The 55016-nt window shown below is 71.9% G+C and carries 58 protein-coding genes and 1 pseudogene (1 of these 59 only partly in view); 36 read left to right on the top strand and 23 right to left on the bottom strand.

Annotation, left to right across the window (positions count from 1 at the left end; all coding sequences use genetic code 11):
• The first annotated feature begins 30 nt into the window (after positions 1–30).
• Both ACZ303_RS17345 and ACZ303_RS17350 read left to right on the top strand, forming a co-directional pair.
• Positions 31–204, top strand: coding sequence for a CsbD family protein (locus tag ACZ303_RS17345; protein ID WP_467339741.1), 174 nt, complete (start codon positions 31–33; stop codon positions 202–204).
• A 149-nt stretch (positions 205–353) separates the two neighbouring features.
• Positions 354–590, top strand: a pseudogene (locus ACZ303_RS17350) (hypothetical protein); the annotation flags it as partial.
• Positions 591–624: 34 nt separating this feature from the next.
• Here ACZ303_RS17350 and ACZ303_RS17355 read toward each other — a convergent pair.
• Positions 625–1146, bottom strand: a complete 522-nt coding sequence (locus ACZ303_RS17355; RefSeq protein ID WP_467339743.1) for a tetratricopeptide repeat protein — start codon at positions 1144–1146, stop codon at positions 625–627.
• Positions 1147–1401: 255 nt separating this feature from the next.
• Between ACZ303_RS17355 and ACZ303_RS17360 the strand changes: the two genes are divergently transcribed.
• The 3 genes from ACZ303_RS17360 to ACZ303_RS17370 all read left to right on the top strand — a co-directional run bounded on the left by ACZ303_RS17360 (position 1402) and on the right by ACZ303_RS17370 (position 5977).
• Entirely contained in the window at positions 1402–1734 is a 333-nt protein-coding gene (locus ACZ303_RS17360) for a peptidase inhibitor family I36 protein (protein ID WP_467339745.1), read from the top strand.
• A 166-nt stretch (positions 1735–1900) separates the two neighbouring features.
• Positions 1901–4678: a discoidin domain-containing protein gene (locus tag ACZ303_RS17365; protein WP_467339747.1), complete on the top strand. Its 2778-nt coding sequence runs from the start codon at positions 1901–1903 to the stop codon at positions 4676–4678.
• A gap of 168 nt (positions 4679–4846) precedes the next feature.
• A complete protein-coding gene (locus ACZ303_RS17370; RefSeq protein ID WP_467339748.1) occupies positions 4847–5977 on the top strand; it encodes an FUSC family protein in 1131 nt (376 codons plus the stop codon).
• An 80-nt stretch (positions 5978–6057) separates the two neighbouring features.
• Here ACZ303_RS17370 and ACZ303_RS17375 read toward each other — a convergent pair whose 3' ends face one another.
• Positions 6058–6606 carry a TetR/AcrR family transcriptional regulator gene (locus ACZ303_RS17375; protein WP_467339750.1) on the bottom strand — a complete coding sequence of 183 codons (549 nt, stop codon included), beginning with the start codon at positions 6604–6606 and terminating at the stop codon, positions 6058–6060.
• 251 nt (positions 6607–6857) lie between these two features.
• Here ACZ303_RS17375 and ACZ303_RS17380 point away from each other — a divergent pair, with 251 nt between their 5' ends.
• Positions 6858–7391, top strand: a complete 534-nt coding sequence (locus ACZ303_RS17380; RefSeq protein ID WP_467339752.1) for a hypothetical protein — start codon at positions 6858–6860, stop codon at positions 7389–7391.
• 31 nt (positions 7392–7422) lie between these two features.
• Here ACZ303_RS17380 and ACZ303_RS17385 read toward each other — a convergent pair whose 3' ends face one another.
• Complete coding sequence (locus tag ACZ303_RS17385) at positions 7423–8118, bottom strand: SDR family NAD(P)-dependent oxidoreductase (RefSeq protein ID WP_467339754.1); 696 nt, start codon at positions 8116–8118, stop codon at positions 7423–7425.
• Between the two features lie 134 nt (positions 8119–8252).
• Between ACZ303_RS17385 and ACZ303_RS17390 the strand changes: the two genes are divergently transcribed.
• Positions 8253–9110 carry a helix-turn-helix transcriptional regulator gene (locus ACZ303_RS17390; protein WP_467339756.1) on the top strand — a complete coding sequence of 286 codons (858 nt, stop codon included), beginning with the start codon at positions 8253–8255 and terminating at the stop codon, positions 9108–9110.
• A gap of 55 nt (positions 9111–9165) precedes the next feature.
• On the opposite strand, the gene ACZ303_RS17395 is transcribed toward ACZ303_RS17390, so the two are convergent.
• Both ACZ303_RS17395 and cynR read right to left on the bottom strand, forming a co-directional pair.
• Positions 9166–10272: a helix-turn-helix domain-containing protein gene (locus tag ACZ303_RS17395; RefSeq protein ID WP_467339758.1), complete on the bottom strand. Its 1107-nt coding sequence runs from the start codon at positions 10270–10272 to the stop codon at positions 9166–9168.
• 133 nt (positions 10273–10405) lie between these two features.
• Positions 10406–11299 (bottom strand): transcriptional regulator CynR, encoded by an 894-nt coding sequence (gene cynR, locus ACZ303_RS17400; RefSeq protein WP_467339760.1) that lies wholly within the window; start codon positions 11297–11299, stop codon positions 10406–10408.
• Positions 11300–11422: 123 nt separating this feature from the next.
• Here cynR and ACZ303_RS17405 point away from each other — a divergent pair, with 123 nt between their 5' ends.
• The 3 genes from ACZ303_RS17405 to ACZ303_RS17415 all read left to right on the top strand — a co-directional run bounded on the left by ACZ303_RS17405 (position 11423) and on the right by ACZ303_RS17415 (position 13228).
• The gene (locus ACZ303_RS17405; RefSeq protein ID WP_467339762.1) at positions 11423–12037 is read left to right on the top strand and encodes a carbonic anhydrase; all 615 of its coding nucleotides are present in this window, start codon (positions 11423–11425) and stop codon (positions 12035–12037) included.
• 97 nt (positions 12038–12134) lie between these two features.
• Positions 12135–12605: a cyanase gene (gene cynS / locus ACZ303_RS17410; RefSeq protein WP_467339764.1), complete on the top strand. Its 471-nt coding sequence runs from the start codon at positions 12135–12137 to the stop codon at positions 12603–12605.
• 122 nt (positions 12606–12727) lie between these two features.
• A complete protein-coding gene (locus ACZ303_RS17415; protein ID WP_467339766.1) occupies positions 12728–13228 on the top strand; it encodes a nucleoside deaminase in 501 nt (166 codons plus the stop codon).
• Positions 13229–13366: 138 nt separating this feature from the next.
• Here the strand turns inward: ACZ303_RS17415 and ACZ303_RS17420 are convergent, their stop codons facing one another.
• A complete protein-coding gene (locus tag ACZ303_RS17420; RefSeq protein WP_467339768.1) occupies positions 13367–14356 on the bottom strand; it encodes a trypsin-like serine peptidase in 990 nt (329 codons plus the stop codon).
• A 316-nt stretch (positions 14357–14672) separates the two neighbouring features.
• Between ACZ303_RS17420 and ACZ303_RS17425 the strand changes: the two genes are divergently transcribed.
• The 3 genes from ACZ303_RS17425 to ACZ303_RS17435 all read left to right on the top strand — a co-directional run bounded on the left by ACZ303_RS17425 (position 14673) and on the right by ACZ303_RS17435 (position 17662).
• Positions 14673–15983 carry a glycoside hydrolase family 6 protein gene (locus tag ACZ303_RS17425; protein WP_467339770.1) on the top strand — a complete coding sequence of 437 codons (1311 nt, stop codon included), beginning with the start codon at positions 14673–14675 and terminating at the stop codon, positions 15981–15983.
• A gap of 218 nt (positions 15984–16201) precedes the next feature.
• Entirely contained in the window at positions 16202–17056 is an 855-nt protein-coding gene (locus ACZ303_RS17430; protein ID WP_467339772.1) for an ATP nucleotide 3'-pyrophosphokinase, read from the top strand.
• Between the two features lie 273 nt (positions 17057–17329).
• The gene (locus ACZ303_RS17435) at positions 17330–17662 is read left to right on the top strand and encodes a putative quinol monooxygenase (RefSeq protein WP_467339774.1); all 333 of its coding nucleotides are present in this window, start codon (positions 17330–17332) and stop codon (positions 17660–17662) included.
• A gap of 255 nt (positions 17663–17917) precedes the next feature.
• Here the strand turns inward: ACZ303_RS17435 and ACZ303_RS17440 are convergent, their stop codons facing one another.
• Positions 17918–18484, bottom strand: coding sequence for a putative immunity protein (locus ACZ303_RS17440; protein ID WP_467339776.1), 567 nt, complete (start codon positions 18482–18484; stop codon positions 17918–17920).
• Positions 18485–18610: 126 nt separating this feature from the next.
• On the opposite strand from ACZ303_RS17440, the gene ACZ303_RS17445 reads away from it, so the two are divergent.
• From ACZ303_RS17445 to ACZ303_RS17475, 7 genes are all read left to right on the top strand, one after another.
• Complete coding sequence (locus ACZ303_RS17445) at positions 18611–19084, top strand: carboxymuconolactone decarboxylase family protein (protein ID WP_467339778.1); 474 nt, start codon at positions 18611–18613, stop codon at positions 19082–19084.
• Positions 19085–19209: 125 nt separating this feature from the next.
• Positions 19210–20133, top strand: coding sequence for an RNA polymerase sigma-70 factor (locus ACZ303_RS17450; protein ID WP_467339780.1), 924 nt, complete (start codon positions 19210–19212; stop codon positions 20131–20133).
• A 318-nt stretch (positions 20134–20451) separates the two neighbouring features.
• On the top strand, positions 20452–20892 hold the full coding sequence (locus tag ACZ303_RS17455; protein WP_467339782.1) for a hypothetical protein: 441 nt from the start codon (positions 20452–20454) through the stop codon (positions 20890–20892).
• A gap of 120 nt (positions 20893–21012) precedes the next feature.
• Positions 21013–21732, top strand: a complete 720-nt coding sequence (locus ACZ303_RS17460; protein WP_467339784.1) for a L,D-transpeptidase family protein — start codon at positions 21013–21015, stop codon at positions 21730–21732.
• Positions 21733–21994: 262 nt separating this feature from the next.
• Positions 21995–22489, top strand: coding sequence for a hypothetical protein (locus ACZ303_RS17465; protein WP_467339786.1), 495 nt, complete (start codon positions 21995–21997; stop codon positions 22487–22489).
• The gene (locus ACZ303_RS17470; RefSeq protein ID WP_467339788.1) at positions 22486–23958 is read left to right on the top strand and encodes a GMC family oxidoreductase N-terminal domain-containing protein; all 1473 of its coding nucleotides are present in this window, start codon (positions 22486–22488) and stop codon (positions 23956–23958) included. The genes ACZ303_RS17465 and ACZ303_RS17470 overlap by 4 nt, the downstream gene beginning before the upstream one ends.
• Entirely contained in the window at positions 23933–24139 is a 207-nt protein-coding gene (locus ACZ303_RS17475; protein ID WP_467339790.1) for a hypothetical protein, read from the top strand. The genes ACZ303_RS17470 and ACZ303_RS17475 overlap by 26 nt, the downstream gene beginning before the upstream one ends.
• Before the next feature lie 28 nt (positions 24140–24167).
• On the opposite strand, the gene ACZ303_RS17480 is transcribed toward ACZ303_RS17475, so the two are convergent.
• The 3 genes from ACZ303_RS17480 to ACZ303_RS17490 all read right to left on the bottom strand — a co-directional run bounded on the left by ACZ303_RS17480 (position 24168) and on the right by ACZ303_RS17490 (position 26078).
• On the bottom strand, positions 24168–24821 hold the full coding sequence (locus ACZ303_RS17480) for an SMI1/KNR4 family protein (RefSeq protein WP_467339792.1): 654 nt from the start codon (positions 24819–24821) through the stop codon (positions 24168–24170).
• Between the two features lie 127 nt (positions 24822–24948).
• The gene (locus ACZ303_RS17485; RefSeq protein WP_467339793.1) at positions 24949–25398 is read right to left on the bottom strand and encodes a hypothetical protein; all 450 of its coding nucleotides are present in this window, start codon (positions 25396–25398) and stop codon (positions 24949–24951) included.
• Positions 25399–25586: 188 nt separating this feature from the next.
• On the bottom strand, positions 25587–26078 hold the full coding sequence (locus ACZ303_RS17490; RefSeq protein WP_467339794.1) for a hypothetical protein: 492 nt from the start codon (positions 26076–26078) through the stop codon (positions 25587–25589).
• A 335-nt stretch (positions 26079–26413) separates the two neighbouring features.
• Between ACZ303_RS17490 and ACZ303_RS17495 the strand changes: the two genes are divergently transcribed.
• From ACZ303_RS17495 to ACZ303_RS17505, 3 genes are all read left to right on the top strand, one after another.
• Positions 26414–27415, top strand: coding sequence for a hypothetical protein (locus tag ACZ303_RS17495; protein ID WP_467339796.1), 1002 nt, complete (start codon positions 26414–26416; stop codon positions 27413–27415).
• 72 nt (positions 27416–27487) lie between these two features.
• A complete protein-coding gene (locus ACZ303_RS17500) occupies positions 27488–28546 on the top strand; it encodes an aldo/keto reductase (protein ID WP_467339798.1) in 1059 nt (352 codons plus the stop codon).
• Positions 28547–28602: 56 nt separating this feature from the next.
• Positions 28603–29016 (top strand): thiol-disulfide oxidoreductase DCC family protein, encoded by a 414-nt coding sequence (locus tag ACZ303_RS17505; protein ID WP_467339800.1) that lies wholly within the window; start codon positions 28603–28605, stop codon positions 29014–29016.
• Positions 29017–29161: 145 nt separating this feature from the next.
• Here ACZ303_RS17505 and ACZ303_RS17510 read toward each other — a convergent pair whose 3' ends face one another.
• The 3 genes from ACZ303_RS17510 to ACZ303_RS17520 form a co-directional block, all read right to left on the bottom strand.
• Positions 29162–29728 (bottom strand): GNAT family N-acetyltransferase, encoded by a 567-nt coding sequence (locus tag ACZ303_RS17510; protein WP_467339802.1) that lies wholly within the window; start codon positions 29726–29728, stop codon positions 29162–29164.
• Between the two features lie 191 nt (positions 29729–29919).
• Positions 29920–30657 (bottom strand): rhomboid family intramembrane serine protease, encoded by a 738-nt coding sequence (locus ACZ303_RS17515; RefSeq protein ID WP_467339804.1) that lies wholly within the window; start codon positions 30655–30657, stop codon positions 29920–29922.
• A gap of 71 nt (positions 30658–30728) precedes the next feature.
• Positions 30729–31631 (bottom strand): phosphotransferase, encoded by a 903-nt coding sequence (locus tag ACZ303_RS17520; RefSeq protein WP_467339806.1) that lies wholly within the window; start codon positions 31629–31631, stop codon positions 30729–30731.
• Between the two features lie 314 nt (positions 31632–31945).
• Between ACZ303_RS17520 and ACZ303_RS17525 the strand changes: the two genes are divergently transcribed.
• The 6 genes from ACZ303_RS17525 to ACZ303_RS17550 all read left to right on the top strand — a co-directional run bounded on the left by ACZ303_RS17525 (position 31946) and on the right by ACZ303_RS17550 (position 38423).
• Entirely contained in the window at positions 31946–32371 is a 426-nt protein-coding gene (locus ACZ303_RS17525) for a carboxymuconolactone decarboxylase family protein (RefSeq protein ID WP_467340190.1), read from the top strand.
• Between the two features lie 271 nt (positions 32372–32642).
• Positions 32643–33704, top strand: a complete 1062-nt coding sequence (locus tag ACZ303_RS17530) for a hypothetical protein (RefSeq protein ID WP_467339808.1) — start codon at positions 32643–32645, stop codon at positions 33702–33704.
• Positions 33705–33851: 147 nt separating this feature from the next.
• Positions 33852–34568, top strand: coding sequence for an AAA family ATPase (locus tag ACZ303_RS17535; protein ID WP_467339810.1), 717 nt, complete (start codon positions 33852–33854; stop codon positions 34566–34568).
• 278 nt (positions 34569–34846) lie between these two features.
• Positions 34847–35350 (top strand): 2Fe-2S iron-sulfur cluster-binding protein, encoded by a 504-nt coding sequence (locus ACZ303_RS17540; RefSeq protein WP_467340191.1) that lies wholly within the window; start codon positions 34847–34849, stop codon positions 35348–35350.
• Complete coding sequence (locus ACZ303_RS17545) at positions 35347–36348, top strand: FAD binding domain-containing protein (RefSeq protein WP_467339812.1); 1002 nt, start codon at positions 35347–35349, stop codon at positions 36346–36348. The genes ACZ303_RS17540 and ACZ303_RS17545 overlap by 4 nt, the downstream gene beginning before the upstream one ends.
• Positions 36345–38423, top strand: coding sequence for a xanthine dehydrogenase family protein molybdopterin-binding subunit (locus tag ACZ303_RS17550; protein WP_467339814.1), 2079 nt, complete (start codon positions 36345–36347; stop codon positions 38421–38423). The genes ACZ303_RS17545 and ACZ303_RS17550 overlap by 4 nt, the downstream gene beginning before the upstream one ends.
• A 16-nt stretch (positions 38424–38439) precedes the next feature.
• Here ACZ303_RS17550 and ACZ303_RS17555 read toward each other — a convergent pair whose 3' ends face one another.
• Positions 38440–39771, bottom strand: a complete 1332-nt coding sequence (locus ACZ303_RS17555; RefSeq protein WP_467339816.1) for an LCP family protein — start codon at positions 39769–39771, stop codon at positions 38440–38442.
• A gap of 181 nt (positions 39772–39952) precedes the next feature.
• Here ACZ303_RS17555 and ACZ303_RS17560 point away from each other — a divergent pair, with 181 nt between their 5' ends.
• A complete protein-coding gene (locus ACZ303_RS17560; RefSeq protein WP_467339818.1) occupies positions 39953–40369 on the top strand; it encodes a hypothetical protein in 417 nt (138 codons plus the stop codon).
• A 38-nt stretch (positions 40370–40407) separates the two neighbouring features.
• Here ACZ303_RS17560 and ACZ303_RS17565 read toward each other — a convergent pair whose 3' ends face one another.
• Both ACZ303_RS17565 and ACZ303_RS17570 read right to left on the bottom strand, forming a co-directional pair.
• The gene (locus ACZ303_RS17565; RefSeq protein WP_467339820.1) at positions 40408–40920 is read right to left on the bottom strand and encodes a hemerythrin domain-containing protein; all 513 of its coding nucleotides are present in this window, start codon (positions 40918–40920) and stop codon (positions 40408–40410) included.
• A 133-nt stretch (positions 40921–41053) separates the two neighbouring features.
• Positions 41054–41548, bottom strand: a complete 495-nt coding sequence (locus ACZ303_RS17570) for a hypothetical protein (protein WP_467339822.1) — start codon at positions 41546–41548, stop codon at positions 41054–41056.
• Between the two features lie 111 nt (positions 41549–41659).
• On the opposite strand from ACZ303_RS17570, the gene ACZ303_RS17575 reads away from it, so the two are divergent.
• Together ACZ303_RS17575 and ACZ303_RS17580 are read left to right on the top strand one after the other, a co-directional pair.
• Entirely contained in the window at positions 41660–42403 is a 744-nt protein-coding gene (locus tag ACZ303_RS17575) for a beta-phosphoglucomutase family hydrolase (RefSeq protein WP_467339824.1), read from the top strand.
• Complete coding sequence (locus tag ACZ303_RS17580; protein WP_467339826.1) at positions 42400–44778, top strand: glycoside hydrolase family 65 protein; 2379 nt, start codon at positions 42400–42402, stop codon at positions 44776–44778. The genes ACZ303_RS17575 and ACZ303_RS17580 overlap by 4 nt, the downstream gene beginning before the upstream one ends.
• Here the strand turns inward: ACZ303_RS17580 and ACZ303_RS17585 are convergent, their stop codons facing one another.
• Entirely contained in the window at positions 44779–45168 is a 390-nt protein-coding gene (locus ACZ303_RS17585) for a cupin domain-containing protein (RefSeq protein WP_467339827.1), read from the bottom strand.
• Positions 45169–45303: 135 nt separating this feature from the next.
• Between ACZ303_RS17585 and ACZ303_RS17590 the strand changes: the two genes are divergently transcribed.
• Entirely contained in the window at positions 45304–46464 is a 1161-nt protein-coding gene (locus tag ACZ303_RS17590) for a MalY/PatB family protein (protein ID WP_467339829.1), read from the top strand.
• 35 nt (positions 46465–46499) lie between these two features.
• On the opposite strand, the gene ACZ303_RS17595 is transcribed toward ACZ303_RS17590, so the two are convergent.
• Positions 46500–46703 carry a cold-shock protein gene (locus ACZ303_RS17595; RefSeq protein ID WP_467339831.1) on the bottom strand — a complete coding sequence of 68 codons (204 nt, stop codon included), beginning with the start codon at positions 46701–46703 and terminating at the stop codon, positions 46500–46502.
• A 351-nt stretch (positions 46704–47054) separates the two neighbouring features.
• Positions 47055–47603: a hypothetical protein gene (locus ACZ303_RS17600; RefSeq protein ID WP_467339833.1), complete on the bottom strand. Its 549-nt coding sequence runs from the start codon at positions 47601–47603 to the stop codon at positions 47055–47057.
• A 385-nt stretch (positions 47604–47988) separates the two neighbouring features.
• Here ACZ303_RS17600 and ACZ303_RS17605 point away from each other — a divergent pair, with 385 nt between their 5' ends.
• Complete coding sequence (locus ACZ303_RS17605) at positions 47989–49074, top strand: S-(hydroxymethyl)mycothiol dehydrogenase (protein WP_467339835.1); 1086 nt, start codon at positions 47989–47991, stop codon at positions 49072–49074.
• Positions 49071–49703, top strand: coding sequence for an MBL fold metallo-hydrolase (locus tag ACZ303_RS17610; RefSeq protein ID WP_467339837.1), 633 nt, complete (start codon positions 49071–49073; stop codon positions 49701–49703). Before ACZ303_RS17605 ends, ACZ303_RS17610 begins: the two co-directional genes overlap by 4 nt.
• Before the next feature lie 81 nt (positions 49704–49784).
• Here the strand turns inward: ACZ303_RS17610 and ACZ303_RS17615 are convergent, their stop codons facing one another.
• On the bottom strand, positions 49785–50507 hold the full coding sequence (locus tag ACZ303_RS17615; RefSeq protein WP_467339839.1) for an SDR family oxidoreductase: 723 nt from the start codon (positions 50505–50507) through the stop codon (positions 49785–49787).
• Between the two features lie 300 nt (positions 50508–50807).
• Between ACZ303_RS17615 and ACZ303_RS17620 the strand changes: the two genes are divergently transcribed.
• On the top strand, positions 50808–51650 hold the full coding sequence (locus tag ACZ303_RS17620) for a hypothetical protein (protein ID WP_467339841.1): 843 nt from the start codon (positions 50808–50810) through the stop codon (positions 51648–51650).
• 18 nt (positions 51651–51668) lie between these two features.
• Here ACZ303_RS17620 and ACZ303_RS17625 read toward each other — a convergent pair whose 3' ends face one another.
• The 3 genes from ACZ303_RS17625 to ACZ303_RS17635 all read right to left on the bottom strand — a co-directional run.
• Positions 51669–52649 carry a cellulase family glycosylhydrolase gene (locus ACZ303_RS17625; RefSeq protein WP_467339842.1) on the bottom strand — a complete coding sequence of 327 codons (981 nt, stop codon included), beginning with the start codon at positions 52647–52649 and terminating at the stop codon, positions 51669–51671.
• 204 nt (positions 52650–52853) lie between these two features.
• Positions 52854–53903, bottom strand: coding sequence for a terpene synthase family protein (locus tag ACZ303_RS17630; RefSeq protein WP_467339844.1), 1050 nt, complete (start codon positions 53901–53903; stop codon positions 52854–52856).
• Positions 53900–55016, bottom strand: partial view of a prenyltransferase/squalene oxidase repeat-containing protein gene (locus tag ACZ303_RS17635; protein ID WP_467339846.1) — the 3' portion only. 416 nt of this gene lie beyond the right edge of the window; the window shows 1117 of its 1533 coding nt (coding positions 417–1533); its start codon lies beyond the right edge, outside the window; the stop codon is at positions 53900–53902. Before ACZ303_RS17635 ends, ACZ303_RS17630 begins: the two co-directional genes overlap by 4 nt.

Here is a 55016-nt window from a genome sequence, read left to right on the forward strand (position 1 = left end):
CACCGACGGTCGAACCGGAAGGGCTGCATAATGAGCGCGAACGAGAAGGCCAAGGCGAAGGCCGAGCAGGTCACCGGCAAGGTGAAGAAGGAAGCGGGCCGCGCGGTCGGTAATGACACCAAGGCTGCCGAGGGCCAGGCCGAGAAGTCGAAGGGCGACCTTCGCGGGGCGAAGGAAAAGGCCAAGGACGCCCTCAAGGATTGAACAACTCATACAGACAGCAGAAGGGCGGGGCCACCATTTGAAGGTGGTGGCCCCGCCCTTCTGCTATTTCGCCTGTTCCTTCGGGGGAATCATCCGGCCGACGTGGTCGGCGACCGTGCCGACGACGAGTGAGATGCCGGCACGCGCACGAAGCTGAGCTCCGCGGCCCGGCCCTTGAGCAGTTGCCAGTTGGTGTAGGCGTCACCGAAGCGGCGCGGCGTGAGCTGGGTGAGCGCGGTGTGGTGGAGGTCGTGCGCGCCGAGGCCGCCGAGCGACTGGAGGTCGCGGCGCAGTTGACCGCACCCGCGCACGCCGACCGAGCCGCGCGGCTCCGCGCGGAGGCCGCCGTGCTGCTTCGCTTCCTCGACGGTCCCGGCACCGCATAGGAAACGGCGTCGTATCGCACCCGAAGCAACGCTTTTACTCGGGGCGTTCGCAGAGTGCCTTGGCGTAGTACGCGAGGGAACGGTTATACCGGGGAAGGTGGTGCGACAACGCCCCCAGTGCCAAGGACGCCGCCTCTCGTTCCCGTCCGGTATCAGCGAGGGCCAGAGCCAAGAACGCATCGACGGCGCCCCCCAGACCAGCGGTCGCCTCGTCGAGCCGCTCGGGGTCCATGGCCCGCTCGGCGGTGAGGAGCTCGACACTCTCCTCAGGACGACCGAGATTGCGCAGAGTACTGGCCAGTTGGATAACGGTGCGGCGCCGACGGTATCCGGCGAGCCCGGCAGCGAGCGCCTGCCGGTAGAGAGGCTCGGCCTCTTCGGGCCGACCGGTGGAGTCGTGTGCCGCTGCCACTTCGAAATGGGCGACCGGGTGTCCCGGCGGCAGTTCGTCGGCCAGAGCCTGGACCTTGGCGCGGAAATCGCTGGGTTCATGGTCGTCGATCGCGGCCCAGAGGGCAGTGGCCCGCTGCTCCCAGTCGGAGTCGGTGGTCGTCATGCTTCACCTTTTCAAACGGTGGGTCTTGTCCAACAGGTCTTGCCCTCTTTCAGCCGACCGCGCGGACGGCTCGAACACACGCGATCGCCACAAGCCCGACTCCATGCCTTTTGTCGCTGTTTCAAACCTTTAACCGTTTACGGTCACTATCTGGAGGAAACGCACCGCCGGATGGCGGCCCCGTCTCCAGGAACAGACCCCATCGCCAGAAGCAGAGAGGAGTCGGGTGTGAAGCATGGAGCCAGGAGAGCAGTGATGACCGCGATCACCGCCGCAGCCATGGGGGTGTCGACCCTGCTGTCGACCACCGCGGCGCGAGGAGAGGCCGAGGCGCGGGCACAGATCCCGATCTGTCCGCAGGTCGTCGGGCTGTGCACGTGGGCGGAGCCCAACGCCGAGGGCAGCCCGAGGATGCTCCAGCGCGCCGAGCCCAACCTGAAGCCGCCCGTGCGCAGCGCCAAGAACCAGAGCGGGCAGAGCTGGTGCCTGTACCCGCGCGCGTCGTACGCCGGCCAGGCGGTCGTCCTGCACTCGGGTTCGTACACGCCGGGGCTCGGTCTCACGGCACGATCCGCGCGACCCTGCTGACGCCATGCCCCGGGGCTCGACGTCTCCCGCCGGGCCCCGGGCCGTCCACTTCGAGCACCTTCCATAACCTTCGAGAGTCTTACGAACTGGCCACGACTGTTGACGTTGTTCGTTCACCAATTTAAGGTCGCGGGACTCTTGGAAGAGCTCAAGACGACGGAGAACAATGACGTACTCCCCCACCGCGCGGCCACGCCCCGCCCGCCTGTCCGCACTGCTGCTCGCAGGCGTGCTCGTCGCCTCGGTACCCCCCGCGGCCGCCGCGCGAGCGCCACAACCCCCCGCCGTCGACCGTCCGCCCGTACCCGCCTCCCCCATCGGCAGTTGCCGGACGGACGACGGCTGGACCCTCGACTCCACCCGCGTCAACCCTGAAAACACCGACAAGACCGACAACACCCACCACGCCTACGTAGGCAACGGCTATCTGGGCCAGCGCGTATCGCCCAACGGCGCCGGCTACGCCGACAGCGACGCCAAGACCGGCTGGCCGCTCTTCACCCCGAGCTACGACGGCTCGTTCGTCTCCGGGCTCTACGCGCACAACCAGCAGACCGCCGCGGACCGGCAAGCCGTCGCGGCCCTGCCCACCTGGACCGCGCTCACCGTCGGCACCGGCGGCGAACACGGCGATACGTTCAACTCTTTGACGAATCCGGGCCGGATATCCGGGTACCGCCAGAGCGTCCTTCTGCACTGCGGCATCGTGCGGACATCCCTGACCTGGACCGCCGCCGACGGGCGCAAGACCGACCTGGTCTACGAGGTACTGGCCGACCGCAACGACCCGCACGTGGGCGCGGTGCGGCTGAGCATGACGCCGCGTTGGAGCGGCGAGGCCACCGTCACCGACCAGATCGACGGACGCGGCGCCCGGCGCATCCGGCAGACCGGCGGTGGTGAACGCACCGGTGGGACCGGCCGGGACGGCCGGACCATGGATGTGGCCTTCCGTACCGACGGCACGGACACCGACGGCGCTGTCGCCTCCACCCTGCGGGCCGGCCGGAGCGTGCGTACGACCAAGTCCCAACAGGCCAGTGCCGCCAAGGACTTGAGCGTGCGGCAATCCCTCACCTTTCCCGTCCGCAAGGGTCACGCGTACGACCTCACCAAGTACGTGGGCGTCGACACCGCGCTGACCTCGCACTCGCCCCGCCAGGACGCCACCGCCGCCTCACAGCGCGCCGCCGGGCGCGGATGGGACGGGCTGCTGCGCGCCCACACCGCCGCCTGGGCGCGGCTGTGGCGCGCCGACATCGAGGTGCCGGGGCAGCGCGAGTTGCAGGCGTGGGTACGCTCCGCGCAGTACGGGTTGCTGTCCAGCACCCGGCAGGGCGCTGCCAACAGCATCGCCCCGGCCGGGCTGACCAGCGACAACTACGCGGGCCTCGTCTTCTGGGACGCCGAGACCTGGATGTACCCGGCCCTGCTGGCCGGCTCACCGGAACTCGCCAAGACCGTCGTCGACTACCGCTACCGGACCCTCCCCGGAGCCCGCGAGAACGCCCGCAAGCTCGGCTACCAGGGGCTCTTCTACCCTTGGAACAGCGGCAGCAAGGGTGACCTGGCCCAGGAGTGCCACAGCGTGGACCCGCCCCACTGCCGCACCCAGATCCACCTCCAGTCGGACATTTCCCTCGCCACCTGGCAGTACTACCTCGCCACCGGCGACACCGACTGGCTGCGCGAGCGCGGTTGGCCGGTGATGAAGGGCATCGCCGAGTTCTGGGCCGGGAGAGTCCACCGCAACACGGACGGCAGCTACTCCATCAAGGACACCGCCGGCCCAGACGAGTACAGCAACGGCGTCGACGACGCGGTCTTCACCAACGCCGGCGCCGTCACGGCACTGCGCCACGCCACCGATGCCGCGCGACGGCTCGGCGAGCGCGCCCCGGAAGAGTGGTCGAAGATCGCCGACCGGATCAGGATCCCGTACGACGCGCAGCGCAAGGTCTTCCAGCAGTACGACGGCTACAGCGGCAGCAAGATCAAGCAGGCCGACACGGTGCTGCTGATGTACCCCCTGGAGTGGCCGATGCCGAAGGGCGCCGCGGCCGGCACCCTCGACTACTACGCCCAGCGGACCGACCCCGACGGCCCCGCCATGACGGACTCGGTGCACGCCATCGCCGCCGCCGGCACGGGCGAACCGGGCTGCTCGACGTACACCTATCTGCAACGCTCCATCAGGCCGTTCGTACGCGGTCCCTTCGCCCAGTTCTCGGAGGCCCGCGGCGCCAAGGCGGGTGCCGAGGATCCGCTGGCCGGCTCGCCCGCGCACGACTTCCTCACCGGCAAGGGCGGCTTCCTGCAGATCTTCACCAACGGCCTGACCGGCATGCGGATGCGCGAGGACCGGCTCCACCTCGACCCGATGCTGCCCCCGCAGCTCGGCCGCGGCGTCACCCTGCGCGGGCTGCACTGGCAGGGCCGTACGTACGACATCGAGCTCGGCGCCCACGACACCACCGTGCGGCTCACCGACGGCGCGCCCATGACCCTCGACACCCCACAGGGCGAACAGGTCCTCACCAAGGCCGCCCCCGCCGTCGTCAAAACCCGCCGCCCCGACCTCACCCCCACCGACAACCTGGCCCGCTGCACCAAGGCCACCGCCTCCTCCGAGGAACCCGGCATGTACGCGGACGCCGCTGTCGACGGCAACCCGGCCACGGCCTGGGTGCCGGACAGCCCGAACGGCAAGCTGACCACCGACCTCGGCAAGCCCGTACGCGTCACCAAGGCCACCCCCGCCTGGAACGGCCCGGCACCGGCCTCGTACGACGTCCAGCTCTCCCTCGACGGCCGGCACTGGCACGACGCCGTCACCGACGCGGGCGGCGGCAAGCCGGCCCTCGCACGGTACGTACGGGTGGTGGTACGCGGCGATGCCTCCGCCAAGTCCCGTACGGGCATCACCGAGCTGACGGTCTCGTAGCGGCCGACAGAGACAGCTTCTGAGCAAGCCGTCCCCGCCCGTCCTCGGCGACGGGCGGGGACGGCAGAGGCCGCCCAGCCGGAGTACGCCCTGGTCACAGCGATGCGGGTGGGAATGGAAAGCCGGCTGTGTGGCTACAGAGGTCTCATGAGGCAAATGGTGACAGCGGTGGCACAGCGGACCCGCGGTGAGGTGGCCGAGGTCGGCCGGTCCGTGCGGCGGGCATGGCGGGAGCCGGGGCGCGAGCGGGACCTGGTGGTGCTGGCGCTGAAGGCCACGCTGGCGGCTGTCGTGTCGTGGTCGCTGGCGGCCTGGTTGCTGCGTAACACCCTCGCTCTCATGGCGCCCTGGGTCGCTCTGCTGTTGGTGCAGACGACGGTCTACCGGTCCATCGCCCGAGCGGGGCAGCAGACGCTGGCGATCGCTCTGGGGACCGTCATGGCGACGGTCGGCGGCATGGTGCTGGGCGGCCCGGTGGCGGCCATGGCCGTTGTCCTGCCGGTGGCGCTGCTGATCGGCAACTGGCAGCCCTTCGGTGACCAGGGCATCGCCGGAGCGACCTCCGCGCTGTTCACCCTGGCCGGAGGCGAGTGGTCGGTGGACATCGCGACCGACCGGGTGCTGGCCGCTCTCCTGGGCGCGGCGACGGGTGTGGCGGTGAACGCGCTGGTGCTGCCGCCGGTGTATCTGCGCAGTGCGCACGAGGCCGTCTGCGGTGTGGTCAGGGAGTGCCGGGAGATCCTCGACGAGATCGGGGACGGTGTGAGCGAGCCCTGGGGGCACGACCAGGCGGTGTGGTGGCAGGAGCGGGTCCGCCGGCTTCCCCGGCTGCTGCGCGGCGTGCGGTCGGCCATCGAGTGGGGCCGGGAGAGCGCGCGTCTGCGTCCCGAGAACCAGCGTGCCCGGCTCGCCCGGATCACCGCGTCGTACGAGGAGGCGCTCCACACCCTGGAGCATGTGGCGGACCATCTCCAGGGGCTCACCCGCACGCTCGTCGAGGCGGCGGACGTCGCCGCCGACAGCCCCATGCCCCCGGCCGACGTCACCGCGCCGTACGCCGCCTTCCTGCACGGCGCCGCCGAAGCGATCGCGGCCTACGGACGCACCGCGACCGACGAGGACGGTCAGCGCGCGCGTGATGAGCTGGAAGAGCGGCTTCGAGGAATGGAAGCGGCGCACGACGACCTGCGGAGGCGGCTGGCGGACCGCAGTCTGTCGGAGACCGCGGCGATCGAACTGTTCGGCTCGCTCCTCGCCGAGGCCCGTCGGCTGACCCAGCGTCTCCGGCCCCCACGCTGAGACCCGGCCGATGCACCGCGTCACGGCTGAGCGGCATGTGCCTGGACACCACCCAGCCTGGTCCCCGCAAACGAAGCGGCCTAGGACAAAAGCAGCCTGGTGGCCGCGTCGAGTACGTCGGCGCGGTTGCGTGTGCCGTGGTCGGCGGCCAGGAAGTGTTTGCCGACGGCGAGTGAGAAGGCGAGCATGCTGCGGGCCTCGACGTCGTCCGGGTCGTGGCAGAAGGCGCTGAACAGCGAGCGTGCGTAGTCCATTCTGCGGTTGTCGACGCGTCGGAGGCGTTCGGCGACCGCCGGATCGCGCCGGGCCCAGTCGCGGACGGCGAGGTCGATCGGCAGCAGAGTCTCGGAGAAGGTGAGCGCGCCCGCGCGTCGCACCTTGTCCTTGGCGTCGCTGCCCTCGGTCTCGACGCGCTCGATCACCTCGTCGGTGCTCGTCCGTTCCCAGGTGTCGAGCATCTCCTCCAACAGCGCGCCCCGGTCCTTGAAGTGCCAGTAGAAGCCGCCTCGGGTGACCCCCAGCTCTTTCGCCAGCGGTTCGACCCGCACGGCGTCCGGACCGCCCGCGGCAAGGGCCCGCAGCCCGGCCTCGATCCACGTGCCGCGCGGGGTACGCGTCGATGCCGCCATCGTCTTCTCCTCTCGTCGATGTCACGTCGATGTCCGTCTGTCCCGGAGTCTTCCCCATGCCCTCGCACGGCGGCTACTCTCCATCCATACACCATTGTATGGATGGAGTTCGCCCATGAGACTCCCGAACGCCGCGCAAGGCTCCCGGTCGTGGCGCGGCGGCATGCGGTGCGGTCGCCACGCGATCGGACGGCGGCCACCACGACCAAGTACGGCCGCCGACAGCCCGAGAACACACATGAGGAGTACCGATGGTTGATCCCACGTCCCGTCAGCGGACCTCGAACGGGGTGCGCCACGCCCCGGTGCCACCCGCCGCACACGCGCTCAGCACACTCGCCCGGATCGACTTCGAGAACGCCTTGCTGGCCGACGTCGGCCCTGCCCGACGCCCGGCACAGGACCGCACCTCCGAGCAATGGGCGCGAGCGATCCTGGAAGACGCGCCCGCCGACACGCGGGAAGCCCTCAGGCGGGGATGGACGGCGCTCGGTCTGCGACCCGGTCCGGCCCGGACCGACGGGTTCGTGCTCGGTTGGCGGGTGCGGCAGAACACCCCCGACATCACGCTCCTCTCCGCCGACGTCGACGCCGACGCCGACCTCGGGCTGAGCGGCGAGCTGCTCATCCAGCGTCTGGAGCACACACTGCTGTTGGCCAGCTTCATCCAGCTGGACGACGACGCGGCGCGCGCCACGTGGGCCCAGGTCGAGAACCGGCACCTAGAGGTCATGTACGAGCTTCTCGATCAGGCCATCGCCCGGGCGACGCCGCCCTGTCGTTGATCGCCCTCCCCCTGGGAGGGGTCGGCCCGGCCTACCAGACGACCGGGCCGGCCTTGTCGAAGAAGCCGCCGGTGGGGCCGTCGGCTCCGATCGAGGCCATGCGGACGATGATGTCCGCGCCCTCTTCGACGCTGTTCGTGCCCCGGTGACCGTTGAGGTCGGTGGCGGTGTAGCCGGGGTCGACGGCGTTGAACCGGATGGCGGGGTACGCCTTGGCGTACTGCGAGGTGACCATGACCAGCGCCGTCTTGGAGGAGTTGTAGTCCAGCAGCGCCACCTGGAACTCGACGCGGCCCGGGTCGGAGGTCGCCGCCAACGAGCCCAGACCGCTGCTGACGTTGACCACGACCGCGGCGTCGCCGGCCTTCAGGAGCGGCAGGAAGGCATGGGTGACGCGCACGACGCCGAAGACATTCGTGTCGTAAGTGGTCCGCATGTCGGCTCCGGTGACCTCGCCGACCGGCTTGCCCGCGCCCCCGATCCCGGCGTTGTTGACCAGGACATCGAGGCGGCCGGCGTCCTCGCCGACGAATTCGGCGGCAGCCTTGACGGAGTCCTCGTCGGTGACGTCGATCCGGACGAAGCGGGCGCCGAGCCTCGCGGCCGCCGCCTGGCCGCGTTGGGCATCGCGCGCGCCGACGTAGACGGTGTGCCCGGCCTCGATCAGGCGGCGGGCCGTCTCGAATCCAAGGCCCTTGTTCGCTCCGGTGATCAGTGTGGTGGTCATGCGCTCACTCCGGTGATCGGTGGGTCGGTGGTGCCTCCACCCTCGTCGCACCGCGTACGAACAGGCAGTACCCACCGTTGCCTGTGGACTGGCAGTACCAGGCTGTCCGGGCGCGGCGGCCGGATACTGGGGGCGTGAGTGAATCAAGGGAACTGGGCAGGGCACTGCGCGGCTGGCGCGACCGCACGACCCCCGCCGCGGTCGGACTGCCCGTCCACGGCGTACGGCGCGCCGCCGGACTGCGACGCGAGGAACTGGCGCAGCTCGCCGGCCTGTCGGTGGACTACGTCGTCCGCCTGGAGCAGGGCCGGGCCACCTCCCCGTCCCCGCAGGTCCTGTCCGCGCTGGGCCGTGCCCTGCGGCTGTCGGCGGCCGAGCGCGAGCACCTGTACCTGCTCGCGGGCCAAGCGGTGCCGGGCCCTGGGCAGTTGTCGTCACACATCCCGCCGGGGGTCCGCAGGCTGCTCGACCAGTTGGACGGCACACCGCTCAGTGTGCACGACGCGGCCTGGAACCTGATTCTGTGGAACCCGTTGTGGGCCGCCCTGTTCGGGGACGCCTCCGCTCAGCGCGGGCGCGAGCGCAATGTCGTCTGGCGCCACTTCGCCGGCCTGCCCGGCCGGGTCAGCCACGCCCCCGAGCAGGAGGCCCGGTTCGAGGCGGCCGTGGTCGCCGATCTCAGAGCGGCGACCGCCCGCTACCCCGCCGATGCCGACCTGCGCTCCCTGATCAGGGAACTGCGGGGCGACAGCGCCGACTTCGCACGCCTGTGGGACACCGGGATCGTGGGCTTCCACGAGACGGACACCAAAACCGTCCACCACCCCGACGTCGGAACGCTCACCCTCGACTGTGACGTCCTCATGGTTCCCGGCAGCGATCTGCGCATCGTCGCCTACACCACCGCCCCCGGCAGCGCCGCCTCGGACCGGCTGCGGCTCCTCGACGTCATCGGCACCCAGGCCATGACCGAGAACAGCACCACCGCGTAGCGATCAGCGCTGGGGCGGGGCACCGCTGTCCACCCCCGCTCCCCTCCAGGCGCCCTCAAGCCCTGATCTCGTCCATCAGCATCTGGAGCGTGCCGCAGAGCTTGTCGGAGGGCAGTGCGTCGAGGGCGGCCTCCGCGTGGGCCAGGCCACCGGCCCGGTCGCCGGACCGGGCCAGCATCAGCCCCTGGTGCAGCTCCAGGTGCGCCGCGAAGCGTGGGAGGTTCCCGGGCAGTTCGCGGCGGGCCTCCTCCTGGGCCCGCGTCGCGCGCTTCTCGTCGCCGAGCCGCGCCGACAGCAGGGACAGGTAGCCGTTCATGCGCCAGGTGGGGACGGCGTAGTCGCTGAGCTGCTCGGACGGGGTGGCGGCCGCGTCGAACACCTTGCGGCCGCGGTCGGCCAGCCGCAGGGCCGTGGCTTTGTCGCCCCGTATGGCGGCGGTGTACGCCTTGCCCAGCGTGGCGTTGAGGAGCCCGGCGGAGGGTTTGTCGCTGATGGCCGCGGCCTGGTCGGCCAGCACGTCGGCGAGGCCCGGGGACATGCCCCCGTAGCCGAGGGTGAGCGCGGCCCGGCCGCGTACCCAGACCCGGACCTCGCTCTCCTCCGACCGGTCGGCCGCGTCGGCGGCCATCCGGAACCAGCTGATGGCCTTCGGCCCCTCCGCCCGCGGAAGCGTCGTCGCGTACAGGGTCATCAGCCGGGCGGCCACCGACCACATCCGGGGATCGTCGAGTTGCTGCTGCACCACGAACAGATCCTCGACGACGCGGCGCTGTATGTCGCCGGCGCCCGCGGACATGTAGTCGGCGCCGTAGGCGGCGAGCCGGGCCTCCCAGTCGTCGACCGCCGGTCCGCCCCGCAGGCGTGCGGCGAACCCGATGCTCAGGAGATCGGCGGCCACGGTGGGGACCATGGTGGCCGCGGTGCGGCCGGCCGACGGCTGTTCCGGGGCGCATCCACCCTCCAGCACGGCCAACGGCACATCCAGCACCGTGGCCAGGCACCGCAGATAGAACGGGCCGGGCCTGACCTTGGCGCGCTCCCAGCCGCTCACGTACTCCCGGACCAGGGTGGTGTCGAAGGCGTCGTTGATCTCCGAGGCCAGCCGCCCCTGGCTCCAGCCGCGCGACGTGCGCAGTTCCCTGATGAGCTCTCCTATCAGCACGGACCCATCTTGCCCCTAGAAATGCCACTACCCGACATCCGGGGGCGAGGAGAGGCTGGTACCAGGTGATCTTCCGGTCCGGACGTGCCACGGGGGTGCGCGTCCGGGCCGGGGTGGTGGTGAGGGCGGTACGTCACCCGTGGTCCCGCGCCCAGCGCTTCGTGAGGTGGGTGAAGACGCGGGCGGCGGTGGGCAGGTACGCGGTGTCCCGGCGCAGCAGGGTGACGGTACGGGACGGCAGCGCGGGATCGAGCGGCACCGGGTGGAGGTCCGGCTGTTCGCGGGCGATGGCGTCGGGCAGGACGGTGGCGAGCCCGGTTCTGCGGACGATCTCGACGAGCGCGCTGATGGAGTTGGCCTCGACGGTGACGCGCGGCCTGACCTTGTGCTCCGCGAAGTGCTCGTCGATGTGCCGACGGGTGACGAAGTCGCTGCTGAGCAGCGCCGTCGGGCTGTCATGGAGGTCCCTGATCGGCACTGCGTCGTGGCGCCCGGCGTGGGGGTGGGCGGCGCCGACGACGAGGCTGAGGGTCTCGGTGAACAGGGCGTCGCCGCTGATCCCCGGCAGGTGCGGGCCGCTGAAGGCGATGCCGAGGTCCAGCTTGTCGTCGAGGAGGGCGGATTCGATCTGGTCCTGCGTCATCTCCCGGATCTCCAGGGTGATGTCGGGGTGCCGCGCGTGGAAGTCCTCGACGAGCGGCCCGATCAGGTAGGCGGTGAAGGTCGGCGTCATGGCCAGCCGCAGGCTGCCGCGCGAGAGGTCCTGGACGTCGAGGACGGCGCGTTCACCCGCCGCCAGGTCCTGCAGGGCGCGGCGGGCGTAGAGCACATACGCCTCGCCGGCGTCCGTCAGCCGTACGGTGCGCCCGGAGCGGTCGAGCAGCTGGACGCGCAGGGCCCGCTCCAGCTGTTTGACCTGCTGCGACAGGGTCGGCTGCGAGATGTGCAGGGCCTCGGCGGCCCGGGTGAAGTTGGCGTGCTCGGCGACGGCGAGCAGATAGCGGAGGTGACGCAGTTCCAAGGCCATGGAGACCACTATAGATGCGAACAATAGCTTCCATGTCTTTCACGTCTTGGACGCTATAGGTCCTGCTCATGCATGGTGGAACACGTCGGTCCGACCGACACCACTCACCGAGAAGGAGTGACCATGCAGGACATCGCCGAAGGAGTCCAGCGGTTCACGCGGGACGTGTTCCCCGCCCGCGCGGCTCTCTTCGAACACCTCGCCACCACGCACCGGCCGACCGCGCTGTTCATCAGCTGCTCGGACAGCCGGGTCGTCCCGGAACTGATCACCCAGCGTGATCCGGGCGAGCTGTTCGTCATCCGTACGGCGGGCAATCTGGTGCCGCCGTACGCACCGGGCGCGGACGGCGTCGCGGCCGGCGTCGAGTACGCCGTCGGCGTGCTGGGCGTCACCGACGTGATCGTCTGCGGTCACTCCGACTGCGGCGCCATGACCGCCCTCGCGGAGGGCGGCGACCTCGACGGCCTCCCCGCCATGGCCGACTGGCTGCGCCACGCGGAGGCGTCGAAGGCCCGCACCGAGGCCGGCGAGCACCTCGCGGGCTCCGAAAAGGTCGCCGCGCTGGTACGGGACAACGTACGGAGCCAGCTGGCGAACCTCAGGACCCACCCGACGGTGGTCCGCGCCCTCGCCCGGAACGCGGTGACCCTGCACGGCTGGGTCTACGACATCGGCACCGGCGCGGTCCGGACGCTCGACCCGGACAGCGGCCGCTTCGTCGCGCTGGCGGGCTGACCCTCTCCGCCTCCCCTCGGACCAACCCCCACGAACTCGCGCCACCCGCGAATTCGGACGCCCCTCGTACTCGAAATACCCCACGAAAGGTTTCCTCATGATGCACGCACAGGCCGACCAGAACGCCCGCCTCCAGCTGGCCGCCCGCACCGTCGAGGCCAAGACCCGCAAGGACCTCACCTGGCAGGAGCTGGCCGACGTCACCGGCCTCTCGGTGGCCTACGTGACCGCCGCCCTGCTCGGCCAGCACGCCCTGCCGGCCGACGCGGCGAAGGCCGTGACCGAGCTCCTGGGCCTGGACGAGGACGCGGCGCTGCTGCTCCAGACGATCCCGGTGCGCGGCAGCATCCCCGGCGGCATCCCCACCGACCCGACCATCTACCGCTTCTACGAGATGCTCCAGGTCTACGGCACCACCCTCAAGGCGCTGGTCCACGAGGAGTTCGGTGACGGCATCATCAGCGCGATCAACTTCAAGCTGGACGTGAAGAAGGTCGAGGACCCCGAGGGCGGCCACCGTGCGGTGATCACCCTCGACGGCAAGTACCTGCCCACCAAGCCGTTCTGACCCACCGGGCCGGGGAACCGCACGGGTTCCCCGGCCCCGCCCGTAGGCCCGTACGTACGCACGGAAGAACCCCGGACCCGTACATACGGGAGACCCCCGTACGTACGGAAGGAAGGAACCCCATGGACTTCGCACAGCGCACCATCGACATCGCCCGTGCCAATGTGGACGAGGGCGGGCGCCCCTTCGCCACGGTGATCGTCAAGGACGGCGAGATCCTCGCCGAGAGCCCGAACCTGGTCGCCCAGACCAGCGACCCGACGGCACACGCCGAGATCCTCGCCATACGCGACGCCTGCACCCGGCTCGGCACCGAGCACCTGACCGGCTGCACCATCTACGTCCTCGCCCACCCGTGTCCCATGTGCCTGGGCTCGCTGTACTACTGCAGCCCCGACGAGGTCGTCTTCCTCACCCTGCGCGACGACTACGAACCGCACTACGTGGACGATCGCAAGTACTTCGAGCTGGGCACCTTCTACGCGGAGTTCGCGACGGACTGGTCCGAGCGGCGCCTGCCGATGCGCTACGAACCGCGTGACGCGGCGGTGGACGTCTACCGCGCCTGGCAGGACCACAACGGCGGCGAACGCCGCGTGGCCGGCGCCCCCACCGCGGCCTGAGGTCGTTCCTTCGGCCGGGGCGTCCGCGCGCTCACCGCGGACCTCCGACACGCCTGTCCCGCCGCGCCGGAGGTCCGGAGCTCCGTTTCTGACTGGCGGCGGGGCAAGCGGCCGGAAGGGACAGTGGAGGCGGTGGCGTCAGAGGTTCGTCGCCGCCGCCTGTTCGTAGAGGCTCTTGACCTCGTCGCCGAAGTACGGCCCGAACATCCGGTTCGGCAGGAAGGTGTAGCCGAAACTGTTCACCGAGGCCTGCAGGCCGGCGCCGGTGGCCTCGTCGAAGGACGCGAACCACGGGCCGCCGCTGGAACCGCCCGTCATGTTGCAGGCGAGGCCGTGGTCCTTGGTGATCAGGAAGTCCTTCGAGGTCTTCCCGCTGCAGTAGATGAGCCTCTTCCCGTCGTACGGCGCGGCGGCGGGGAAGCCGAAGGCGTACATGGACTGGTTGTAGGCGCCGTTGAACTGCAGGCCCTGCGCTCCGACGACGTCCGCGAGCTTCTTGCCGTCGAGCGGGGCGACGACCGCGGCGCCGACGTCGTAGTTCATGTCCTCGCTCGCGACCCACTGGGGTGTGGAGGCGGTCTTGGCCGCGGTCCACGTCCCGTAGGGCGCCTGTCCGTCCTGGTAGCCGGGGACGAACGTCCAGTTGGTGTGCCAGGTGCCCTGGTACTTGACGCAGTGTCCGGCGGTGAGCACCGTGCTGCCGTTCCGGCTGGTGACCGCGTCACCGGAGCAGGAGGCGTTGCGCCCTTGGAAGGTGAAGAACACCCGGCCCGAGGTCTTGGTGACGGCACCGCCACCGGACCACGCCCCGCCCGCTTGCGGGAACGACTTGGCGGACGGGGCGGTGGGCGCGACGGTGGACGCCCGGCCCGCGGGCATCGGGGCGGGGACGCCGGTGGGGGCGGTCGCGCGGAGGTCGAGCGGCGTGGCCGTTCGCATCCTCTCGGGTGTCCAGAATTCGCTGACCTGGCGCTGAGCGGCGGCCGAGGCCGCGGCGGTGTGGACGGTGTCGGGGGCGTACGGGCTGTCGGCCGGGGCGGCTCCGGCCCCGGTCGCCTGGAGACCTGCGGCGAACAGGGTCCCGGCGGTCAGGACGATGCCGACGGCGGTACGGCGGGGACGTCTCACGCGTACTCCTTCTGCCCGGGCCGCGCGAGAGGTCGCGCGGCAGTGTGGGGGCCGGACCGCGGTAGGCGCGGTCCGGGCAGACGAGCGGTGCGGATACGAGGTGTGTGTGAGGGAGAGTCCCACGGGCGAGTCAAATTGTCAGGAGCACATCACAAGCATGGCCGAATCGTGTACCCGATCCCCTCCCGTGACGATCCGTCACGCTCCGGCCCGTACCACGAAGGCCCGTTCGGCGCATCACAACAGGTTCTGACGGTCCGACAGCTGACACCCTGTAAGGGAACAGATCCAGCCAACGGAATCTGGGGGACGACACATGAGGAACAGACCCGGTATCCGGCGCGACACCGCTCCACGACTCGGCAGGGCCTTCTTCAGGTTCGGCGCCGCCTTCGTCGTGTGCGCCGGCGCAGCATGCCTGCCCGGCCTGACCGATCACGCCTTCGCACACGACGACGACAACGACAGCGACGCCACGGAACCGTTCTGGGTGGAACCCTCCGGCCCCGCCATCCGCCAAGTGCGGGTATGGCAGGAGCGCGGGCGGGAGGAGGACGCGACAGCGCTGCGACGCATCTCCGACCGATCGACCGCCGTGTGGCTGACCGGCAACGACCCGAAGACGCAGGCCGAGCAGGTCACCCGCCGGGCCGAACGCGAGGGCCGCATCCCCGTCCTGGTCGCCTACAACATCCCGCACCGCGACTGCGGGCAGTACTCCTCCGGTGGCGCAGCCGACGCCGACCACTACCGCACCTGGACCGCGCGCGCCGCGGAGGGCATCGGGACCCGCCAGGCGTGGATCGTCCTGGAGCCCGACGCCCTCGCCCAGTGGGCCTCCGGCTGCGTCCCGACGGCCCCCGCGAAGGAGCGGCTCGAGCTCCTGGCCGAGGCCGTGAAGACCTTCAAGGCGCGGCCGGGCACCTCCGTCTACCTCGACGCCGGCAACCCCGGCTGGATCGCGGACCAGGAACGGCTGGCCTCCGCGCTGAGGAAGGCGGGCATCGCGGACGCCGACGGATTCGCGCTCAACGTCTCCAACTTCCACACCAACCCCGTCACACGGACGTACGGCGACCGTCTCTCCGCCCTGCTCGACGGCGCCCACTACGTCGTCGACACCAGCCGCAACGGCAACGGCCCCCTCCCCCCGGACGCCGACCACGGCGGTGGCGACCACGCCCCGGCGGCGGATACGGGCAGCGGCCCCGCTCCCCTTCCCGGCTTGAGCGGCAGAGGCTACGGAGGCGGCGCCGGGGTCGGCTTCGGGAAGCTCGGCGACATGTTGCGGAACATCGGGCAGGGGCCCGGGTCGGGCGAAGCCGAGCCGTGGTGCAATCCGCCCGGCCGCGCCCTGGGCACTCCGCCCACGACGGCCACCGGCGACCCGCTCATCGACGCCTACCTCTGGATCAAGCGGCCCGGGGAGTCCGACGGCGCCTGCCGCGGCGCCCCGGCGGCCGGCCGCTGGTGGGCCGACTACGCCCTGCGGCTCGCCAACACCGTCCCGACAGCGCCCGCGCTGATGCCGCCCCCGCCGGACGCGCCCGCCAAGGAGCCGCCGGCGCCCCCCGCGCCACCGGCCACCAAGCCGGACGCGGTGGCCGGGGGCAAACCCGGCGGGTAGGCGAGGGTGTCGTGGGGTGCGTCCCGCTCTGGGACGCACCCCACGTGATCGGGGAGGACAGCGGGTCATGCGCGGGCACGTTCCGTTCTCCGCCCGAAAGCAACGTGATCAAGTCAAAACAGCCGACGTCATCGGCGTTTCATATGCCGGTCCGCGCCCCGTCCTGTTGTATCTCTCGCCGTATGCGGCAACCGTCGAGAGAAGGTCGAAACACACGGATGTTCACCAATCGCACTGCCACCCGATTCGCGGCCGCCGCCGCGCTGGCCGTCGCCCTGAGCGTCACCTCGATCCAGGGCGCGATCGCCGAAGGCGCGGACGGCTCGTACCCGGCTCCTCCCAGCAAGGTATCCACGGCCGAGCGGCCCGGAAGCGACGACGGCGGGTGGCAGGGCGACGGTCTGGCCCTCAATGCCGCGGACAACAAGAAGGTGGACGAGTTCGCCACCCGTGCCAAAGAGGCCGAGGAGTCGATCAGTCCCCAGCTGAAGGCGGTGGCGCTCATCAGCCATGCCGCACTGGTCGGCTTCGACCAGCGGCTGAAGTCCGCGGACTCGCTCAAGCGCAAGGTGGCCACGTCCATGAAGGAAGTCCCCGGGCAGACCGTGGACGCGGCCCTCGCGAAGATCAATGACTCCGTCCGCTACACCTTGCAGTGGACGGACGGCAGGTACACCAAGGGCGTCGCGGTCGCCTCGACCGCCTTGTCGGAATGGGGCAACGACAGCATCAAGTGGTCGAACTCCTGGGGCCGGAAGAACGGCTACAAGGGCATCAATTCCGGCTGGCGGGACGGTAATTCCGGGCACGCCTTCGAGGTCCAGTTCCACACGCCGTCGAGCAAGTGGGCCCAGGAGGCGACGCACAAGCTCTACGAGGAGCAGCGCCTGCCCAGCACCTCCAAGGACCGCGCCCAGGAGCTGCAACGCCAGCAGGACGCGATCTTCGCGTCGGTGCCCGTTCCCGACGGGGCGGAGGGGCTCGCCGCTCCCGCGTCGCGGCAGCCGGCCGCCGCGACCGCTCCCGCCGGCCAGAACTCTCCGGCCGCCGCCCAGTCTCCCGCGGCCGCTTAGACGCGCATCGCCACGGCCGCCGACAGCGGATGATCTGTCGACGGCCGCCTGTCGCCCTTCCTCGTCACCCTCGCTCCGCGGCCGCCCCCGCCTCGGCCCCGGCCCCGGCCGCCCGGAGCGGGTCGATTTTCCGGCAGGGCCGGAATCGGTCCCCCAGCCGTTTCACCAGGAGACCTCGCCTCCTCCAGCGTGGAATCCGACCCGGGCGCACCCGCCCACCACGATCGGCGCCGTGCACACGGCCCTGCCGCCCCGACACCGCAGGAGACATCGATGATCTTCATCGTCGCCAAGATGACCGTACGTCCCGAGCGCAGCAAGGACTGGCTCGCGCTCGTCGACGACTTCACGCGGGCCACCCGCAGCGAGCCCGGCAACCTCTTCTTCGAGTGGTCCACCAGTGTCGACAACCCGAACCAGTTCGTGCTGGTCGAGGGCTTCGCCTCCCGCGAGGCGGGGGACGCGCACGTCAATTCCGCCCACTTCAAGGCCGCGATGGACACGATGGCCGACGCCATCGCCACCACCCCGCAGATCATCAGCACCGAGGCTCCGGGCAGCGGTTGGTCCGCCATGGCGGAGCTCACCCCCCGCCACACGTCCTAGTTCCGAAAGGGCCGGGTAGGGCCTGTACCGGGGCCGGTCGCCGTCCGCTGCACACCACGACGGCAACCGGCCCCGGCGTATGTCGGCCTTGGTCCTGGCGGACTCGCGAGCGGGCCACGACGAACTCGTACGACACCTGAACTCCCAGAGGCCCGCCTTCGACACCGTGAGGACGCTCGTCGAACGCTTCAGCGCCTGAACCGTCCGTGGGCGCCCCGGTGCATCGACGCCGCCGTAGCCCAGCTTCGCCGCTGATCAGCGGCGAAGGGCCGCGTCGAGCTGGCAGTAGAGCGCGTCCAGCCGACTGCGACCAGGGCTGCGAGCCGGCATCCGCCGCACAAGGTCGCGAACTGCCGGCGAGGCGTGCTCGATCGCCCATCGGATCTCCTCGTCACCGACCGTCGCGTCATCGCCCGCCGCGAGCTCACGAGCGCGCGCCTCGTAAACGGCGGGCCCAAGGGCGTGCTTCGACTGGTGAGGGGTGGCCAAGGGGTGGATGTAAGGGGTCGCCGCCGCATAGCACGCCGCGCGGGCGGCGGCTGTGGCAGCCGGGTCGCCGACTTCACGTGCGGCTGTGTGAGCCGCCCAGGCGAGGGAGCGCAGTCGCCCTGTCCGTTTCCCGTCGCGCGCGAAGATGCGGATGCCCTCGATCGCCTCGCGAGGACGGGTGTCGGAGGGGGCCTTCGCCTCGAACAGCGGGAGCGCCCGTTCGACGCAATCGGCGGCCCAGAGTCCGAGAAGTCGACGGTCTTCTTCGCTTATGGTCACCTTTTCCACCCGCACATCTTGCCGGTTCGGGTGCTCCCTGTCGCTGCCGGCCACACCTCCGACGGTGCCGGCTCACCAGGCGACAGCCGTGAGACGCAGGTCACATTCGCCCATGTCACAGGAGGTCGGGCTACCTCGTCTCAGGGTTGTAAGCCACTGAAGACCACGAAGGAGCACACCATGGACGCGCGACTTGACCTCTTCGCCGACCCGACCGCCGGCAAGGTCCTCAAGCACTTCATGGCGGTGGGCAAGGTGCTCAAGGACTCGCCGCTGCCGGCCGCGACGCAGGAGCTGGTGGCGCTCCGCGTCAGCCAGATCAACGGCTGCGCCTTCTGCATCGACATGCACACCAAGGACGCCGCCGCTGCCGGCGAGACCTCGGTGCGGCTGAACCTGGTGGTGGCGTGGCGGGAGGCCACGGTCTTCACCGAGGCCGAGCGGGCCGCGCTCGAGCTGGCGGAGGAGGGGACCCGGGTCGCGGACGCGGCCGGTGGGGTCGGCGACGAGGTGTGGGCGAATGCCGCCAAGCACTACGACCAGGAGCAGCTCACCTGCCTGACCCTCCTGATCTCGCTCATGAACATGGCGAACCGGCTGAACGTCATCACCCAGCAGCCGGCCGGCGCCTACGAGGCCGGGCAGTTCCACTGAGCCGCATCAGCGGCCTCGAGCCGGCGGGCGTTACTGTGGCCCGCCGGTGATCCGGATGATCATCAGAAGCCGCCTGCGCCGGCGAGTACGGCCAGGCGGGAGGGGCCAGAGGGAGGAGAGTCGGCGTGAGCAAGGTCGAGGAGTTCGAGGAGCTGCGGCCGCTGCTGTTTTCGATCGCCTATCGGATTCTGGGCAGTGTGGGTGAGGCCGAGGACGCGGTGCAGGAGACGTGGCTGCGTTTCGACGGCTCGGCGACCCGGCCCACGTCGACCAAGGCTTTTCTGTCGGCCGCGGTGACGCGGATCTCGATCGACGTGCTGCGCTCCGCGCGGGTACGGCGGGAGGAGTACGTGGGCCCGTGGTTCCCCGAGCCGCTGCTGAGCGATCCGTATCAGGATCCGGCGCGATCGGTGGAGCTGGCCGACTCGGTGTCGATGGCGGCGCTGCTGCTGCTGGAGCGGCTCAGCCCGCTGGAGCGGGCGGTGTTCGTGCTGCGGGAGGTGTTCGGCTTCGGGTTCGACGAGGTCGCCGCGGCGGTGGGGCGGTCGGAGGCGGCGTGCCGACAGCTGGTGGTGCGGGCGCGGCGGCACATGGAGGCCGGACGGCCGCGCTTCGAAGCGGCTCGCGAAGAGCGGGAGGAACTGGCGTCGCGGTTCTTCGCCGCCCTCCGCGAAGGAGACGTCACCGGTCTGCGGGAACTGCTCGCCGCCGACGTATCGCTGGTCGGCGACGGCGGCGGCAAGACCCCGCAGCTGGCCAGGGCCATCATGGGCGCGGAGAACGTGTCCCGGCTGCTTGCCGCCGTCTTCCCGTGGCTGATCCGGATCGACGTGACGTTCGAGCCGCGCGAGGTCAACGGCCAGCCCGGCGCGATCTTCCGCGACCGGGACGGCAAGGTCCTCCACACCATGGTCCTCGATGTGCTCGACGGGCAGATCCAGGCGATCCGCTCGGTGAGCAACCCCGACAAGCTCGGGCACGTGGGCCCGGTAGCGGACGCCTGGGCGATCCACCACGAAGTGAGACGGGCACGCCGACCCACGAAGTGACCCCACAGCCGACCGCACCTCCATCGCCACCCGTCATCCGTCCGATATCGATCTCGGCGCCAACGACCGTACCGATGCCCGATGTTCCCGAAGACCGTATCGGCGGTATTGGCGGAGAATCGCCGAGGGCCGCGGAGGGCAACTCGGCGGCCATTGACAATCGGGCTCGGCACCGGAAATGTGAAGCACCCGTAAAGGCGTGGGGATCGCGATGAGCAGACGATCTCCACCGCCTCTCGATTTCGCGGAGGAACCGTGAACAGACGCTCGTGGTTCGCTGCACTCTCCCTGACTCTCGCCTCATTGGCCGGATTCGCCGTGGCACCCGCCGCGCAGGCCGTGGGAACGGGAACCGAAGTGACGTCCGCGCACGCGTCGGACGCGCGCCCTCCGGGCACGCATCCGGAACTGAACGGCCAGCGCCTCAAAGGCGTCAACAGCCCGGCCGTCTATCTCGTCCTGGACGGTAAGCGCCGCTGGATCCCCAACCCGGCCACGTACAACAATCTCTTCCGGGACTGGAACGGAATTCAGTCGGTGATCGACATCGGCAGCATCGACAACGGCGGTCAGCTGTCCGACGGCGCTTTCCTCGGAAAGGCCGCCAACGCTCCCCAGGTCTACCTGGTCAGCAATGGCATCAAGCGCTGGATCACCAGCCCGGCGGCGATGGACAAGTACCACTTCGCCTGGAACAAGATCGCCAACGTGAATCCCCTGGCGCTCTCCTCCATCCCGACCGGCGCCCCGATCTCCTGACCTCTCCCCGGCCCGTACACCCGGGCCACACAGGGGCCCGTCCGTGCCGACCGCACGGGCGGGCCCTTCCGCACCCCTCGACCCTGCAACCCTCCGGCGGGCTGCACAGTCATACTTCATATGAGACGACGCAAGGGAAGACTCAAGAGGAGAACGGCCACGACAACCGCACGCCGCCTGGGCGTGCTCCTCGGCGCCGTGGGGCTCGCGGCCCCGCTCACGGTCGCCATCGGCGGCACCGCGCACGCGGCGCCCTCGTGCACGACCCGCACCGGGCCGTATCAGAAGGACGTGGAGAAGTTCCTGGGCAGGCCGGTCGACGGCCGGCAGTCACCGGCGGACTGCCGGGCGATCCAGGACTTCCAGACCAAGCACGACATCAGTCCGAACATCGGTTACGCGGGCCCGGTGACCTGGGGCGTGATGCAGCAGGAGGTCACCAGGCGCAACCCCAACGCGGCGGGGAAGTGCCCCGTGAACAAGGGGCGCATAGCCTGTGTCGACCTGACGCGGCAGATCAGCTGGATCCAGGACGGCAAGTCCCTGAAGTTCGGCCCGGTGCCGGTACGGACGGGGCGTGACGGCTACGAGACGCGGACGGGCGCGAAGAAGATCTACTGGCGCTCGATCGACCACTGGTCCACGATCTACAAGGTCCGTATGCCCTACGCCCAGTTCTTCGACGGCGGGCAGGCCTTCCACGCCATCGAGGGCAGCGTCTGGTCCCCGCCCGGCTCGCACGGCTGCGTCAACATGCGGACCGGCGACGCCAAGAAATACTGGTCCATGCTCCACAACGGCGACGACGTCTTCGTCTACGGGCGGAAGCCCGGCACCTGAGACCGGATCCGGCCGCGCGGGGAACCCTTCCGGCGAACCGACCGTCCGGCACGCAACGCCAGGGCGGTACCGGCGAGTTCCCCGTCCACCGTCACCGCGACCCGCCACCGTCGCGGTGACGAGAGACCGGAGGAATTGCTTCCCTCAAAGGAAATCGATTCTGCGAACGCTCTTACGGGTGAAGGTCGTTCATTCCCCCTTCTCCCGATACCGAACCGTCCGGTAGAAAAGGCGCCAGGTCCCACAAGACGGGTGGTCACGCATGGCGCCGAACCGATCGGCTTCCCCGCACGATCCCGAGGAACTCACCCCGGCTGTGGAGGAGTTCGTCGACATCTCCGTACCGCTGACCGGATTCGACGCCTTCGAGCTGCACGCCACCGGAATGGCCGGGCTGTACTACACCACCGTGCTCGAACAGGTCGGGCCCGGGGCATTCGACCGCTTCCTCGGCGATCTGGCCGCCGCCGGAGGCGACCCCGATCTGATCGACGACGAGACGTCGCACGACATCGCCCGGGCGATCACCCACCTGTGGTACCTCGGCATCTGGCCCCAGCTGGCCAGGCCCGTCCATTCGACCCTCGGCCGGGAGAAGGCCAACATCGCGTTCACCGTCTCACCCGAGGCCTATACGGAGAGCCTGGTGTGGCGGACCTTCCACGGCCACCCGCAGGGCGCCAAGGCACCGGGGTTCGGGACGTGGTCCGATCCGCCGCCCGGCGCCCCGCCGGTCGACCGAACCGAGCTCTCATGAGCCCCTCCCGGGAGGACGACGCCGCGCGGCACGACGGGCGTCATTACGACGTCATCGTCGTCGGTGCCGGCCTGTCCGGCACTCTGGTGGCCAAGCAACTCGGCGACCAGGGCTGGCGCGTGCTCGTCCTGGAGGCCGGCACCAGCACACTCGACACCTGGCCCGGCCACCTCGACGCCCTCGATACGTATTACGCGGCGTCCGCCAAGGTCCCCAACTCCCCCTACCGCGCCAATCCCGCCGCACCCTCGCCCGATGTCCTCGACCTCGAAGGACTGCCGGACGGCGGCTATCGGTCACACGGCCACCTCGTGCAGAACGGCGCCCTGCCCTACGGCAGCGACTATCTGCGGGCCAATGGCGGCACCGTCATGCACTGGCTGGGCCTGACGCCCCGCATGCTCCCCGAGGACTTCACGGTCCGGCAGAGCTTCGGCTACGGCAAGGACTGGCCGATCGGTTACGACGACCTGGAGGGCCACTACCGCGCGGCCGAGCGCGAACTGGGCGTCGCGGGGGACGCCCAGGAGCAGGCCGCGGCCATCGGCCTGCCGTGCGCCGAGGGCTATGTCTATCCGATGCGGGTGATCCCCCGGAGCTATCTCGACAACATCCTCGCCACGAGGCTCGACGGGGCCACCGTCCGGGAGTCGGCGGGCACTCCGGACATCACGCTGCGGGTGGTCACCACCCCGCACGCCCGCAACAGCACGCCGAACCCCCGCTACGACGACGGGCGCGGCTACCGCCCGGTCGGCGCGGCGGGCATGCCCAACTACGGCGAGCGCTGCGTCGGCAACGCCTCCTGCGTGCCCATCTGTCCCGTCCAGGCCAAGTACACCCCGCTCAAGACCCAGCGCACGTGGGACCGCCGCCGGGTCACCCTCGTCCCCCATGCCGTGGTGAGCCGCGTCCTGGCCGCCGAGAACGGCCGCGTCCTCGGTGTCGAATACCAGGCGTACGACGACCCCGCCGCCCCCGTGCCCATCACGCACACCGTCGAAGCCGACATCGTCGTCCTCGCCGCGCACGCGATCGAGAACGCCAGGCTCCTGCTCGTCTCCCGGCTCGCCAACCACAGCGACCAGGTGGGGCGCAATCTCATGGACCACCCGACGCTGCTCACCTGGGGGTGGATGAGTCATCCCGTCGGCCCCTTCCGCGGACCCGCGTCGACGTCCGGGATGGAGGGCTTCCGCTCGGGGCCGGGCCGGCGCGCCCGCGCGCCCTTCCGTATCGAGATCGGCAACTGGGGCTGGAGCTGGCCGGCGCGACGTGGGCTGGGAAGACGTCCAGCCCATCGACCCCGAGGCCAAGTCCGCGCACTATCCCCCCGGCAGCGCGGTGCGGACGGCCTCCGACCACTTCAACGAGGTCTACGCCCGGCTGCTGTGCGTCCTCGAACGCGCCTTCACCGAGGACCCGGCCATCATGCGGGCGGCCGTGCCCACCATGCTCGAACTGCGTGACCTCGCCGAGCGCCTCTACCGCAACCCCCACCCCGACCCCGCCAAGCGGGCCCAGGGCCTGTATGCCAGTGCCACCTATGAGATCACCGACGACCTCCTCCACCACGTACGCGGCAGTCTCGGCGAGGCCCCGGGCACAGCGGCGCTCCCGGACGGAGCGATGCGCACCGATGCGCCCTGACGGATCGGCCGCCGGAGGTTCGGACGCGTCATGTGCCCGGTGGGCGGTAGGAGTCGCGCGCACCCGTCCAGGGGTCGATGCCCGAGTCCCAGATGCGCTGTTCCTCACGGCAGTGGAGGAACTTGGGGGCGGTCTCGCCCCACAGCTGTGTGCCGCTCAGCGGGCACTGGTCGAAGGCGGCGAGGAAGAGACGGCTGAGGAATTCCGCCATTCCGCAGTCGTGGACCGCCACCCGTGCCGAGGTGTGGCGGCCCAGCACGACGACGGGCCAGCGGTCGGGGTCGGTGTCCGCGGTCAGCCAGCACAGGATGTCGGGGCCGGAGGTCACCCCCCAGGCGATCACGGACGGGGAGGTGCCCGCCGGCCCGGGCGGGCGGGGCTCCGCCGTCAGGAAGCGGCGGGCACTGTCCGTCTCGGAGCGCATGCCGCTGTCGGGATCCGTCCAGTACGGCGACGGCAGCGGCTGGAGCACGTAGAGGAAGTCACCGATGGTGCCTTCGCCGTACTCCGCCATGAAAGCGACGTAGTCACGGGGGAAGCCGGTGCCCCAGAGCCGCTCGGCGGCCGCCCAGTCGACGCTCTCGCCCGCGTTCTCGTGTGGTGGCATCAGACGGCGGACGGCGTTGAACCCCGGCGGCTCCGACGGCTCCACCTGTCCCTCGTGCACGGTTCCAGCAGCCATGTTGTCCCCTCCCGCCGGCGCCGGCTCGGCGCCGTGCGCCGTTCCCCTCCACCATGTCACATATGTCCGCCTGAATTACCCCAAGTGTGGTCAGCCTTGCCCGAACGTCCCCACGTTCAGGGACGTCTCAGGGACGTCCCACCGGCTCGTTCCGCTGGGCGGCTTCCTGCCCGGGCACCGCCGCGTCCGCGGCGTCCTCGTCCCCGATCAGGCCGCGCAGGTGCGGTGCGGTGATGACGCTCGTGGGGTACAGGGCGCGGCCGACCGAATGGGGCTCGGCGTAGACGGCGATCAGCTGACGGACGGTCGCGGCGTCCGCGGTGACGGTCACGGGCGCCTGGTAGAGGTCGCGGTCGCTGTCGTCAGCGCTGTCGTCGGGCTCGGAGAGCGTGGTCCACATGTCCTCGGCGGCGCTGATGAGCTGGTCGAGTTCGTCGCGCACGGCGTTCCAGGCGCCGTCGCGTACGGCCTGGTCGATGCGGGAGACGGTGCCGAGGACACTGGCGTAGTCCTCGGCCAGTTGGTCTTCCTGGGGGGACGGTTGGAGCGTCGGGGCAACTGGCTCGGTGGTGTACACGGCACCTCCACGCAAGGAGAAACGGTTTGGGCTGGGGCCGATGCATACGAACCCCCACCCCGGCATCGTCGCGCGCCGGGGCGCGGCGGCCGTCGTTCGCCGTCACCGCGCGGCCATATATCACTCGCACGGGCGAGCACACGACGCCGGGGCGGCCGCCGCCCCGGCGCGCGCGAAGGCGGGAGCGGTTACATCCAGATCGTGGCGGTGGCGACAGTGAGGGCCCGCTTCGGCCGGTCGGGGTTTCCGTAGCGGACCTCCACCCTGGGGTGCGACCGCATGAAATCGGCGTCCGCGATGACGACCTGACCCGGGTCGCGGACGGTCCGCACCGCGATGTCCGTGTCGAGGAAGGAGCCGAACTCGCCGGTGGCGGGGGCGTAGACGAAGAACCGGCCGCCCGCGTAGTGCCGTGCGGCGGTCTTGTCGTCGAGGACGAGCGCCCAGTAGGTCACCGGGTGGCCGGCCGGGTACATCACCCGCTGCACGGCCTTCAGTCCTTGAAGCTCGATCCACGAGAAGGGGTTCTCGTCCGCGGGGGTCGCGGAGCGGGCGGCGGGGGCCGTCGCGGTGGCGGGGTGCCGCGGGGCGGCGGCCTGCGCGCCCGATATCACCGCGGCGCCGAGCGTCGCCGTCGTCAGGGCCACCGTGACGGTGCGGAACACGGTTCGAGAGGACACGTCGTCTCCAATTCGGGCGGTGTGTTTCCGGTGGTTCGTTCTGGGTGGAGTGCTCTCCACGGCACTCCCTGTCGTCACGCCTGGTGATCATCCAGGCGGCTTCCGGTTCCTGGCAACGGCGCGGCACGGGATCCGGCCACCGCCCGCCACCGCCCCTCCGGTCGGCCCCGGCCACGTGCGGGCGGCCGGCCACGCGGGGAGACTGTGCAGGCAGTGCGACCGGACGGGGCAGGGCCGGGCGGGCGGCGAGGTCGGACGGGCCGCCCGCCGAGGCCGGAGCGCGAAGCCCGACGGAAGCCCGACGCCCGAAGCCTTGGCCCGAAGGAGACCGGCGCATGCCCCGCGACCCCCGCGATCTCGATCCCACCGTCGGCCGTGCGGGCGTGAACCGCCGGTCCGTCCTGTTCGGCGCGGCCGGGCTCGCCCTCGGGGCGTCCGCGTGCTCGTCCACGCGGGGAAGCGGGGAGGGCGGCCCCTCTGCCGCCTCTCCCGCCACCACCGTGCTCCCCCGCACCACTCCGTGGCGGCCCAGCCCGTCGGATGTCCAGCCCGATGTGAAGCTGCGCGCCGCGCAGCTCGTCGAGGCGCTCGGCACCTGGCGGCCCGGTGACCGGGGTGCGGTGAAGGCCCGTGAGCGGGCCACCGCGCTCGGCCTGCCGGCCGCGCTCGTCGAGCGGGCGGGGCCCTTGCTCGCGGAGGCCGACGCGTGCGCACTCCAGGTCCTCGACGCGCAGTACGGCGGGATCCTGGCCGACACGGCGAGCGTGATCGTGGTGTGCCGCCAGTGGACGCGTACGGGGGACGGGATCGTCAGGCCGGGCGGTACCAGCGTGGACGTGCGGCTCGCCCGCGCCCGGCCGCGCTGGTCGGTCACCGCGCTCCACCCGGCCGCTCCCGGACCGGCCGCGGCCGCGCTGCCCGACGTGGCGCGCCGCGTGCTCGCCGAGAGCCGCATCCGTCTGCCACCGGCCGCCGAGGCGGACGTTCGCGGTGGCGGTGTCCACACGAGCGTGCTCACTGCACTGCTCGAACTCGCGGGCGGTTACCGCATGGACGTCACCGTCCTGCGGTCGGGCCACCCGACCGATGTCTTCGGCACCGACCGGCCCAGCGACCATCCGCCGGGCCGCGCCGTCGACGTATGGCGGATCGACGACAAGGCCGTGGTCGACCCGGCGACGCCGCGCGGTCTGATCGAGTCCTTCATGCGCGACGCGGCGGCGGCCGGTTCGTACAACGTCGGCGGTCCGGTGCTGCCGTCGGGCGGGGCGACCGCGCGCCAGTTCTTCTCGGACGACACCCACCACGACCACGTGCACATCGGCTTCGACGGGTGAGTTTGCGCTGGAGCGCGCTCCAGCTCGTAGCGTCCGCCTCAGGAGTCGGCGCATCCGATCGAAGGGGACTTCATGCGTTACACACTGTTCGGCAGGACCGGCTTGCGGGTGAGCGAGCTGAGCCTCGGCGCCATGACCATCGGTGAGGACTGGGGGTGGGGCGCCTCGAAGGAGACGAGCGGCCGGATCGTCGACGCGTACGCGGACGCGGGCGGCAACTTCATCGACACGGCGGACATCTACACCGACGGCAGCTCGGAGACGATCCTCGGTGAGCTGCTCGAAGGGCGCCGGGAGAGTTTCGTCCTGGCCACGAAGTACACCGGTGCGACGCGCAAGGGGGATGTGAACTCGGCGGGCAACCACCGCAAGAACCTCGTGCGGTCCGTGGAGGCGAGCCTCGGCCGGCTGCGCACCGACCACATCGACGTGCTGTGGGTGCACGCGCGGGACAACTTCACCCCGGTCGAGGAGGTCATGCGGGCCCTGGACGACGTCGTGCGGGCCGGCAAGGTGCTCTACATCGGGGTTTCGGACTGGCCCGCATGGGAGATCGCGCAGGCGAACACGCTCGCGGAGCTGCGGGGGTGGACCTCCTTCGCGGGTTCGCAGCTGCGCTACAACCTGCTGGAGCGCACCCCCGAGCGCGAACTGCTCCCGCAGGCCCGCGCCTTCGACCAGGCCGTGTTGGCCTGGGGACCGCTCGCGGGCGGCAAGCTGACCGGCAAGTACCGCCGTGGCGAGACGGGTCGGCTGGACGCCACCACCGGGGACAACGGCGGGGATCACAACGAGGACGAGGTCGTCTCCGCGGTGCTGGAGATCGCCGAGCAGGGCGGCTGGAGCCCGGCGCAGGTCGCGCTGGCGTGGCTCCTGGGCCGGCCCGGCAACATCGTTCCGATCATCGCCGCCACGAAGGAGAGCCAGCTCGCGGACAATCTCGCCGCCGTGGAGGTCCGGCTGGACGCCGACGCCGTCCGACGGCTCGACGAGGTGAGCGCGGTGCCGCTCGGCTTCCCGCACGACTTCCTGTGCGAACCGGGCGTCCAGGAGACCGTCTACGGCGACCGCCGCCAGGCCATCGACGACCGCCGCTCGACGTATCGCCGCACGACGACCGGGATCCTGTAGGGGGCGACGGGCGGGCCGGGCGGCGTGTGCTCGGGGGTGGGCGGCATGATGGGGGTATGCGGACTCGACCTGTGCTCGTTTATGACGGAGATTGCGCCTTCTGTACCACTTCCGTGACGTTCACCGAACGGTATGTGCGGCCTCGTTGCGAGATCGTGCCGGGACAGTTCGCGGACCTGGAGGCGTTCGGGGTCACCCAGGAGCGCGCCGAGTACGAGCTCTTGTGGATCACTCCGACCGGTGCGGTGCACGGCGGTGCGCAGGCGGTGGCCAAGCTGCTGCTGAGCGCCGGCCGGGGCTGGGCCGTGTTGGGCGCGCTGCTCACGCTGCCGCCCCTGCGCCAGATCGCCCACGGCGCCTACCGGCTGATCGCGAACAACCGGGACCACATGCCGGGCGGCACCCCGACGTGCGCGCTGCCGGTGGAGTACCGCTCGCGGCAGGACGGGCCGCCGTCGACCGCCGCCTGATACGGGCCGGAACGGGCGACCGCCGCGGCGCACGTGCTGAACGTTCTCCTCGGGCTCGTACGGGAGCGGCTCGCGGGTCGACGCCCGGCCGTGGTCCGCGGCCGGGCCGCGTACGTGACCCAACTGCGGTGAGGGACCGCTCCCGTCAGCTGCCGAGCGTCGTGCACATCGCCGACGGGCCGGGAAAGTCCTCCGGCAGGGCGTCCATCAGCAGCACGTCCACCCGCTGACCGAGCCAGAAGCCGGACTTCCGCAGTCGCCCGGCCAGTCGGAAGCCCGCCTTCCCGAAGGCGGCGATCCCCGCGCGGTTCGGCTCCAGCACCTTCAGCCACGCCGTGCGCAGCGCGGCCAGGTGGAAGGCCCAGTCCAGGGTCAGGCGGGTGGCCTCCTCCGCATAGCGCTTGCCGCGCTGCGCCGGCGCGAGCACGATCGTGAACTCGGCCGACGCGGCGTCGGAGTCGATGTGCAGCACGGTGATCCCGATGGGCTGCTTGTCCTTCAGCCGCACGATCTCGAACGGGGCGTGGTTGTCGTCCGCGCGCTGCCGGGCCCACTCGGCGGCGCGGGCGTCGCCCGGCCGCGGGAACTTGTCGCCGCGGCCGAGGATCGTGGTGGGGTCGTTCTCCCACTGGTGGTACTCGGCGAGCGTCTCGTGCCGGGACACGCCCAGGGCGAGCCGCTCGCCGGTCAGGAGGATGTGCGGGGTGCTCATGTGATGGCTTCCTTCCACGAAGCGTCGGCAACAGGCGCCTGACCAAGCTTGGAGCCGCGTGCCCGCGAGGCCGTGGCGTCCATCGGATGATCACTCGCATGTGTGGCGCTCGGACCACTCCGGCCGCCCGCCTTCACCCCCGCGCCCGACCGCCGTTCACTCACCACCGCGCCTCGCCGCACCCCCTCCGCCTACAGGCCGAGGTCGTCGAGCTCCTTGTGCAGGGACGCCCGGGGGCTGTCGCCGCGGGCTGCCGGGACGCCGCCGCGTCCGCCCGTACCCGGCGCCCGTCCCGGGTCGCCGACCGCTGCGTCCCGCGGCTGCCGGTCGCGGAAGATCCACGCGCCGGCCAGGCCGCCTATCAGACCGCCCAGGTGGGCCAGCCAGCTGATGCCCGCCGGCGCCCCGGGCACGGCTCCGGTGAGGGTGTAGGCGAAGGACGCCGCCATGACGACGCCGATGAGCGTGTCGACGAGGTGTCGGTCGAAGAGGCCGCGGACCACCACGTACGCGAAGTAGCCGAACACCAGCCCGCTGGCGCCGACCGTGTCGACGTTCCCCCGCTCGAAGATCCAGATCGCCAGTCCGCTGGTCACCGCTACCAGGAGGGTCAGCGCGAGGAAGCGCCGCACGCCGCGGTAGGCGGCGAGGAAGCCGAAGATGAACAGGGGGCCGGAATTGCTCTCGATGTGTGCCCAGCTCCAGTGGAGGAAGGGCGCGGTGAGGATGTCGGGCAGCGTCGTGACGTCGCCGGAGCCCACTCCGTAGTCGTGCGAGAGGGCGTAGTCCTGTCCCCAGTTGGCCAGCTGTATCAGCCAGACGACCGCCAGGAATCCGAACATCACGAAGAGCGCCTTCCGCGCCTCCGCGATCACTTCCTCCGCACCGGCGGCACCGACCGCACCGGCACGGGCCGGACTCCAACCCACTGTCCCCACCACTCTTCACTCGTCACACGGTTCTCGGCGGGCGGCACGAACGGCCCCCGCCGCCGCTCACTCTACGTAACATCGTCGCGGAGCAGCCAGGCCGCACGGGTGAGCCCGAGGTCGCGAAGGCGCGGGTCGTGCGCCCCCGCCGCGGTCAGTGCCCAGGCGGCGACCGCCAGGTTCCGGGCGGTGATCAGGAGGCGCAGGGCCGGGTCGTCGGGGCGCGCCCCGTAGGCCCGCACCGCCGTGTCGGCCCACTCCGCGTCGTAGCCGCCCTCGCCGGTGCCGAACACCCGCGAGCGCGCGGCCAGGCACGCCAGGTCCCACAGCGGCGGGCCCGCGGTCACGTCCTCGAAGTCCGTCCATACGAGGCCGCGGGGTGTGGCCATCACATTGCCGGCGTGGGCGTCGCCGTGCAGGGGACGGTTCTCCAGGCCGAGAGCGGCCAGCGCGGCGGACGTCCCGTCGTGCCGCTCGCGCAGCCGCGCGATGACGCCGGGCTCCAGGCCCGGCCCGGGGGCGAGGCCGTCCAGCCAGGTCCGGCTCTCGGCCATGAGGCCCATGGCGGGCAGCGGTTCGGGGAGGTCGCGCAGGTTCTCGTGGAGGCGCCGCAGGGACCTGCCGACCTCCGTGGGGTCGAGGGCGGCCGAGCGGTCGTGGTGTTCGAGGGCCACGAGGATGAGGGTGTGGCCCTCACGTCCGTACGGTCCCGGCGGCACCGTCGCCGGCAGGGCGACGGCGTCACGGCCCGCCAGGTGCCGTATCGCCGCAACCTCGCGTCCCAGCCAGTCGGCGCGGCCACCGCGCAACTCGCCCATCACCGTGGCCACACGGGCCACGACGGGGTGGGGCGAGAGATGGACGAGGAGATTGCTGAGCCTGCCGAGGACCACGGGCCGGACGTCTTCCAGGCCCAGATCGGCGGCGACGGCGACAGCGGCGCGAACGGCCGCCTGCTCGGAGAAGGGTGACATGAGCAGACCCTATGGTCGGCGGGGCGGCCGGCCGACGCCCGCCCGTGGGACTCCGGTGCGGCTCGCGGCTTCCGACGGCCGCGCGCGGACGCCCAGTCGGCCGATGCTCACCTCGCGGGGCTCCGGCGCCGTGCCGGCGGTGCGGGAGGCCGTCGAGGACGCCGGGCGCGAACTGCGGGCGGCCGGCGCCGCGAGCCGGGCCGGGCCGGGCCGGGCGGAATTGACCCATCGTTCCGGCGCGGGAATGCACCATACCTCAGACCTATTCGGCTCCTAGAGTTCTCGGCATGACAGCAATTGAGATTCCCCAGCGCATGAACTTCGGCACCGTTGCTCCCAAGGTCTTCAAGGCCGTTCTCGCCCTCGACGCCGCCGCCCGCGACGGCCTCGACCCGGTCCTTCTCGAGCTCGTCCAGATCCGCGCCTCGCAGGTCAACCGTTGTGCGTACTGCATCGATTACCACACCGGTGACGCCCGTAAGGCCGGCGAGACCGAGGAGCGGATCTACCAGCTCAGCGCCTGGGAGGAGTCCAGCCTCTTCACCGCGAAGGAGCGGGCCGCGCTCGCACTGACCGAGGCGGTCACGCGGCTGCCCGAGGGTGTTTCGGACGCCGTCTACGACGAGGCCGCCAAGCACTTCGAGGAGAAGGAGCTGGCCCAGCTCATCGCCCTCATCTTCACGGTCAACGCCTGGAACCGGATGAACGTCACCACCCGCAAGACCCCCGGCACCGAGTAGGACCCGACCGGGCATTTCTTGAAACACCCCGCGGTGACCGGCGTTCCGACGCCGGTCACCGTTTTTCTTCTGATCGCGGCAGCAACCCGGGCACCCGCCGTATCGTTGACCGCCCGTCATGACAACGGCTCCTCCACCTCGTTCCTCCCGCGCCGACACCCGTAGGGTCCGGGCGCGGGCGCCGCGGTTGCTGATCGCCTGCCTCGCCGCGCTCTGCGGGTTCCTGCCTCCGGCACCGCCGTCCGCCGTGGGCCCGCCGCGCGTGGTCGGCGTGCGACCGCTCACGGTGCTCGACGACGCGTTCACCGCGTACGCCGACCGATCCCGGTCCCCGGAGCACTGGACCGGCGGTGACAGCACATACTCCGTGCCGACGCCCGCCGGCCGGCTGTGGATCTTCTCCGACACCTTCCTGGGCACGGTACGACCCGACGGCTCCCGCTCCCCCGTCGTCGAGGACGGTGGGTCCACGCCGTTCCTCCACAACAGCCTCGTACTGTGGAACGGCCGCGGCCCGCACACCGTCACCGGGCGGGACCGGTCCGGCCGGCCGACGTCCCTCGTGCCGGGCGACGGGCCCGACGACTGGTACTGGGCCCGCGCCGGCATCCCCGACGGCCGCGGTGTCGCCGTCGTCTACGCACGCTACGCACGCACCGGGACCGGCCCCCTGGACGTGGCCTGGCGCGGCAATGTCCTGGCCCGCTTCCTCCCCGGCCGGCTCTCCCGGCCGAGCTCTCTCACCCCTCTGCCATCCTCGGCCCGCGTCGCCTGGGGCGCGTGGCTGGAGCGGCAGGGCGGCCACACCTACATCTACGGCACCGAACAGGCGCCCGGCGGCGGCAGCCACCTGCGGCTGGCCCGCGTCACCGGATCCGATCTGCGGCGGCCCTGGCGGTACCGGGCCGCCGACGGCACCTGGTCCGCCCGTGAGGCACGGTCCGCCCGGCTGACCGGTCCGGGCGGGGCGCCGTTGCGCGTCTCGGACGAGCTGAGCGTCGTCCGGCACGGTCCCTGGTACGCCCTGGTGACGCAGCGCGCGGACCGGCCGTTCAGCGCGGAAATGCGGCTGGCGTGGGCCCGTGGCCCCGGCGGCCCGTTCGGCCGGCCGCGCACGGTGTACCGGGCGCCGGAGGCGGGTCCCCTCGGTACGTACCGCGACCCGGACGTCTTCGCGTACAACCCCCACGAGCACCCGGATCTCGAACGCCCCGGGGAACTCGTCGTCTCGTACAACGTCAACAGCCTCGTTCCCGACGACGTCATCCGCCGCGCGGGCATCTACCGGCCGCGCTTCCTGCGGGTGACGCTGTCACCGCCGGGCGGCCGGTGAACGACGCCCGCACGGCGTCCGAACCGTTGGCCCCCGCGGTCGCGTCTCCAAGGCTGTCCCCGGTTCATGCCCCGGCGGGGGCGCTCCAGGGCCGGTCGTCGACCCGTGCGAGGCTGTGGGGCACGTCAGTGGGGACAAGGGGCGGTAGTGAGCGAGATATACGGGCCGGGGCGGGGCTTGCGGCCGCGCGGGCTGGTCGACCTGCGGGGGCCGGGCGTGGCGCCCGCCGTCCTGTCGTATCCGGCGGGTGCCGTGGTGGTGGTCTCCGGGCTGCCGGGCAGCGGCAAGAGCACGCTGTTGCGCCGCTGGTCCGAGGCGGCACCGGCCGTCGATCCCCGGGACGTCCACGTGGCGTGCGAAGCGGTGATGCCGGACCGGCTGCCGTACGCGGTGTACCGGCCGTGGGCGCGGTGGGAGCACTTCCGGTGGTTGCGGGCGGCGGTGCGCGACGGCGGGGCGTTCCTGGTGCACGACTGCGGGAGCCGGGCGTGGATGCGGCGGTGGCTGGCCCGCGAAGCGGGGCGGCAGGGGCGCGAGTTGCACGTGGTGCTGCTGGACGTCGGAGCGGCCGAGGCGCTGGCGGGGCAGGAGGCGCGCGGCCGGTGGGCCCCGGCGCGCGTCTTCGCCCGGCACCGGCGCGGGCTCGACCGGCTGCTGCGCACGCTGACCGTACACAGCGCGACCGCCGCAGGCGGCGGGGCCACGGCGCGGGTGTGCCCGGTTCCGAACGCGGTGGCGGAGGCGGCCTCGGTCGTGCTCCTGGACCGGATCTCGCGCGAGCACGTGGCGGCGGTGGAATTCGGCCCGGACCGCCCCTGCCCGGCGGCTCCGCCGCAGGAACCGTCCGGCGTGGCCGTTCCCTGATCCGGGCATGTCCGTCGGGGTCTCGATGGACCACGCCCTGACCTCCAGATGCGGTCGAACTTTTGACCGGCCGGCAGGGACGCGGTCGCGTCGAGGCCGAACGGGTGCCGTGTGCGGCGGGTGCGTTTGCGCGCGGGGGAACCGGGGACCTCGTCACGGTGCTGGTGGGACACCAGTGAACAAGGGACACCAGTGAAAGGTGGCGCACCGTGGCAGCGCATCCCGCCCAGAGCCGGTCCACCGCCCCGGACCTCTCCGCACCCTCCACCACGTCGACGGTGACCCTCCATGTCAACGGCGCCGCACACCGGCTGACCCTCGACAACCGGACGACCGTCCTCGACGCCCTGCGCGAGCACCTGGGCCTCACCGGTGCGAAGAAGGGCTGTGACCACGCGCAGTGCGGCGCGTGCACGGTGCTGGCCGACGGGCGGCGCGTGAACAGCTGTCTGCTGCTGGCGGTCGCGCACGACGGCGCGGAGATCACCACCGTGGAGGGGCTGGCCGGGGGCGACGCGCTGCACCCGCTCCAGGAGGCGTTTCTCGACCGCGACGGCTTCCAGTGCGGCTACTGCACGCCGGGCCAGCTCTGTTCGGCGGTCGGCGCGATCGAGGAGGCGGCCGCGGGTCACCCGTCCCATGTGACACCTCCGGCGGCCGCGCCGCCCGGCGTACCCGTGCCCCTCTCCCCCGAGGAGATCCGCGAGCGGATGAGCGGCAACCTCTGCCGGTGCGGCGCGTACCCGAACATCGTCGCCGCGATCGAGGACGTGACGCGGTGAGGTCGTTCACGTACACGCGCGCCGACGACGTCGACGCGGCGATCGACGCCCTCGCCGGCCGGCCCGACGGCATGGCCCTCGGCGGCGGTACGAACCTCGTCGACCTGATGAAGCTGGGCGTCGCGTCCCCCGGCCTGCTGGTGGACATCGGCCGGCTGCCGCTGACGGAGGTCGAGGAGACGGCCGGCGGCGGCCTGCGGATCGGCGCGAACGTCCGCAACAGCGACCTCGCCGCCCACCCGGCCGTCCGCGCCCGCTATCCCGTGCTGTCCCAGGCGCTGCTGGCGGGCGCCTCCGGGCAGATCCGCAACGCCGCCACCACGGGCGGGAACCTTCTCCAGCGCACCCGCTGCCTGTACTTCCAGGACGTGGGCAAACCGTGCAACAAGCGGGTGCCGGGCAGCGGCTGCCCGGCCCGCGAGGGCGTCCACCGCGACCTGGCCGTCCTGGGCCACTCCCCGCACTGCGTCGCCACGAACCCCTCCGACATAGCGGTGGCGCTGGCGGCGCTCGACGCGGTCGTCCACCTGCGCGGGCCCGAGGGTGAGCGGGCGGTTCCGCTCACCGGATTCCACCGGCTGCCCGGTGACGAGCCGCACCGTGACACCGTCATCCGCCCCGCCGAGCTGATCCTCGCCGTCGAGCTGCCGCCCGCGCCGGCCGGCCGGTCCGCCTACCGCAAGGCGCGCGACCGCGCGTCGTACGCCTTCGCGCTGGCCTCCGTCGCGGCCGCGCTCGATGTGCGCGGGGGCACCATCGCGGAGGTACGCCTGGCGTTCGGCGGGCTCGCCCACAAGCCGTGGCGGGCGCACGCGGCGGAGAAGGCGCTGCGCGGCGCCCCGGCCACCGAGGAGTCCTTCGCGCGGGCCGCCGAGGCGGAGCTGGCCGCCGCCGAACCGCTGCGCGACAACGCGTTCAAGGTGCGGCTCGCGCGCAATCTGGCCGTACGGGTCCTCTCCGGCCTGTCCGCCGCGGCTGCCGAGGAGGCCACCTCATGAGCACCACGAACAGCCCCGGCCCCGCCCGCCTCGAAGGGCGCGCGAAGGTCACCGGAGCCGCGCGCTACGCGGCCGAGCACACCCCGCCCGGTACCGCCTACGGCTGGCCGGTCCCCGCCACGATCGTGCGCGGCCGTGTCGTCTCGGTCGACGCGGCCGGGGCGATGGCGGAGCCCGGCGCCCTCGCCGTCCTGACCCACGAGAACGCCCCGCGGCTGAAGGAGGTGGACGACGGCACCTTGCTGGTCCTCCAGAACGACCGGGTGCCGCACCGCGGCTGGTTCGTCGCGCTCGCCGTCGCCGCCACCCCGGAGGCCGCTCGCGCCATGGCCGCGGCGGTGGCGATCACCTACGCCCCCGAGGACCACGACGCCACGCTGACCCCCGACCATCCGGGGCTCTACACCCCCGAGGAGGCCAACGCCGGCGTGCCCGGCAGCCGCGAGTGGGGCGACTTCGACGGGGCGTACGAGCGTGCGGCCGTGCGCGTCGACGCCACGTACACGATGCCGGGCCTGCACAACCACCCCATGGAGCCGCACGCCTCGACCGCCTGGTGGGAGGACGGCGACCTCGTCGTGTACGACTCCAGCCAAGGCGCCACGGCCGTCCAGGAGACCCTTTCCGGCCTCTTCGGCGTGGGCAAGGAGCGGATCACCGTCGTGTCCGAGCACGTGGGCGGCGGCTTCGGCTGCAAGGGCACGCCGCGCCCCCAGGTGGTCCTGGCCGCGATGGCCGCCCGGCACACCGGACGGCCCGTCAAGGTGGTGCTGGCGCGGGCGCAGCTCGCGGCGGTCGTCGGCCACCGTCCGCCCGTCGTCCAGCGGCTGCGGCTCGGCGCCGGCGAGGACGGTGTGCTGACCGCCCTGGCGCACGAGGTCACCACCCAGAGTTCGGCCGTCCGCCTCTTCGTCGAGCAGTCCGCCGTTGCCTCGCGCACCATGTACATCTCCCCCAACAGCCGCACCACGCATCGCGTCGTCGAGCTCGATGTACCCAGCCCGTCCTGGATGCGGGCACCGGGCGAGGCCTCGGGGATGTACGCGCTGGAGTGCGCGATGGACGAACTCGCCCGCGCCGCCGGGATCGACCCCGTCGAGCTGCGCGTGCGCAACGACACGGCGACCGAGCCGGACAGCGGCAAGCCGTTCAGCAGCCGGCACCTGGTGGAGTGTCTGCGCGAGGGGGCGCGGCGCTTCGGCTGGTCCGCGCGGGATCCGAGGCCCCGTTCACACCCCGAGGGCCGCCTCCTCATCGGTACCGGCGTGGCCTCCTCCTACTATCCCGTGTTCCTCATGCCCTCCACGGCCGAGGCGGGGATCACCGCCGACGGCCGCTGCCGGATCCGGGTCAACGCGACGGACATCGGTACGGGCGCCCGTACGGTCCTGGCGCAGATCGCCGCCGACACGCTCGCCGTGCCCCTGGAGAACGTCGGCATCGAGATCGGCAGCACCGCCCTGCCGGCCGCTTCGCTGGCCGGCGGCTCCTCCGGGACGGGCTCGTGGGGGTGGGCCGTGCACAAGGCGTGCCACGCCCTGAACGCGATGGTCCGCGAGCACGGGGGCACGGTGCCGCCCGGGGGCCTGAGCGCCACCGCCGACACGGCCGACGACATCGCTTCCGACCCGCCGCACGCGAAGGGGGCCTTCGGCGCGCAGTTCGCGGAGGTGGCGGTGGACACCGACACCGGCGAGACGCGGGTCCGCCGCCTGCTGGGCGTCTTCGCCGCCGGTCATGTCCTCAACGCCCGGACCGGGCGGAGTCAGTTCATCGGGGGGATGGTGATGGGGGTGGGCATGGCGCTGACCGAGGGCAGCACCCTGGACCCCCGGTTCGGTGACTTCGCCGAGCGCGACCTCGCCTCGTACCACGTGCCGTCCTGCGCGGACATCAGTGGCATCGAGGCGCACTGGATCGATGAGGAGGATCCGCATGTGAACCCCATGGGCACCAAGGGCATCGGGGAGATCGGCATCGTCGGCACGGCCGCGGCGATCGCCAACGCGGTCCATCACGCGACGGGCGTCCGGGTGCGCGACCTGCCCATCCTTCCGGAGAAGCTGCTCGCCTGAGGGCGCGGGCCGCGCGTCAGTCGACGCAGGGCACCCCGCCCATCCGCACCGGCGGCCCCTGGAAGGCGTGGGAGGGTACGGGGGCGGCTCCGCGGCCGGGCGCGGCGGGCTTGTCGTCCGAGGTCGCCCCGCCGGTCGCCCTGCGGACCAGGGAGCCGACCCTGTCCCGGTCGACGAGGTTCACCGCCTCTCCCTTGCGGGTGGCGAATCCCGCGATGGGCAGGGTGTGGAATTCGGCGTTTCCGCCGGTGAGGCCGGGCGCCTGCCGGGCGAAGTCCAGGATGTCCCAGCCGTCGTCGATGACGACGTCCTTCTTGACGACGTCGAAGAGCCCGCGCAGTGCGCCGACGTCGCTCCACACGCCCTCGGACGTGAGCTTGTGCGTGACGGAGGAGAGGAACGCCTGCTGACGGCGGGTGCGGTCGAGGTCGCCGCCGGCCAGGCCGTGGCGCTGCCGGACGAACGCCAGGGCCTGCCGGGCGTCGAGTTCCTGCGGTCCGGCGGGGAAGTCCGCGCCGGAATAGCGGTCGCGCGCGGGCCTCCTCAGGCACACCGGGATCGGCTGCACCACTTCGGCGACGTCGTAGAAGCCCAGGAGGTTGACCTCCGCGAAATGGTCGATCGGGACGCCGAGGAATCGCTGGACCGTGGCCAGCGTGGCCTCGCGGCCGGCCTCCCGTCCCCGGTGTTCGAGTTCGGCCCCCCGGAGCCCTTCGGCGGTCAGCCTCCCCGCGGCTTCCGCCTTGGCGAGCCCGTACGCCTCCTTGATCTTGTGCTTGCCGCGGCCACCCGCGATCTCGACGTAGTCGTCGCGCGGGATGGAGAAGGCGGTGGTCCTCCCGCCGCCCGCCGGGATGTGCATGAGGATCAGCGTGTTGGTGTTGTAGCCGCCGATCGCGCTGGATCCGGCGTGCAGTTCCCGCTGGACGAATTCCTTGGGCAGGTCGTCTCCGTTCATGTCCTTGCGGCTGTCGAGGCCGATCAGCAGGACGTTGACGGCTCCGTCGCGGTGCGGGGGCGCGTCCGCGCGCAGCCCGTCGAGCGCGTGGGAGGTGACCAGTCCGGTGTTCAGCCACTGGCAGGTGAACCAGCCGATGGCGCCGGTGAGCAGGACGGCCGCCGAGGTGAGGCAGACCGCGAGCCGGGCGTAGGCGGCGGCCCGTCCCGGCCGGGCGCCGCGCCGGGCGCGCGGGGGCCGGGCGACGGGCCCCCTGGGACCTCCCGCGCCAGGTCTTCCGGCATCCGGCCGTATCTCCGGCCGGCTGTCCTGCCATCGGTTCTGCTGTCTGCCGACGGCGGTCCGCCGTGCGGCGGGGCCGCGCGGGGCGGTACGGGGCTGGTCACGCATGGGCGGCCTTCCTGTGCCGTCCCGGCCGGGCGACGCACGGGGTCGTCGTTACGGGACAGTGACCGGCCAGGAGACAGCGCACCCGGGGAACGTATCGTCTCATTCCATGATTCGCACCAATGACAGCCAACTACCCTGGAGTTGGCGCGGAAAGTATGAATTCCACGGAAAGTGGGTGGCCATGACGTCCGTCCCGGACCGGCGTTCCCCGCACCTCGCCGCGGCCGCGTTCCTCGCGGCCGCCGCACTCGTCCTGGCCGCGCCGCCCGCGGCCGCCAAGGGCGCGGTGCGGATCACCGTGCCCTCGCACCCCGTACGCAGCGGCCAGGCCGTGCGCGTCAGCGCGGACGGCGACGACGACTCGGCGCCGTATCTGCGCGCGTGCGTCCAGGAGCGGTCCGGGTACGGCTCATGGCACCTCGTCTCCTGCGGCGCGACCGTCGCCGCGGGGGCGGGCGCGAAGGTCGAGGCGAGGGTGCGGGCCCGGCGGCACGGGGCGCTCCAGCTCCGCGGCGTGCTGTACGGGCTGGGTCACGCGCGCGACGCCCGTCCGAGCGTGACGCGCAGCTCGGCCGTCCGTACCGTCCACGTGCACTGAGCCGGCCGGTGGTACCGGCACCATCGGCTCGGGGACCGTCAGACGGCGCCGCCGCTGACGATGGTGTCGCGGACCGTGACCGCGGAGCCGGTGCCGGGAATCGCGGCGCGTTCGCGGTCGCGGTCCTCCCGGATCTCGCGGCCCAGGCGGTGCAGCGTGTCGAGCGGGCAGTTCTGCCGCAGCAGCGGGAAGAGGTCGTGCTCCTCGTGCCGGACGTGCTGGGAGACCTCGCGCTCCAGGGCGCGGACGCGGGCGTCGAAGCCGGGCTCGTACACCGTGCTGGACTCCAGCCCCCGCAACATGGCCGTCAGGCGTTCCTGGCGGCCCGCCTCCTTGGTCACCACGTCCTCGCCGCCGGGCACGTAGGCGCGGACGGCCGGGTAGAGGTAGCGCTCCTCGGCCGCCGCGTGGCGTGCGAGCTCGGCGGCCACCTCCTCCAGGAGACGCTCGCGCCCGGCGTCCTCGAGAGGGGTGCGGTGGATCCATGTGAACAGCGCCTCGATCACCCGGTGGTCGGTCTCCATCTCGGTGATGATGTCGGTGCGGGTCATCGCCCAACCGTCCCTTCGCCTCATGCGCGGCTGCCTGGGGACCACGCTGCCACGGTTCGCCGCATCCCGCAGCGACACCCCCGGGCGCGGGGAGCGGCACCGGCGAGGACCGGACACCGCCGGGGGCGCCGGTTCAGCCGGTGTGCCAGGCCCCGGTGACCGCGGCGACCACCACGGACCCGATGACGACCAGACGGTGCGTCACCGCGTCGAGCTGCTCGCGCTGGGCGGCGGGCAGGTGCCACTCCTCCCACCAGGTGACCTGCTCCGTCGTGAGCGGCTCGGGGCGCTCGGCCCGCCACCGCTCGCGCAGGTGGTCCGCGAGCGGGGCGACGACGGCGGCCTGCTCGGCGTAGGCGGAGACGAGCGCCGTCATGTGGCTCGTGGGCAGGTGGGGGTACCACTGGTCGCGGACGCGGGCGGCGAGGACGGCCACGGCCTCCAGCCACAGCACGTGCTGGGTCACCCACCCCTGCGGGTCACGGTGCGCGGGCATGCCGGGCAGCAGCAGGGGCTCCAGCGCGTCGCGGTGGGTGAGGAACGCCTGACCAAGGGCCTTTTCCTCGTCGTCAGGGGTCCAGAGGCGCTCGCCCAGGGCGATCGCGGCGGCGTCAACGGCGTGGGTCATTTGATCACTTTAAGGGGCCCATCGACGTACTCCGCACCGCATTGCCCGACCCTGTAGGCCCTCCTCACCGGCAGGCGCGCGCCCGTCCGGCGCCCGGGGCATCATGGCCGGGTGACGAGCCTCGGACTTCCCCCCGGCATCCGCGCCTGTCTGTTCGACCTCGACGGCGTCCTCACCCGCACGGCGACCGTGCACGCGGCCGCGTGGAAGGAGATGTTCGACGCCTTCCTGCGCTCCCGCGACGGGGCGGGCTTCCGTCCGTTCGACCCGGTCGCGGACTACGACGAGTACGTGGACGGGATGCCCAGGGCCGACGGTGTGCGTTCGTTCCTCGCTTCCCGGGGCATCCGCCTGCCCGAGGGGCGGCCGGACGACCCGCCGGAGCGGGACACCGTGCAGGGCCTCGGGACGCGGAAGAACGCGATCGTGCTTCGGAAGATCAAGGAGATGGGCGTGGAGGCGTACGAGGGCTCGGTCCGCTACGCGCAGGCCGCCCGCGCCGCCGGGCTGCGGCGTGCCGTGGTCTCCTCCAGCGCCAACTGCCGTGACGTGCTCGTCGCGGCCGGGATCGCCGATCTCTTCGAGGTCCGTATCGACGGGCTGGTCGCCGCCGAACGCGAGCTGCCGGGCAAGCCCCACCCGGACACCTTCCTCGCCGCGGCCCACGACCTGGGGGTGACCCCGGAGCAGTCGGCGGTCTTCGAGGACGCGCTGGCGGGCATGGAGGCGGGGCGCGCGGGCGCCTTCGGCTTCGTGGTGGGCGTGGACCGCGTCGGCCAGGCGGAGGCGCTGCGCAGCCACGGCGCGGACGTGGTCGTGCGGGATCTGGACGAACTCCTGGGAGACTCACCGTGATCACCCATCCGGCGTACGCGGTCGAACCGTGGTGTCTGCGCGAGACCGCCCTCAACCTCGATGTGCTGCCGCAGAGCGAGTCGGTGTTCGCGCTCGCCAACGGGCACATCGGCTGGCGCGGCAACCTCGACGAGGGCGAGCCGCACGGCCTGCCGGGCTCGTATCTCAACGGTGTGTTCGAGCTGCGGCCGCTGCCGTACGCGGAGGCGGGCTACGGCTATCCGGAGTCGGGGCAGACCGTCATCGACGTCACCAACGGCAAGGTGATCCGGCTGCTCATCGACGACGAGCCGTTCGACCTGCGCTACGGCCGACTCGTCCACCACGAGCGGGTGCTGGACTTCCGCTCGGGGCTGCTGAGCCGCGAGGTGGAGTGGACGTCGCCGTCGGGGCGGACGGTGCGGGTGCGTTCGACGCGGCTGGTCTCCTTCACCCAGCGGGCGGTCGCGGCCGTGGCGTACGAGGTGGAGCCGGTGGACGCCGAGGTGCGGATCGTCCTGCAGTCGGAACTGGTCGCCAATGAGCAGCTGCCCGGGGCCGGCGGCGATCCGCGGGTGGCCGCGATGCTGGAGTCCCCGCTGGTCCCGGAGGAGCACTCCGCCGAGGGCGACCGGCTGCGGCTGGTGCACCGGACGCAGCGCAGCGGGCTGCGGGTCGCGGCGGCGGCCACCCACCGGGTGGACGGCCCGGAGGAGACGAAGACCTACGCCCAGAGCAGTGAGGACCTGAGCCGGTTCACGGTCACGTCGGTGCTGCGCCCCGGGGAGCGGCTGCGGCTGGAGAAGACGGTCGCCTACGGCTGGTCGGGCGTCCGCTCGCTGCCGGCGATGCACGATCAGGTGGACGCGGCGCTGGCGGGCGCCATGAGCACCGGCTGGTCGGGGCTGTGCGCCGAGCAGCGGTCGTACCTCGGCGAGTTCTGGAGCCGGGCCGATGTCGAGGTGGACGGCGACGCGGAGATCCAGCAGGCGGTGCGGTTCGCGCTGTTCCATGTGTTGCAGGCGGGGGCGCGGGCGGAGTCGCGGGCGATCGGCGCGAAGGGGCTGACCGGCCCGGGGTACGACGGGCACAGCTTTTGGGACACCGAGACGTTCGTGCTTCAGGTCCTGACGTGCACGGCGCCGCTGGCGGCGGCGCAGCCGCTGCGGTGGCGGCACGCGACGCTGCCCGCCGCGCTCAACCGCGCGCGGCTGCTGGGGTTGCGGGGCGCGGCGTTCCCCTGGCGGACGCTCAACGGCGACGAGTGCTCGGCGTACTGGCCGGCCGGTACGGCCGCCTTCCATGTCAACGCGGACATCGCGGACGCCGTGGTGCGCTATCTGGACACCACGGGCGACGAGGTCTTCGAGCGCGAGGTGGGCCTGGACCTGCTGGTCCAGACCGCCCGGCTGTGGCGTTCGCTGGGCCATCACGACCATCAGGGGCAGTTCCACATCGACGGGGTGACGGGCCCGGACGAGTACAGCGCCATCGCGGACGACAACGTCTACACCAATCTGATGGCGCAGCGGAATCTGCGGGCGGCCGCGGACGTGGCCGAGCGCCACCCGGACCTGGCGGCCGAGTGCGGTGTGGACGACGAGGAGACCGCCGCGTGGCGGGACGCCGCGGCCCGGATGACGCTGCCGTACAACGAGACGCTGGGCGTCCATGAGCAGTCGGCCGGCTTCACCGGGCACCAGAGTTGGGACTTCGCCGGTACCCGCGCCGATCAGTATCCGCTGATGCTCAACTTCCCCTACTTCGACATCTATCGCAAACAGGTCATCAAGCAGGCGGACCTGGTGCTCGCCATGATGCTGCGCGGTGACGCGTTCACGGATGATCAGAAGGCCCGCAACTTCGCCTACTACGAGCCGCTGACCGTCCGGGACTCCTCGCTGTCGGCGTGCGTGCAGGCCGTGATGGCCGCCGAGGTGGGTCATCTGCGGCTGGCGTACGACTATCTCGGCGAAGCGGCGATGATGGACCTGTCGGACCTGGAGAGCAACACCCGCGACGGCCTGCACATCGCCTCGCTCGCCGGGACGTGGATCGCCCTCGTCACGGGTTTCGGCGGGATGCGCCACTGCGACGGCGTCGTCTCCTTCGCCCCCAAGCTCCCCGAGCAACTGGGCCGGCTCGCGTTCACCGTGCAGGTGCAGCGGCGCCTGCTGCGCGTGGAGATCACCGATCCGACCGCGACGTACACGCTGCTGGACGGCCCGGCCCTGGAGATCGAGCACCACTGCGAGCGGCTGACGGTGACGCCGGGGCGTCCGGAGAGCCGGAAGGTGCCGGGCACCCCGGACCGGCCGGAGCCGGCCCAGCCGCTGGGCCGGCGCCCGGCCCATCGCGGCTGGGCGGCTACCCGGCCGCCGGAGAGCCCGGCCTGATCATCTGCCGCAGCAGGGGGCCGGATCCGGCTCGACGTCGACGGCCAGGCGCAGGTCGGCGCCGTTGATGTAGGTCAGCAGCATGACCAGTGGGTCGTCGCCCTCGTTGCGGCCGTCGTGCAGGTGGTCGCGGCCGCCGGTGATGAAGCTGGTCCCGGCGGGGTGCCGGCTCACCCGGCCGTCCGCCCAGTAGTGCGTGAGCGTGCCGCCGGTGACGACGCCGACGAGGGTGCCGGGGTGGTAGTGCCATCCGGTGCGGGCGCCGGGCGGCATCGTGGTGCGGTGCACCACGACGTTCGAGGCCTCGGTCATACCGGGAGGCAGGGGGAGGACGATCTCGCCCTCGGCCATCGTCTCGCTGACCGGCTGTTCCGGCCGCTCCCTCAACACGATGTGTTTCCCTCTCGTTCCGGTGCAGCCCGGGGGGTGTCCCGGGCTCACTCCAGGCGGTTCGCTGCGGCGGCCGCGCGGGATCCTCCGATCGGTCGCCGACGGGGTATGACGGGGATGCGCACAATGGGCCTCATGCATGCTGCCGAGACCGATCCGCTGCGCCGGCTCTCCCAGGAGGAGCTGCGGCTCCGTACGAGCGCGAAGTGGCGCGCCCATCCGCCGGACGTGCTGCCGCTGTGGGTGGCGGAGATGGATGTGCCGCTCGCCGAGCCGGTGGTGCGCGCGCTGACGGAGGCGGTCGCCCTGGGCGACACCGGGTATGCCGGGGGGACGGGGTACGCGGACGCGCTGGACGCGTTCGCCCGCCGGAGGTGGGGCTGGGACGGCGTGGTGGCGGAGCATACGGCGATCGTGCCGGACGTGATGCTGGGCATCGTCGAAGTCCTGCGTCTGATCACCGGTCCGGGGGACACCGTGGTGGTGAACTCGCCTGTGTATCCACCGTTCTACGGATTTGTGGAGCATATGGACCGGCGGATCGCCGAGGCGCCGCTGGGCGAGGACCACCGCCTCGACACCGGTGTCCTGGAGGAGGCGTTCGGACGGGCGGTGGCGGGCGGCCGGCGGGCCGCGTATCTGCTGTGCAGCCCGCACAACCCGACGGGGACGGTGCACACCGCCCAAGAGCTCGCCGCCGTCTCGGGGTTGGCGGAGGCGTACGGGGTGCGGGTCGTGGTCGACGAGATCCACGCTCCGCTGGTGCTGCCCGGGGCGCGGTTCGTGCCGTATCTGTCGGTGCCCGGCACGGACAGCGCGTTCTCGGTGCTGTCGGCGTCCAAGGCATGGCATCTGGCGGGCGTCAAGGCGGCGTTGGCCGTCGCGGGTCCCGCGGCCGCCGAGGATCTGGCGCGGATGCCCTATGTGGTGAGCCACGGCCCGAGCCATCTGGGCGTCGTGGCCCACACCGCCGCCCTGCTCCACGGCGGTGAGTGGCTCGACGCCGTGCTGGCGGGGCTGGACGGGAACCGGCGGCTGCTCACCGCTCTGCTGGAGCGGCATCTGCCGAAGGTGCGACCGGTACGGCCGGAGGGGACGTATCTGGCGTGGCTGGACTGCCGGGCGCTGGGCCTGGGCGACGACCCGGCGGCCGTCTTCCTCGAACGGGGCCGGGTGGCGCTGACCAGCGGTGTGCCCTTCGGCACGGGTGGGGCGGGGCACGCGCGGCTGAACTTCGCCACCTCGCCGGAGATCCTCACCGAGGCGGTGGAGAGGATGGCGGCGGCGCTCGGGTAGGGGTACCCGGGCCGCCGCCCGATGCCGTCCGCGGGTTATTCCGGGGCGACGTTCTCCGCCTGGGGGCCCTTGGGGCCCTGGGTGACGTCGTAGCTGACGCGCTGGTTCTCCTGCAGCTCCCTGAAGCCGCTGCTCTGGATCGCGGAGAAGTGGACGAAGACGTCCGGGCCGCCGTCGTCCTGCTCAATGAAGCCGAAGCCCTTGTCGGCGTTGAACCACTTCACCTTGCCTGTTGCCATCGGTACCGTTCCTTCGTCCTTGCCACGGCACGATGTCGACGCACCGGCCGGGCCCGTCATGACCGACCCCGGCGCGGGGTCTTTCCCCGCCCGGCGGCGCAGAAATGCGCTTCACCCCCCGGCATTCACCCGCCCGGCCCAATCCCCTCCCCGGGCCGGACGAGGCGAGCTGGGGGGCCGGGGCCCGGCACGCGCAGGCCCGGCCAGGGCGTTCCTGGCCGGGCCGGACTCAAGGTTGCTGGTGCCGGGGGTACGCGTCCGTCGAGGGCTTCGGCCCTCCGGGCGCCTGGTCGGCGGCGGCGGTACGACCCGCACCGCCACGCTCGTCCGCGCGACCGGCGAGCCGCGCGGTCAGCGACCCGCGGCCGCCGCGGGGGTTTCGGGCGTCGCGCACGCGACGTCGGTCCCGCCCACGGGGTAGAGCCCGTCCTTCTTGGCCTGGCCGCCCTGGTACTCGTAGTAGAGGTAGGTGTAGAACTCGATGCGCCTGCTGGGACCGCACGCCGAGTCGGCGGCGATCTTGTACGTCAGGGTGGCGGTGCGGCTCGCGCCGGGCAGGATCGGCACGTTGTAGCTCACGGCGCCGCTCCGCTGGTTCGGCACGGTGCAGGAGGACGTGTCCCCGGCGCAGGTGGCGAACGAGTACTTCAGACCGGGGTCCGACGAGGTGGTCCACGTCGGCTGGATCGACTGGTATACGAACTGGGCGTTCGTGGTCTGGTCGTTGGTGAACGTCAGCTTGATGGTGACCGTGGAGCCCGGCGTCGCGGACTGCTTGTCGACGCTGATGGTCATCGGCGGGGTGTCGGCGGCGGAGGCCGGCTGGGCCAGGCCCAGCAGGGCGACGACGAAGGCGAGTATCGCGGACAGGCTGAGCCGTCCCAGTGTTGTTCTGCGCATGGCGACGGAGAGTAGACAGAGACCTCACGTCTTGGCAGCACCCACCGAACAGGTCCGGCCAAGCGCAAGGTGGCTCGCGTGACTTCCGGAGCTGGTGTGAGCCACGTGACAGTGTTGCGCTGATGTTGCGAGTTGGCCGGGAAGCACCACCGACACGGCACGGAAGGGCCGACTCCACCGCCGGCGACCCCTCGACCGGGGTGCTGATGATCAAGAAACTGGACGGCGCGGACCGCAGGATCGATCATGGAATGGATCAGCGCTTGACCGGGGCGATCGACCGGAGAGCCGACCGAACGGGACCAGGCGGAGGAATTGGACACCGCCCGGCCCCCGGCGCAGAGTGGAGGCCGACTCCACCGTAGAGAAAGGCAGGCAGTCCCCCATGGCGCAAGAAGTACGCGGTGTCATCGCCCGCGGCAAGGGCGAACCCGTCCGGGTCGAGACGATCGTGGTGCCGGACCCCGGCCCCGGCGAGGCCGTGGTGAAGGTGCGGGCGTGCGGGGTGTGCCACACGGATCTGCACTACCGGGAGGGCGGCATCAACGACGAGTTCCCCTTCCTGCTCGGCCACGAGGCGGCCGGTGTGGTGGAGTCCGTGGGTGCCGGGGTGACCGAGGTGGCGCCGGGCGACTTCGTCATCCTCAACTGGCGCGCGGTGTGCGGCCAGTGCCGCGCCTGTCTGCGCGGGCGCCCCTGGTACTGCTTCGACACCCACAACGCCACGCAGCGGATGACGCTCACCGACGGCACCGAGCTCTCCCCCGCCCTGGGCATCGGCGCCTTCGCGGAGAAGACCCTGGTCGCCGCCGGGCAGTGCACCAAGGTCGACCCCGCCGCGTCGGCGGCGGCCGCCGGGCTGCTGGGCTGCGGTGTGATGGCCGGCCTGGGCGCGGCGCTCAACACCGGCGCGGTCGGGCGCGGTGACACGGTCGCCGTGATCGGCTGCGGCGGGGTGGGCAGCGCGGCCATCGCGGGCGCGCGGCTGGCCGGCGCGTCGAAGATCATCGCAGTGGACATCGCCGACGCCAAGCTGGCCACGGCGAAGTCGATGGGCGCCACCCACACGGTCAATTCCCGCTCGGTCGACGGGGTGGAGGCCATCCGCGAGCTCACCGGTGGCTTCGGCGCGGACGTCGTGATCGACGCGGTGGGCCGCCCGGAGACGTACGAGCAGGCGTTCTACGCCCGCGACCTGGCCGGCACGGTGGTCCTGGTGGGCGTGCCGACGCCGGAGATGAAGCTGGAGCTGCCGCTGCTGGACGTCTTCGGACGCGGCGGCGCGCTGAAGTCCTCCTGGTACGGCGACTGCCTGCCCTCCCGCGACTTCCCCATGCTCATCGACCTCTACCGCCAGGGGCGCCTCGACCTCGACGCGTTCGTCAGCGAGACCATCGCGCTGGACGAGGTGGAGGAAGCCTTCCACCGCATGGAGAAGGGCGAGGTCCTGCGTTCCGTGGTGATCCTGTGACGACGGCTCGTATCGAACACCTCGTCACCTCCGGTGTGTTCGCCCTCGACGGGGGTGTCTGGGAGGTCGAGAACAACGTCTGGCTGGTGGGTGACGACCAGGAGGTCCTCGTCATCGACGCGGCGCACGACGCCGCCGCGATCGAGAAGGCGGTGGGCGGCCGCCGGCTGACCGCCGTCGTGTGCACCCACGCGCACAACGACCACATCGACGCGGCTCCCGAACTCGCCCGCCGCACGGGCGCGCCGATCCTGCTCCACGCCGCCGACCGCGAGCTGTGGCAGCAGACGCACCCCGGCGTCGTCCCGGACGGCGAGCTGGTGGACGGCCAGGAGCTGTCCGTGGCCGGGGTCGGGCTGACCGTGCTGCACACGCCCGGCCACAGCCCCGGCGGTGTCTGCCTGTACGCCCCGGCGCTGGGCACGGTCTTCACCGGGGACACCCTCTTCCACGGCGGTCCGGGCGCGACGGGCCGGTCCTTCTCGGACTTCCCCACCATCATCGACTCGATCCGGGACCGGCTGCTGTCGCTGCCGCCGGAGACAGTGGTCCGCACCGGCCACGGCGACACCACCACGGTCGGTGCCGAGGCGCCGGCCCTGGCGGACTGGATCGCCCGGGGTCACTGACACCGCCTCCGCCCCCCGTCCGCCTCGCGGCCGGGGGGGGGACCGCGGGCGCGGGTCAGCCGAACGGATGTGCGGGGAGCGTCAGCGCAGGCTGTAGCCGCCGTCCGGGTAGAGCGTCGAGCCGGTCATGAAGGTGTTGGTGAAGAGGAAGACGACCGCGTCGGCGACCTCGCTCTCGCTGCCGGGCCGGTTCAGCAGCGCGTCGCGCCCGTACTGCGCGAAGCTCGCCTCGCGCACCCGCTCCGGGCGGTTGGCCCAGAGGTTGCCGTCGATGGTGCCGGGTGAGACGACATTGACCCGTACGGGCGCGAGTTCCACGGCGAGGCCGCGCCCCAGGCCCTCGATCGCGGCGTTGCAGGCGACGTAGGCGGGGGCGGCGGCCGGGGGCCGTACGCTCGCGGCGCCGGCCATCAGGACGACGGAGGCGTCGGGCGCGAGCTTGGGCGCGGCGTGTTTGACGGCGTGGTACTGCCCCCAGAACTTCGACACGAAGGGGCTCTCGGCCTCGCTGTCGGTCAGCTCCCTCATGGGCCCGACCTGGTAACCGGCCCCAGGGGTGAAGAGGTGGTCGACGCGTTCGACGCCGGCGAAGAAGGCGGCGAGCGAGTCCTGGTCGGTGTTGTCGACCGTCCGCCAGCGCGCCCGGCCGCCGAGCGACTCCGCCGCCGTGATCAGCCTCTTCTCGTTCCGGCCGCCGAGCAGCACCCGCGCCCCGGCCGCGACGACGCGGCGTGCGACCTCCAGGCCGATGCCCGAACTTCCTCCGACGATGACGACGTGGCGGTCGGTGAGCGGGATGGTCATGCGAGTCCTCTCGACGGGGCCGGACGGCGGCGGAGCGGATGCCGCCACTCGATCGAACCGCCTGCATGCACCACGGATTCCCGTCCGGGGAGGCCGGCCGTGATGCGCCGCTCTCGTCGCGGAGGGACGATCGGCATCGGCGCCCGTCACGGCGGGCAGTGGCGCGAATCGCGTACCGGGCGGCCGGAGCCCGGCAGTGGCGGGTGCGGGCGGAGGGCCGTTAGCGTGAGGAGTGGCCAGGGCGGGCTCCTGTGGCGGTCCCGGCCGTACCGGGTCTCTTCGGTCGAGAGGACGCGCAGGATGACGCATACGTCGGGCACCGGGATGACAGCCTTCGACGAGTTCTACGACCTGCCCGACCCCCGCGGCTACTTCCGCGCGCTGGGCCCGTGGGACTACCGCACGCCGCACCACGCCCAGGAGGTCTTCCGGCGCCTGGCCGAGCTCCGCGGCGGGGCGGAGGCCACGGTGGTGGACGTCTGCTGCTCGTACGGCGTCAACGCGGCCCTGCTGAACCACGACCTGACCCTGGACGACCTGTACGCCCGCTACACCTCGCCGGAGATCGCCGCGCTCACCACCGCCGAGCTGATCGAGGCGGACCGGGTGCACTACGCGGGCCACCGCCGCTCCGGCGCGTCCCCGGTCGTCGGGGTCGACGTCGCGCCGCACGCCGTCTCCTACGCACGCGCGGTCGGCCTGCTCGACGAGGGGTTCGCCGAGAACCTGGAGACGGCGCCGCCGAGCGCGGGCCTGCGCGAGCGGGCGCGCCGCGCCCGCCTGATCACCATCACCGGCGGCACGAGCTTCCTGACCGCCCGCACCCTGAACGCGCTCCTGGACGCCGCGCGGGAACCGGTCTGGGTCGTGGCGTTCGTCCTGCGGACCGGCTCCTACGAGCCGATCGCCGAGGCCCTCGCCACCCACGGCCTGCTCACGGAGAAGCTCACCTCCCGGACGTTCCCCCAGCGCCGGTTCACCGGCGCCAGGGAGCAGCGGTACGCCGTCGACGCGGTGACCGCGGCCGGCGAGGACCCGGCGGGCAAGGAGAGCGAGGGCTGGTTCCACACCGCCCTCTACCTCTCCCGGCCGCCGGCGGACGCGAAGGAGGTCCCGCTGCCGGCGCTGCTGCCGCAACCCTGACGGGAAGCGCCGCGGGCGTCAGCGGAGCGGTCGCTGCCCGGCGTGTCGGGTGAGGTAGTCGCGTAATGCGGCCAGCTGTCGGAACGGCTCCTCCGGAGCGACGATCCCCAGCCGGATCTGCGGATAGTGGGTCCGGGCCAGCTCGAAGGCGCCCACGAGATCACCGCCGCCGAACTCCGTCCACCAGACCGGCTTGCCGCCGTCCCGGTAGGCCCGCATCACCTCGGCCACGGCCGGGAAATTGCTCACGTCGTGGGTGGCGGCCGGGGTCTCGGACGTACGGGTGGGGCGGGGGCGGAGGGCGAGGACGTCGAAGTGGTCGCGGGTGCCCGCCGCGTAGATGTCGCGGATGAAGCGGTGGTCGGTGTGGCGGGGGCCGCCGAGGACCACGACGGCCGGGGCGTGGCCGGCCTTCAGGCCGGTCGAGCACGCCTTGAGGAGTTCGGCGTAGCGGGCGGTGCGCCGGGCGGGGTCGGTGACGCCGGTGGTGTCGGGGTGGTTGGGTTCGTGCCACACCTCCCAGGCGTGGACGCGGTCGCCGTAGGTGGCGGCCAGCCACCGGGCCCAGGGGCCGATGGCCTCGGGGTCGTCGGGGAAGCACGCGGACGCGTCCCGCGAGGAGGCTCCGGAGCGCGTCCACGCCGGGGAGTCGTGGAGCGTGAGCAGGACGTCGATGCCGCGCGCCCGGGCCGCGTCGAGCACGGTCGCCAGGCGCTTGTTGTACGGGTGCCCGGCTCGCGGTCCGCCGCGTCCGCGTTCGCTCCTGGGCCAGGCCACGTCGACGCGGACGAGGCCGACGCCGTACGTCCGCAGCGTGTCGAGGTGACGGTGGAACGCGGAGCACGGCCGCCCGCCTCGCCAGTAGCCCCTCCCCATGCCGGGGAACCGCGCGCCGAGCGCGGGCGGCAGGGGATCGGTCGCGAGGGCCGGAGCTGTCGTGGGGGTGGTCGTGGCGAGAGCCGCTCCGGCGGCCGAGACGACGAAGGTACGGCGACGCATGCGGAGCAGACTGTCAGCAGCGGTCGTCGGGGCCGCCGTTCCAGGCCGGGCGTCACCCGTAAAGGTGGCCCGGATGGGAGCTCGTTGCCCACGGCGGGCGTGTCACAGCGGCGCGCATCCGGCTTTACTCAACTGGCCTTGACGCGGCTGTAGTTGCCTGCCACCGCTTCGTCGTGGCCGTCGCAGCGGTGGCATCCGTCTCCGTCAGGACTGGTGGGACGTCCAATCGGGCTCCTCCGCCCCGGTCCCGGGCCGGTAGGTGAGGTATCCGTGGCGGCGGTAGAACTCGCAGGTCCACTGGGCGATGTTGCCGATCACCCGCTCCGGGCAGCCGGTGTCCGTGCGGACGTCCCGGGTGTTGCGTTCGCAGCGGGCGAGCCCGTCGGCGATCTCCCGCTCGACCTGGCGCCTGGCGGTGGCGAGGGCGTCGTCGGGGGTGCGGCCGGCCCGTAGGGCGGAGGCGGTGTGCAGGGTGAGGGAGTTGATGTTCCCCTCGGCGAGTTCCTTGAGGTAGCTGCGCAGGTCGTTGGCGAGGCGGATGCACCGCGCGGCCTGCCGCATCTGCCGGCTCAGGTGGCCGGCGCGGCGGGGGATGGAAGGCTCGCCGAGCACGATCATGGCCATCCAGATGTACGAGCCGCCGGCGATGCTCTTGCACCCGTTCTCCACGTACTCGGCGTAGGCGGGGAGGGCGCCCGTTTCCGCGTGTTCCTGGCGCCACTGGTGCTCCCGCGCCATCCCGTCGAGAGTGTCGCTCAGGGCCTGTGCCCAGATGTGGCGGACGTCGCCGAACATCCGGTATTCGGCGAGGCCGTCGCACACGTCCTGCAGGAGTTCGGCGAGAGGGTCGGCGACGGGCGCCGCGGCCGCCCGGCCGGTCCGGCGGCGGGCCGACCACCGCGAGGGCCCGCCCCGGGCGATGAGGCTGTAGCGCGCGACCAGGTCGCGCACCTCCTGCTGGGTGAGGTCGCCCTCGTCGACCAGGTCGTCGAAGGCGAAGATCCACAGCGTTCCCCTGGTGATGGCGACCAGGTCGTCGGCGTTCAGGCAGGGGATCGGGTCGGCCATGCCGAGAGCGGAGGAGTAGGCCCGTCCGGGGTTGATCTCCGGATGACCCTCGGCCCACTGCCGCAACCGGCGGGCGGCGTCCGCCACTTGCCGCCGCTCCCCGCCGTGACCGATGAGGCCGTCATATCCGCTGTGGGCGCACCGCGCGGCGCGCCGGTACGCGCCTTCCCGTACGGATCGGCTCATGCGCGTCCCTTCACCCGTGGGGATCCGAACCGGGCGCCGTCGAACCCCAGGGCCGTCAGCCCCATCACCGTGAACGCCTGGGTCTCGATGGGCATATGGGTCAGCAGCGGTCGCGGGCCGAACATCTCCGGCACGCCCGGCCAGGTGCCGTCACCGCGCTGGGTGTGCGCCAGGAACCCGGCGGCGGCCGCCAGCACGGCCTTCCCCGGCCGGCGGCAGCGGGTGAGGGCGGCCAGCGCGAGCCCCGTGGCCGAGGCGTTGCTGCCCTCCCCCGGCACGCGTCCCCAGCCACCGTCGCGGTTCTGCGCCGAGGCGAGCCGCTCCGCGGCACACCTGACCTGTGGGTGGTCGTATCCGAGCGCCCGCCCGACCTCCAGTAACGCGTAGGGGCCGCTGTGGTACCAGCTCGCCCGCCAGTCGCCTCCGGAGGCGCGGTGCTGAGCGGCCAGCCACACCCGGGCCTGGTGGAGCGGCAGGTCGTGGTGGCCGGAGAAGCGGTCGAGCGCGGCGATGACGTGCGCGATGGTGTCCTGGGCCGGCGGGTCCTGGTCGAACTGCCAGGTGCGCCAGAGGCCGTCCGCCTTCTGCTGGCGTGCGAGGTAGCCGATCGCCCTGGCGATCGGCCGGGCGTCGCCGTCCGGCGGCAGGGCGAGGAGCGCGGCCGCCGTGGTGTCGCAGTCCGACTCCGCTAAGCCGCCGAAGCCCCAGCCGCCGTCGTCGTTCTGCGCGGCGGAGAGGAATTCCAGGGCCTGCGGCAGGGACCGCTCGCGGAACGTGCGGTGACGTCCGAAGGCCCGGACGACCAATGCGGTGTCCCAGATGTCGCAGGTGCAGAACCGCCAGGTGCCGTCCGCCCATTGGTCGGCCAGCAGCCAGTCCCGGCACCGGCGCAGCGCCGCCGTGCCGTCGGGGCGGGCCGAGGCGAGGGCGAGGAGGGCCATCGAGGTGCTGATGGGGTTCTGGAAGAACGAACCGTCGCGGTCCTGCTGGGCCTCGATGCGCGCGACGGCTTCCGTGACGGCCGGTGCGTTGCCGAAACGGCCCTCGATCAGCACGCGCGCCGCCAGTAACTCGACGGCGCTCCACGGTTTGAGGCGCTGGTCCCGGTAGCGC

The sequence above is a fragment of the Streptomyces sp. NPDC023527 genome (genome assembly GCF_055560115.1).

Excerpts from the sequence above, each read along its gene's own strand:
- ACZ303_RS17345 (WP_467339741.1), top strand. The coding sequence starts at position 31 with ATGAGCGCGAACGAGAAGGCCAAGGCGAAGGCCGAGCAGGTCACCGGC.
- ACZ303_RS17355 (WP_467339743.1), bottom strand. The coding sequence starts at position 1,146 with ATGACGACCACCGACTCCGACTGGGAGCAGCGGGCCACTGCCCTCTGG.
- ACZ303_RS17360 (WP_467339745.1), top strand. The coding sequence starts at position 1,402 with ATGACCGCGATCACCGCCGCAGCCATGGGGGTGTCGACCCTGCTGTCG.
- ACZ303_RS17365 (WP_467339747.1), top strand. The coding sequence starts at position 1,901 with ATGACGTACTCCCCCACCGCGCGGCCACGCCCCGCCCGCCTGTCCGCA.
- ACZ303_RS17375 (WP_467339750.1), bottom strand. The coding sequence starts at position 6,606 with ATGGCGGCATCGACGCGTACCCCGCGCGGCACGTGGATCGAGGCCGGG.
- ACZ303_RS17380 (WP_467339752.1), top strand. The coding sequence starts at position 6,858 with ATGGTTGATCCCACGTCCCGTCAGCGGACCTCGAACGGGGTGCGCCAC.
- ACZ303_RS17385 (WP_467339754.1), bottom strand. The coding sequence starts at position 8,118 with ATGACCACCACACTGATCACCGGAGCGAACAAGGGCCTTGGATTCGAG.
- cynR (WP_467339760.1), bottom strand. The coding sequence starts at position 11,299 with ATGGCCTTGGAACTGCGTCACCTCCGCTATCTGCTCGCCGTCGCCGAG.
- ACZ303_RS17405 (WP_467339762.1), top strand. The coding sequence starts at position 11,423 with ATGCAGGACATCGCCGAAGGAGTCCAGCGGTTCACGCGGGACGTGTTC.
- cynS (WP_467339764.1), top strand. The coding sequence starts at position 12,135 with ATGATGCACGCACAGGCCGACCAGAACGCCCGCCTCCAGCTGGCCGCC.
- ACZ303_RS17415 (WP_467339766.1), top strand. The coding sequence starts at position 12,728 with ATGGACTTCGCACAGCGCACCATCGACATCGCCCGTGCCAATGTGGAC.
- ACZ303_RS17425 (WP_467339770.1), top strand. The coding sequence starts at position 14,673 with ATGAGGAACAGACCCGGTATCCGGCGCGACACCGCTCCACGACTCGGC.
- ACZ303_RS17430 (WP_467339772.1), top strand. The coding sequence starts at position 16,202 with ATGTTCACCAATCGCACTGCCACCCGATTCGCGGCCGCCGCCGCGCTG.
- ACZ303_RS17435 (WP_467339774.1), top strand. The coding sequence starts at position 17,330 with ATGATCTTCATCGTCGCCAAGATGACCGTACGTCCCGAGCGCAGCAAG.
- ACZ303_RS17445 (WP_467339778.1), top strand. The coding sequence starts at position 18,611 with ATGGACGCGCGACTTGACCTCTTCGCCGACCCGACCGCCGGCAAGGTC.
- ACZ303_RS17460 (WP_467339784.1), top strand. The coding sequence starts at position 21,013 with ATGAGACGACGCAAGGGAAGACTCAAGAGGAGAACGGCCACGACAACC.
- ACZ303_RS17465 (WP_467339786.1), top strand. The coding sequence starts at position 21,995 with ATGGCGCCGAACCGATCGGCTTCCCCGCACGATCCCGAGGAACTCACC.
- ACZ303_RS17470 (WP_467339788.1), top strand. The coding sequence starts at position 22,486 with ATGAGCCCCTCCCGGGAGGACGACGCCGCGCGGCACGACGGGCGTCAT.
- ACZ303_RS17480 (WP_467339792.1), bottom strand. The coding sequence starts at position 24,821 with ATGGCTGCTGGAACCGTGCACGAGGGACAGGTGGAGCCGTCGGAGCCG.
- ACZ303_RS17495 (WP_467339796.1), top strand. The coding sequence starts at position 26,414 with ATGCCCCGCGACCCCCGCGATCTCGATCCCACCGTCGGCCGTGCGGGC.
- ACZ303_RS17500 (WP_467339798.1), top strand. The coding sequence starts at position 27,488 with ATGCGTTACACACTGTTCGGCAGGACCGGCTTGCGGGTGAGCGAGCTG.
- ACZ303_RS17505 (WP_467339800.1), top strand. The coding sequence starts at position 28,603 with ATGCGGACTCGACCTGTGCTCGTTTATGACGGAGATTGCGCCTTCTGT.
- ACZ303_RS17510 (WP_467339802.1), bottom strand. The coding sequence starts at position 29,728 with ATGAGCACCCCGCACATCCTCCTGACCGGCGAGCGGCTCGCCCTGGGC.
- ACZ303_RS17520 (WP_467339806.1), bottom strand. The coding sequence starts at position 31,631 with ATGTCACCCTTCTCCGAGCAGGCGGCCGTTCGCGCCGCTGTCGCCGTC.
- ACZ303_RS17525 (WP_467340190.1), top strand. The coding sequence starts at position 31,946 with ATGAACTTCGGCACCGTTGCTCCCAAGGTCTTCAAGGCCGTTCTCGCC.
- ACZ303_RS17550 (WP_467339814.1), top strand. The coding sequence starts at position 36,345 with ATGAGCACCACGAACAGCCCCGGCCCCGCCCGCCTCGAAGGGCGCGCG.
- ACZ303_RS17555 (WP_467339816.1), bottom strand. The coding sequence starts at position 39,771 with ATGCGTGACCAGCCCCGTACCGCCCCGCGCGGCCCCGCCGCACGGCGG.
- ACZ303_RS17560 (WP_467339818.1), top strand. The coding sequence starts at position 39,953 with ATGACGTCCGTCCCGGACCGGCGTTCCCCGCACCTCGCCGCGGCCGCG.
- ACZ303_RS17565 (WP_467339820.1), bottom strand. The coding sequence starts at position 40,920 with ATGACCCGCACCGACATCATCACCGAGATGGAGACCGACCACCGGGTG.
- ACZ303_RS17570 (WP_467339822.1), bottom strand. The coding sequence starts at position 41,548 with ATGACCCACGCCGTTGACGCCGCCGCGATCGCCCTGGGCGAGCGCCTC.
- ACZ303_RS17590 (WP_467339829.1), top strand. The coding sequence starts at position 45,304 with ATGCATGCTGCCGAGACCGATCCGCTGCGCCGGCTCTCCCAGGAGGAG.
- ACZ303_RS17595 (WP_467339831.1), bottom strand. The coding sequence starts at position 46,703 with ATGGCAACAGGCAAGGTGAAGTGGTTCAACGCCGACAAGGGCTTCGGC.
- ACZ303_RS17600 (WP_467339833.1), bottom strand. The coding sequence starts at position 47,603 with ATGCGCAGAACAACACTGGGACGGCTCAGCCTGTCCGCGATACTCGCC.
- ACZ303_RS17605 (WP_467339835.1), top strand. The coding sequence starts at position 47,989 with ATGGCGCAAGAAGTACGCGGTGTCATCGCCCGCGGCAAGGGCGAACCC.
- ACZ303_RS17615 (WP_467339839.1), bottom strand. The coding sequence starts at position 50,507 with ATGACCATCCCGCTCACCGACCGCCACGTCGTCATCGTCGGAGGAAGT.
- ACZ303_RS17620 (WP_467339841.1), top strand. The coding sequence starts at position 50,808 with ATGACGCATACGTCGGGCACCGGGATGACAGCCTTCGACGAGTTCTAC.
- ACZ303_RS17625 (WP_467339842.1), bottom strand. The coding sequence starts at position 52,649 with ATGCGTCGCCGTACCTTCGTCGTCTCGGCCGCCGGAGCGGCTCTCGCC.
- ACZ303_RS17630 (WP_467339844.1), bottom strand. The coding sequence starts at position 53,903 with ATGAGCCGATCCGTACGGGAAGGCGCGTACCGGCGCGCCGCGCGGTGC.